The 56,673-nt window shown below is 64.7% G+C and carries 48 protein-coding genes and 1 pseudogene (2 of these 49 only partly in view); 20 read left to right on the forward strand and 29 right to left on the reverse strand.

Translation table 11 applies throughout. The features are described from left to right. The 13 genes from DBR47_RS02520 to DBR47_RS02580 form a co-directional block, all read right to left on the reverse strand. Positions 1-528: the beginning of an ATP-binding protein gene (locus DBR47_RS02520; protein WP_124446509.1), read on the reverse strand. Its footprint begins 990 nt before the window's first position; 528 of the gene's 1,518 nt are visible here — the first part of the coding sequence; the start codon lies at positions 526-528; the stop codon falls past the left edge of the window. Positions 529-677: 149 nt separating this feature from the next. Continuing rightward, on the reverse strand, positions 678-1,523 hold the full coding sequence (locus tag DBR47_RS02525; RefSeq protein ID WP_124446511.1) for a DUF2189 domain-containing protein: 846 nt from the start codon (positions 1,521-1,523) through the stop codon (positions 678-680). Between the two features lie 71 nt (positions 1,524-1,594). After that, a complete protein-coding gene (gene lspA, locus DBR47_RS02530) occupies positions 1,595-2,095 on the reverse strand; it encodes a signal peptidase II (protein WP_124446513.1) in 501 nt (166 codons plus the stop codon). A 3-nt stretch (positions 2,096-2,098) separates the two neighbouring features. Then, on the reverse strand, positions 2,099-4,963 hold the full coding sequence (gene ileS / locus DBR47_RS02535) for an isoleucine--tRNA ligase (protein ID WP_124446515.1): 2,865 nt from the start codon (positions 4,961-4,963) through the stop codon (positions 2,099-2,101). A 117-nt stretch (positions 4,964-5,080) separates the two neighbouring features. Then, positions 5,081-6,121, reverse strand: a complete 1,041-nt coding sequence (locus DBR47_RS02540; protein ID WP_124446518.1) for a bifunctional riboflavin kinase/FAD synthetase — start codon at positions 6,119-6,121, stop codon at positions 5,081-5,083. A 38-nt stretch (positions 6,122-6,159) separates the two neighbouring features. Then, a complete protein-coding gene (locus tag DBR47_RS02545) occupies positions 6,160-8,004 on the reverse strand; it encodes a response regulator (protein ID WP_197046824.1) in 1,845 nt (614 codons plus the stop codon). A gap of 281 nt (positions 8,005-8,285) precedes the next feature. After that, complete coding sequence (locus DBR47_RS02550; RefSeq protein ID WP_124446522.1) at positions 8,286-9,071, reverse strand: pseudouridine synthase; 786 nt, start codon at positions 9,069-9,071, stop codon at positions 8,286-8,288. 31 nt (positions 9,072-9,102) lie between these two features. Beyond that, positions 9,103-10,230, reverse strand: coding sequence for an acyl-CoA dehydrogenase family protein (locus DBR47_RS02555; protein WP_124446524.1), 1,128 nt, complete (start codon positions 10,228-10,230; stop codon positions 9,103-9,105). Between the two features lie 17 nt (positions 10,231-10,247). Then, positions 10,248-11,426 carry an acyl-CoA dehydrogenase family protein gene (locus DBR47_RS02560; RefSeq protein WP_124446526.1) on the reverse strand — a complete coding sequence of 393 codons (1,179 nt, stop codon included), beginning with the start codon at positions 11,424-11,426 and terminating at the stop codon, positions 10,248-10,250. A 192-nt stretch (positions 11,427-11,618) separates the two neighbouring features. Continuing rightward, positions 11,619-12,440 (reverse strand): PEP-CTERM sorting domain-containing protein, encoded by an 822-nt coding sequence (locus tag DBR47_RS02565; RefSeq protein WP_197046825.1) that lies wholly within the window; start codon positions 12,438-12,440, stop codon positions 11,619-11,621. A gap of 163 nt (positions 12,441-12,603) precedes the next feature. Then, entirely contained in the window at positions 12,604-15,429 is a 2,826-nt protein-coding gene (gene prsT, locus DBR47_RS02570) for an XrtA/PEP-CTERM system TPR-repeat protein PrsT (protein ID WP_124446531.1), read from the reverse strand. Between the two features lie 122 nt (positions 15,430-15,551). Further along, positions 15,552-16,265 carry a TIGR02281 family clan AA aspartic protease gene (locus tag DBR47_RS02575; protein WP_124446532.1) on the reverse strand — a complete coding sequence of 238 codons (714 nt, stop codon included), beginning with the start codon at positions 16,263-16,265 and terminating at the stop codon, positions 15,552-15,554. Between the two features lie 3 nt (positions 16,266-16,268). Next, a complete protein-coding gene (locus DBR47_RS02580) occupies positions 16,269-16,763 on the reverse strand; it encodes a YajQ family cyclic di-GMP-binding protein (protein WP_124446534.1) in 495 nt (164 codons plus the stop codon). Positions 16,764-16,895: 132 nt separating this feature from the next. On the opposite strand from DBR47_RS02580, the gene murB reads away from it, so the two are divergent. Next, on the forward strand, positions 16,896-17,924 hold the full coding sequence (gene murB / locus DBR47_RS02585; protein ID WP_124446997.1) for a UDP-N-acetylmuramate dehydrogenase: 1,029 nt from the start codon (positions 16,896-16,898) through the stop codon (positions 17,922-17,924). A gap of 4 nt (positions 17,925-17,928) precedes the next feature. Here the strand turns inward: murB and DBR47_RS02590 are convergent, their stop codons facing one another. The 3 genes from DBR47_RS02590 to argG are packed head-to-tail and all read right to left on the reverse strand — an operon-like array spanning position 17,929 to position 22,134. After that, on the reverse strand, positions 17,929-20,190 hold the full coding sequence (locus DBR47_RS02590) for an ATP-binding protein (RefSeq protein WP_124446536.1): 2,262 nt from the start codon (positions 20,188-20,190) through the stop codon (positions 17,929-17,931). A 31-nt stretch (positions 20,191-20,221) separates the two neighbouring features. Beyond that, a complete protein-coding gene (locus DBR47_RS02595) occupies positions 20,222-20,794 on the reverse strand; it encodes a molybdopterin-dependent oxidoreductase (RefSeq protein WP_124446538.1) in 573 nt (190 codons plus the stop codon). Continuing rightward, the gene (gene argG, locus DBR47_RS02600; RefSeq protein WP_124446540.1) at positions 20,794-22,134 is read right to left on the reverse strand and encodes an argininosuccinate synthase; all 1,341 of its coding nucleotides are present in this window, start codon (positions 22,132-22,134) and stop codon (positions 20,794-20,796) included. The genes DBR47_RS02595 and argG overlap by 1 nt, the downstream gene beginning before the upstream one ends. Positions 22,135-22,434: 300 nt before the next feature. On the opposite strand from argG, the gene DBR47_RS02605 reads away from it, so the two are divergent. Then, on the forward strand, positions 22,435-24,162 hold the full coding sequence (locus tag DBR47_RS02605; RefSeq protein WP_124446542.1) for a long-chain fatty acid--CoA ligase: 1,728 nt from the start codon (positions 22,435-22,437) through the stop codon (positions 24,160-24,162). Here DBR47_RS02605 and DBR47_RS02610 read toward each other — a convergent pair. From DBR47_RS02610 to DBR47_RS02620, 3 genes are all read right to left on the reverse strand, one after another. Beyond that, positions 24,159-25,031, reverse strand: coding sequence for a DUF924 family protein (locus DBR47_RS02610; RefSeq protein WP_124446544.1), 873 nt, complete (start codon positions 25,029-25,031; stop codon positions 24,159-24,161). The genes DBR47_RS02605 and DBR47_RS02610 overlap by 4 nt on opposite strands. Positions 25,032-25,049: 18 nt before the next feature. Further along, a complete protein-coding gene (locus tag DBR47_RS02615; RefSeq protein ID WP_197046847.1) occupies positions 25,050-27,131 on the reverse strand; it encodes a prolyl oligopeptidase family serine peptidase in 2,082 nt (693 codons plus the stop codon). Positions 27,132-27,220: 89 nt separating this feature from the next. Beyond that, positions 27,221-27,781, reverse strand: coding sequence for a YaeQ family protein (locus DBR47_RS02620; RefSeq protein ID WP_124446546.1), 561 nt, complete (start codon positions 27,779-27,781; stop codon positions 27,221-27,223). A gap of 142 nt (positions 27,782-27,923) precedes the next feature. On the opposite strand from DBR47_RS02620, the gene DBR47_RS02625 reads away from it, so the two are divergent. The 6 genes from DBR47_RS02625 (at position 27,924) to DBR47_RS02650 (ending at position 33,284) form a co-directional block, all read left to right on the forward strand. Beyond that, entirely contained in the window at positions 27,924-28,196 is a 273-nt protein-coding gene (locus DBR47_RS02625; protein WP_124446548.1) for a hypothetical protein, read from the forward strand. 108 nt (positions 28,197-28,304) lie between these two features. Continuing rightward, the gene (locus tag DBR47_RS02630; RefSeq protein WP_124446550.1) at positions 28,305-28,973 is read left to right on the forward strand and encodes a hypothetical protein; all 669 of its coding nucleotides are present in this window, start codon (positions 28,305-28,307) and stop codon (positions 28,971-28,973) included. A gap of 111 nt (positions 28,974-29,084) precedes the next feature. Further along, positions 29,085-31,145, forward strand: a complete 2,061-nt coding sequence (locus DBR47_RS02635) for a M3 family metallopeptidase (RefSeq protein ID WP_124446552.1) — start codon at positions 29,085-29,087, stop codon at positions 31,143-31,145. 27 nt (positions 31,146-31,172) lie between these two features. After that, positions 31,173-31,946: an SDR family oxidoreductase gene (locus tag DBR47_RS02640; RefSeq protein ID WP_124446554.1), complete on the forward strand. Its 774-nt coding sequence runs from the start codon at positions 31,173-31,175 to the stop codon at positions 31,944-31,946. A 71-nt stretch (positions 31,947-32,017) separates the two neighbouring features. Next, positions 32,018-32,293, forward strand: coding sequence for a hypothetical protein (locus DBR47_RS02645; protein WP_124446556.1), 276 nt, complete (start codon positions 32,018-32,020; stop codon positions 32,291-32,293). A gap of 229 nt (positions 32,294-32,522) precedes the next feature. Further along, a complete protein-coding gene (locus DBR47_RS02650; protein WP_124446558.1) occupies positions 32,523-33,284 on the forward strand; it encodes a PEP-CTERM sorting domain-containing protein in 762 nt (253 codons plus the stop codon). Positions 33,285-33,621: 337 nt separating this feature from the next. Here the strand turns inward: DBR47_RS02650 and DBR47_RS02655 are convergent, their stop codons facing one another. From DBR47_RS02655 to DBR47_RS02675, 5 genes are all read right to left on the reverse strand, one after another. Further along, the gene (locus DBR47_RS02655) at positions 33,622-33,936 is read right to left on the reverse strand and encodes a hypothetical protein (RefSeq protein WP_124446560.1); all 315 of its coding nucleotides are present in this window, start codon (positions 33,934-33,936) and stop codon (positions 33,622-33,624) included. Between the two features lie 91 nt (positions 33,937-34,027). Beyond that, positions 34,028-34,867, reverse strand: a complete 840-nt coding sequence (locus DBR47_RS02660; protein WP_124446562.1) for a sterol desaturase family protein — start codon at positions 34,865-34,867, stop codon at positions 34,028-34,030. A 108-nt stretch (positions 34,868-34,975) separates the two neighbouring features. After that, positions 34,976-35,884 (reverse strand): ribosome small subunit-dependent GTPase A, encoded by a 909-nt coding sequence (gene rsgA, locus DBR47_RS02665; protein WP_124446564.1) that lies wholly within the window; start codon positions 35,882-35,884, stop codon positions 34,976-34,978. Next, the gene (locus tag DBR47_RS02670; RefSeq protein ID WP_124446566.1) at positions 35,881-36,231 is read right to left on the reverse strand and encodes a 4a-hydroxytetrahydrobiopterin dehydratase; all 351 of its coding nucleotides are present in this window, start codon (positions 36,229-36,231) and stop codon (positions 35,881-35,883) included. Before DBR47_RS02670 ends, rsgA begins: the two co-directional genes overlap by 4 nt. Positions 36,232-36,241: 10 nt before the next feature. Continuing rightward, positions 36,242-37,549, reverse strand: coding sequence for a M48 family metallopeptidase (locus DBR47_RS02675; RefSeq protein WP_124446568.1), 1,308 nt, complete (start codon positions 37,547-37,549; stop codon positions 36,242-36,244). Between the two features lie 60 nt (positions 37,550-37,609). Between DBR47_RS02675 and orn the strand changes: the two genes are divergently transcribed. The 12 genes from orn (at position 37,610) to DBR47_RS02735 (ending at position 53,346) form a co-directional block, all read left to right on the forward strand. Next, positions 37,610-38,197, forward strand: a complete 588-nt coding sequence (gene orn, locus DBR47_RS02680) for an oligoribonuclease (RefSeq protein ID WP_124446571.1) — start codon at positions 37,610-37,612, stop codon at positions 38,195-38,197. Positions 38,198-38,224: 27 nt separating this feature from the next. Beyond that, complete coding sequence (locus tag DBR47_RS02685; RefSeq protein ID WP_124446573.1) at positions 38,225-40,048, forward strand: chorismate-binding protein; 1,824 nt, start codon at positions 38,225-38,227, stop codon at positions 40,046-40,048. Between the two features lie 960 nt (positions 40,049-41,008). Further along, on the forward strand, positions 41,009-43,021 hold the full coding sequence (locus DBR47_RS02690; RefSeq protein WP_231512089.1) for an SNF2-related protein: 2,013 nt from the start codon (positions 41,009-41,011) through the stop codon (positions 43,019-43,021). Positions 43,022-43,613: 592 nt separating this feature from the next. After that, complete coding sequence (locus DBR47_RS02695) at positions 43,614-45,314, forward strand: DEAD/DEAH box helicase (RefSeq protein WP_124446578.1); 1,701 nt, start codon at positions 43,614-43,616, stop codon at positions 45,312-45,314. Positions 45,315-45,462: 148 nt separating this feature from the next. Continuing rightward, on the forward strand, positions 45,463-46,083 hold the full coding sequence (locus DBR47_RS02700) for a cold shock and DUF1294 domain-containing protein (RefSeq protein WP_124446580.1): 621 nt from the start codon (positions 45,463-45,465) through the stop codon (positions 46,081-46,083). A gap of 69 nt (positions 46,084-46,152) precedes the next feature. Next, positions 46,153-46,536 carry a SirB2 family protein gene (locus tag DBR47_RS02705; RefSeq protein WP_124446582.1) on the forward strand — a complete coding sequence of 128 codons (384 nt, stop codon included), beginning with the start codon at positions 46,153-46,155 and terminating at the stop codon, positions 46,534-46,536. 31 nt (positions 46,537-46,567) lie between these two features. Continuing rightward, the gene (locus DBR47_RS02710; RefSeq protein WP_231512090.1) at positions 46,568-48,004 is read left to right on the forward strand and encodes a hypothetical protein; all 1,437 of its coding nucleotides are present in this window, start codon (positions 46,568-46,570) and stop codon (positions 48,002-48,004) included. Next, positions 48,001-48,771, forward strand: a complete 771-nt coding sequence (locus DBR47_RS02715; RefSeq protein ID WP_231512091.1) for a hypothetical protein — start codon at positions 48,001-48,003, stop codon at positions 48,769-48,771. Before DBR47_RS02710 ends, DBR47_RS02715 begins: the two co-directional genes overlap by 4 nt. A gap of 3 nt (positions 48,772-48,774) precedes the next feature. Further along, positions 48,775-51,594, forward strand: a complete 2,820-nt coding sequence (locus DBR47_RS02720; RefSeq protein WP_124446584.1) for an ATP-binding protein — start codon at positions 48,775-48,777, stop codon at positions 51,592-51,594. A 9-nt stretch (positions 51,595-51,603) separates the two neighbouring features. After that, positions 51,604-52,299, forward strand: coding sequence for a YafY family protein (locus DBR47_RS02725; RefSeq protein WP_124446586.1), 696 nt, complete (start codon positions 51,604-51,606; stop codon positions 52,297-52,299). Between the two features lie 52 nt (positions 52,300-52,351). Further along, the gene (locus DBR47_RS02730; protein WP_124446588.1) at positions 52,352-52,738 is read left to right on the forward strand and encodes a VOC family protein; all 387 of its coding nucleotides are present in this window, start codon (positions 52,352-52,354) and stop codon (positions 52,736-52,738) included. Between the two features lie 53 nt (positions 52,739-52,791). Next, on the forward strand, positions 52,792-53,346 hold the full coding sequence (locus DBR47_RS02735) for an EVE domain-containing protein (RefSeq protein WP_305037009.1): 555 nt from the start codon (positions 52,792-52,794) through the stop codon (positions 53,344-53,346). 15 nt (positions 53,347-53,361) lie between these two features. On the opposite strand, the gene DBR47_RS02740 is transcribed toward DBR47_RS02735, so the two are convergent. The 5 genes and pseudogenes from DBR47_RS02740 to DBR47_RS02755 all read right to left on the reverse strand — a co-directional run. After that, a complete protein-coding gene (locus DBR47_RS02740; RefSeq protein WP_124446590.1) occupies positions 53,362-54,120 on the reverse strand; it encodes an MgtC/SapB family protein in 759 nt (252 codons plus the stop codon). A gap of 102 nt (positions 54,121-54,222) precedes the next feature. After that, positions 54,223-54,570, reverse strand: coding sequence for an FKBP-type peptidyl-prolyl cis-trans isomerase (locus DBR47_RS24825; protein WP_370454859.1), 348 nt, complete (start codon positions 54,568-54,570; stop codon positions 54,223-54,225). A 30-nt stretch (positions 54,571-54,600) separates the two neighbouring features. Continuing rightward, positions 54,601-54,945 (reverse strand): annotated as a pseudogene (locus DBR47_RS24830) (FKBP-type peptidyl-prolyl cis-trans isomerase); the annotation flags it as partial. 294 nt (positions 54,946-55,239) lie between these two features. Then, positions 55,240-56,130 (reverse strand): tRNA glutamyl-Q(34) synthetase GluQRS, encoded by an 891-nt coding sequence (gene gluQRS / locus DBR47_RS02750; protein ID WP_124446594.1) that lies wholly within the window; start codon positions 56,128-56,130, stop codon positions 55,240-55,242. After that, positions 56,130-56,673, reverse strand: the 3' portion of a protein-coding gene (locus DBR47_RS02755) for a LysR family transcriptional regulator (RefSeq protein ID WP_124446596.1). The gene runs 449 nt beyond the window's last position; only the last 544 of its 993 coding nucleotides appear in the window; its start codon lies off the right edge, out of view — the gene reads right to left on this strand; its stop codon occupies positions 56,130-56,132. The genes gluQRS and DBR47_RS02755 overlap by 1 nt, the downstream gene beginning before the upstream one ends.

The following is a 56,673-nucleotide window of genomic DNA, read 5'->3' on the forward strand; positions in this document are numbered from 1 at the left end:
AAAGATGGCGCTGAAGTCGTTGTGCCGGCTTTGCGCCTCGGGATGTTTGCGCAGGCCGTCAAAAGCCAGGGCGGCGGCCGGGTTGCGCATCAAGAGGCTGCCGTCTTGCAGGCTGAACACCGCGATGCGCACCGAGGTGTGTTGCAAGGCCTCGACGCCACGCAGCATGGCTTTGTCCTCGCCGCTGGCCAGGGAGTCTGCGGCGAAGAGCATGACTTGGCGGCGGTCCGGCGTGCGTATGCCTCGCGAGACCAGCATGGCCGTGGTCGGCTGGCCCTTGGGGTAGAGCGTCCACTGCTCACGCACGATTTTTTCCTGGGCATGGTCGGCGGCGGTGACGGCCAGACGCTCGCGCACCGCCTCAGGGGTATCGGCATGGTCTTGGGAGAGAAACTCCTCCGCGCTGGCCGCATGCCAAAAACGCAGCGCCGCCGCATTGGCCCAGAGATTGCGCTGCCGCTCGGGGTCATACACCCACATGGGCACATCAAGCCAGTCGTAATGGGTCAGGCAGGAGAAGTCGAGCATGAGGGCATTGAGAGGGCGAGGCTGGGGCGGGGCGCTTAAAACATGTTTTGAAGGCCTACATTGTGGCCCGCGCCAGCCCTTGTTCTTGTGAAAATCAATGCGGCCGACCCAGCCTGTTGCGGCGCTGTCGCTTGCGCGTTAGCCCGACGTCAGCTGGCTGTGGAGGGCGCGTCCACCACCGCCTGGCGGTAGGCATGCCAGCTGGCATGGCCCACCACCGGGCCCACGACGATGAGGCCTGCAAACCAGGGCAGCATGGCCAGCACCACCAGCAGGGTCAGCAGGGCGCCCCAGACGAACATCACAGCGGTCTGGGTCAGCACCAGGCGCATGCTGGTCAGGCCGGCCGTGATGGCGTCGGTCTCGCGGTGCAAAAGCATGGGCATGGCGATCACGCTGACCGCGTAAATCAGGCTGGCGAAGACACCGCCCACGGCCAGATACACGATGATGAAGCTGATGTTCTCGGCCGAAGCCAGCTTGGAAATGGAGCCGGCAAAGTCCGGCATGCCGTTGAAGCTGACCGCGAACACGACCAGGGCCGAGCGGCCCCACAGCATCTCCAGCACCAGCAAGACAAAGCCGAAGATGGCAATCTGCCCGGTGCGGCGGCGCCAAGCGGTGAGTGAGTCCAGCAGGTGAGGCGTTTGCCCCACCTCCAGTCGGTAGCTGACCTGATAAAGGCCCAGGCACATCAAGGGCCCCACCAGCAAAAAGCCGGCCGAGAGTGCCAGGGTATAGACCGGTGCGTGGTTGAACACGCCGATCAAGGCCCAGCCCATCAACATAAAGCAAAGGCCGTAGAACAGGCCGATGGCGGGGGCTTTGCGAAAGTCCTGCCAGCCGGCCCGCAGCCAGCGCAGCGGGTCGGCCAGGCTCAGGGGGCGTAGTTCGATGGCAAAGACGCTGTCCGCCGGAATGGCCTCAGCGTCGACGCCGCCGGGGCTGGCGCCTGGGGTGGGGGCCGGTGTCGGTGGGGTGTCTGTGGGCGTCATGCCCGCAGATTAGGCCAGGCCAAGGCCTGGCCGACTGGGGACTTTCCAGCAGGCAGGGCCTGGCTCGGGGTTTATCCCCGGCGCACCCGACGGATCTCGTCCCAGATCAGCAGCACGGCGCCGACTGTGATGGCGCTGTCGGCGATATTGAAGCTGGGGAAGTAGTACTGCGCGCCCCAATGCACCTGGATGAAGTCCACCACATAGCCGTGCAGCAGGCGGTCCACCACATTGCCGATGGCGCCGCCCAGAATCAGGCTGAGCGCGGTGGCAAACAGGGTTTGTTGGCCATGTTTGCGCAGCATCACGGTGATGAAGACCGTGGCCACCACGCCCAGGCCCACAAAGAACCAACGCTGCCATCCGCCCGCATCGTGCAAGAAGCTGAAGGCCGCGCCCAGGTTGTGGACCCGCACGACGTTGAAGAAAGAGGTGACGTAGCGGCTGTCGCCCAGCTGGAAGTTGCCGAGGATCAGCACCTTGGTGAACTGGTCCAGCAGGATGATGACCAGGGCCAGGCCCAGCCAGAGGCCCAGGCGGTTGGTGGCTTGATGTTTGTTTCGAGTCGCCATCGCTCAGGCCACCTTGCGCGTTTCGCCCGCGCCATGCAGATTGCTGTCGCAGCGGCCGCACAGGCCGGGATGAGCGGCGATGCTGCCCACGTCCTCGCTGTAATGCCAGCAACGCTCGCACTTGGCGTGGGTGGAGGGGGTGACCGTCACCGTCAACTCTTCAGCCGACTCCAGCTGGGCGGCCGAGGTGATCAGCACGAACTTCAGATCCGCGCCCAGGCTTTGCAGCAGGGCCAGGTCCTCGGGCGGCAGACCCAGGCTGACCTCGGCCTGCAGGGAGGAGCCCACGCCGCCGGTCTTGCGCACATCTTCGATGGCGCGGTTGACCGCCTCGCGGATTTCGCGGATGCGGCCCCATTTGGCCAGCAGATCGGCGTCGGGCTCGGCGAATTGCCAGTAGGTCTCGGTGAAGATGCTCTCGCCCGGCTTTGCGCCGGCAAACACCTTCCAGGCCTCTTCGGCGGTGAAGGACAGGAAGGGCGCCATCCAGCGCAGCATGGCCTGGGTCAGATGCCAGAGCGTGGTCTGGGCCGAGCGGCGGGCCAGGGACTTGGGCGCGGTGGTGTAGAGGCGGTCCTTCAGCACATCGAGGTAGAAGGCGCCCAGGTCTTCCGAGCAATAGACCTGCAGCTTGGCGACCACCGGGTGGAACTCATAACGCTCAAAGTGCGCCAGGATGTCGGCCTGCAACTCCGCCGCGCGTGCCAGGGCGAAGCGATCCACCTCCAGCAACTGGTCCAGAGGCACAGCATCGGTGGCGGGGTCGAAGTCGCTGACATTGGCCAGCAGGAAGCGCAAGGTGTTGCGGATGCGGCGGTAGGCATCGACCACGCGGGCCAGGATCTTGTCGTCCAGACCCAGATCGCCCGAGTAGTCGGTCGAGGCGCACCAGAGGCGGATGATTTCCGCGCCCATTTTTTCGCTCACCGCCTGCGGGGCCACCACATTGCCCTCGGACTTGCTCATCTTGCGGCCACGGCCGTCGACGACGAAGCCGTGGGTCAGCAAGCCCTTGTAAGGCGCGCGGCCGTAGAGGGCGCAGGCGATCAGCAGGGATGAATGGAACCAGCCGCGATGCTGGTCATGGCCTTCCAGATACAGATCGGCCTCGGGGCCGCTCTCATGCGCGGCGCCAGTATGGCTGCCCTTGAGCACATGCTGGAAGGTGGAGCCGGAGTCGAACCAGACGTCCAGGATGTCTGCGCCCTTGCTGTAATGTTCGGCGTCTGCGCCCAGCCATTCGGCCGCGTCCAGCTTGGCCCAGGCTTCCACGCCGCCTTGCTCCACCAGGTCGGCGGCGCGTTTGATGAATTCCAGGGTTTGGGGATGTGGCAGGCCCGTGTCCTTGTGCAGGAAGATGGGCAGGGGCACGCCCCAGCTGCGCTGGCGCGAGATGCACCAGTCGGGCCGGCCGGCGATCATGTCGCGCAAGCGGGCCCGGCCGTTCTCGGGGTAGAAGCTGGTTTCGGCGATGGCGTCCAGCGCGGTCTGGCGCAGGCTCTTGGCGGGCTTTTCCTGGGCGAACACGCCTTCACCTTCGTCCATGCGCACAAACCACTGCGCCGCGGCGCGGTAGATCACCGGCGTCTTGTGACGCCAGCAATGCGGGTAGCTGTGCGTGATCTTGACGTGGGAGAGCAGGCGGCCGGCGTCCTCCAGGGTCTGCGCGATGACGGCGTTAGCCTTCCAGATGTGCTGGCCGCCGAACAGGGGCAGCTCGGCCTCGTACTGGCCATTGCCTTGCACCGGGTTGAGGATGTCTTTGAAGGCCATGCCATGGGCCACGCAGCTCTGGAAGTCGTCCAGGCCGTAGGCGGGCGCGGAGTGGACCACGCCGGTGCCGTCTTCGGCCGTGGCGTAGTCGGCCAGGTAGACCGGGCTTGTGCGGTCATAGCCCGCATGCACATGGGCCAGGGGATGCTTGAACTTCAGCATCGCCAGGTTTTTGCCGACGGTGGTGGCCAGCACCTGGCCTTGACCTTCGAGCTTCCAGCGCGCCAAGCACTTCTCCACCAGGGCTTCGGCCACCAGGAAGATGCCGCGCGGCGTGTCCAGCAAGGCATAGCTCAGCTCGGGATTGAGGTTGAGCGCCTGGTTGGCGGGGATGGTCCAGGGGGTGGTGGTCCAGATGACGGTGAAGGCTTCTTTGTCCAGCTTGGCCAGGCCGAAGGCGGCGGCCAGCTTGTCGGGTTCGGCGCTCAGGAAGGCGACGTCCACCGCCGGGCTTTGCTTGTCCTGGTACTCGATCTCGAATTCGGCCAAGGAGGAGCCGCAGTCAAAGCACCAGTAGACGGGCTTGAGTCCGCGGTAGACAAAGCCGCGCTCGAACAAGCGCTGCAGCACGCGGATCTCGCCGGCCTCGTTGGCGAAGTTCATGGTGCGGTAGGGGTTGTCCCATTCGCCCAAGACGCCCAGGCGCTTGAAGTCCTGGCGCTGCGCGTCGATTTGCTCACCGGCGTAGGCGCGGCTCTTGGCCTGCACCTCGTCGCGCGGCAGGCCACGGCCAAAAGTCTTTTCGATCTGGTTCTCGATCGGCAGACCGTGGCAGTCCCAGCCGGGGATGTAGGCGGCGTCCATGCCCTTCAGCTGGCGCGCCTTGACGATCATGTCCTTCAAGATCTTGTTGGCGGCGTGGCCGATGTGGATCTGGCCATTGGCATAGGGCGGGCCGTCGTGCAGCACGAACTTGGGCGCGCCGCAGCGGGCTTCGCGCAGCTTTTTGTAGACGCCCTGGTCTTCCCATTCCTTCACCCAGGCCGGCTCACGCTTGGGCAGATCGCCGCGCATGGGAAAGGGGGTGTCGGGCAGGTTCAGCGTGGCGCGGTAGTCCTGGGGCTGGTTCTTGTCGTCGGGTGCGTTGGTCGTCATGGCGAAACTCGGCAAAACTCGGGTGGGGGTCCGCGCAAAAGGGCGGCCGGAAGAGGGGGAGGCTGGGGCGAAGCGGCGCTCAGGCCGCAAGAAGCAGGGCGAGACCTGCCGTCAGCCTCAAATTCGGTCGCGGGTGGTTTGGCGGCGCAAGGCCTCATGCGCCCCGGAGGTGGCCTGCTTGGCCAAGAAAACGCGCGCATCACGCACGTCTTGCGCGATGGCGGCCGTCAAGGCTTCCAGCCCGTCGTAACGGGCTTCATCGCGAAGTTTGTGCAGGAGTTCCACGCGCACGAGTTTACCGTAGCCGCCGTTGGCGCCGAGCTCAGTCGGCCAATCCAGGCAATGCACTTCCAGCAGCACCCGGCCGGCGTCTTCCACCGTGGGGCGCACGCCCAGCGAGGCGACACCGTCGATGGCTTGCTCGCTCAAGCCATGCACGCGCACGGCGAAGATGCCGTGGGCAGCCGGCTTGTCGTGGGTGAAGCGCAGATTGAGGGTGCGGAAACCGTCTGCCGCCGCCGGGCTGGAGGCCCCCAGGCTGCGGCCTAGCTTGGCCCCATGCACCACATGGCCGGAGATGGCATAGGGCCGGCCCAGCAAGCGGGCCGCGGCGTCCATATCGCCTTGGGCCAAGGCCTCGCGCACGGCCGAGCTGCTGACGCGCAGGCCATGCACCTCGTAGCTCATCATGCGGGCCACATCAAAGCCATGGGCGCGGCCGGCGGCGTCCAGAGTGGCGTAATCGCCCTGGCGCTTGGCGCCGAAGCGGAAGTCGTCGCCGACCAGAATGTATTTGGCGCCCAGGCCCTGGCGCAGCACGCGCTGGATGAAGTCTTGGGCGCTCAAGCTAGCCAATGCCTCGTCAAAACGCAGCACGATGACCTGGTCGACGCCGCAGCGCTCCAGCTCGCTGAGCTTGTCGCGCAGCATGGCGATGCGGGCGGGGGCGAGTTCGGGCTTGGCCATTCGAGCGGCGAAATAGTCGCGCGGATGGGGCTCAAAAGTCATCACACAAGTCGGCAGGCCGCGATGCGAGGCCTCGGACTTGAGCAAGGCCAGCATGGCCTGGTGACCGCGATGAACGCCGTCGAAATTGCCGATTGTCAGCGCACAAGCGCTGGCAATGCCTGGGTGGTGGAAGCCGCGGAAAACCTGCATGGCGAGATTATCGCCCGGCCCGTCGCTCGCCTTCTTGTTCAGAGCTTGCCTAGCTCGGGGACCTGGAGGTAGCGTTGCACCACGGCCAGCAAATCGTCCATCTCGAAAGGTTTGACCAGGTAGTCGTCCATGCCGGCTTGGATGCAGCGCTCGCGGTCACCGTTCACCGCGCTGGCGGTCAGGGCCACGATGGGCACATGGCCGAGGAAGTTGTTGCGCTCTTGAACACGCCAACGACGGGTGGCCTCGAAGCCGTCCATGCGTGGCATCTGGCAGTCCATCAGCACCAGATCGTAGGCCTGGGCCTCCAGTCGCTCCAGTGCGTCGACGCCGTTCTCGGCCTGATCGACCTGCAGCCCGCAATGCTGCAACATGGACGAGGCCACCAGCACATTGACGGCGCTATCGTCCACCAGCAGCACCCGGCCCGAGAGGCTGGGCATGTTCTTGAGCTTGCGCTTGGCCTTGGGTGCCTCCGGGCTGGCTTCGGTGATGGCCTCGGCCAAGTCCTGCAGGGCCGCCGCTTGGCCGGCGGGCAGGGCTTGTGGTGGGCAGCTCCGCAGGGGCAGGGTGAACTCAAACAGCGAGCCCTGGCCGGGCACCGAGCTGCAACGCAGATCGCCGCCCATGGCGCGGGCCAGCTCGCGGGAGATGGTCAGGCCCAGGCCCGTACCATCCTGGCGCCTGGGGCCCGCGTTGCGGCGCAGATCCTGGGCTTGTTCGAAGGGGGCGAAGACACGCTCCAGCTGATCGGCGGGAATGCCCTCGCCGCTGTCACGCACGGCAAAGCGCAGGAGGCTGCCGGCCCGCATATCGAGGGTGGTGCCCACCTCCACGCTGACCAGACCTTTGTCGGTGAACTTGATGGCGTTGCCGATCAGGTTGTGCAGCACCTGCTTGATGCGGGAGGCGTCGCCCAGGGCATAAGGGGGCAGGGCCGGGCTCAGGGTGAGCTCAAAGCCCAGGCCTTTGTCGTGCGCGGTTTGCGACAGCAGCTGACAGACATCGTCCACCGTTTCGCGGATGCTGACCGGGCCGGTATCCACCGCCAGCTTGCCGGATTCGATACGGGCCAGGTCCAGGATGTCGTTGACCAGGGCCAGCAGATGCTGGCCGGAGCGGCGCATGATGTTGATCTGCTCGCGTTGCTGCAGGTCCAGCTCGGAGCGCTCCAGCAATTGGGTCATGCCCAGAATGCCGTTCAGCGGCGTGCGGATCTCATGGCTCATCACCGCCACAAAGCGGCTCTTGCTGGTGCTGGAATGCTCGGCCGACTGCAGGGCCAGCTGGCGCTGCTCGGCCACCCAGGCATTGGCAAACTGGTGGCGCAGCAGCTCGGTGGTGCGGGCCTCCATCTTGCGGGCCTCGCTCAAGGCCAGGGCAAAGAAGCTCAGCAGGCCCAGGCTGATCAAGGCACCGGTTTGGCTGCCCAGGCTCAGCTGCTGCAGCACCAGGGGCGCCAGTGTCAGGCTGGAGAACAGCAGATTGGCCTTGAAGCTATTGCTCAGGGAGAACAGGCTGATGGCCATCACACCCACCAGCGTGGCCAGGATGATGCCGTTGAGCTCGGGCAGGCCCTCGATATGGAAGGCGACGCCCATCGCGCCCCAGCTGAGGGCGTCCAGGGCCAATAAGCTGTAGTAGCGGCGCTGCCAGCGATCTTGCTGGGCCAGGCCCTGGGGACTTTGCCGCTGTCTCTGAAAACGGGCGGCGGTGAGGCAGCGGATCGCCACGATCAGACCCCGCAAGCCCAGCCAGCTCAGCAGCAGCAGCCGAGGCAAATGGGCCCAGAGCAAGGCCACAGGGATGACGCTGAACAAGAGTCCGGCAAGGCTGGGCGTGAAGGTGCGGCCGAACAAGGCCGCCAGCTGCTCGGACTTCACGCTTGCGCTGATGTCCGGGCATAGCTCCTCACTTCCCGTACCTTGGAAAGGCACAGCCACCATTGATTTCCCCTCGACGACTCGGTCAGGCTCTAGCCCGACTCACATTGGCGCTGGGGCTGCATCTATGGCGCAGCGCCCACCCCTCTCAAGGGCGAGGTTTTACACGGACAATGTGACGAATCACCCGGGGCCAACCCTGCTTCGTAGCGTGGGCGCCGCAGTTTCAAGGGAAAACCCGCGTGGACTTGTCCTAGGTCAAACCCTAGGCACGGGTCAAATCAGGGTGAAATCAGCTTGGGGCTGGCCACCCAGATCCACTCGCCGGGCTTGAGATCGCTGGGCAATTCCAGGGCACCGAAGCGGGGCCGGTGCAGGCTTTCGACCCGGTTGCCGACCGCCGCCACCATGCGCTTGACCTGGTGGTACTTGCCCTCGATCAGGGTCAGGCGCAGGCCGTGGCTGCCAAAGGCTTCGGCACCTTCCGCCTTGGCGATCTCGGGCTTGTAGGCCGGCTTGGGCTCGGTATTCGTGGGTTTGGGGCGGCCAGCAGACTTGTGGCCAAAAGCGCCGGCGGCTTCCACCTTGGGCTCGGGTTCGCGCAACTCCACGCCGGCCAGCAACTGGGCCACCATCTCGGGCGTCACCGGGTGCTTGCACTGGGCCTCGTAAACCTTGGGCACATGATGCTTGGGGCTGGTGAGCTTGTGGATCAGGGCGCCGTCGTCCGTCAGCAGCAGCAAGCCGGTGGTGTCCTCGTCCAGGCGGCCGATGGGCTGCACATCGCGCTCGCGCAGGGGCGCGGGCAGCAGATTCATCACGCTGGGGTGATGCTTGGGCTTGCGCGAGCATTCATAGCCAGTGGGCTTGTTCAGCAGAATCAGCGCCTTCTCAAAGAAGGGCCAGGTCTTGCCGCTGACCTCGAAGCTGAAGCCCTCGCATTCGAATTCTTGCTCGGGATCTTCGATGATCTCCCCGGCCACGCTGACCTCGCCGTTGTAGATCAGGCCCGCGCAGAGGCGGCGGGTGCCGAAGCCCTGGGAGAACAAAATTTGGGACAAACGCATTTTCATGCGCCTATTGTCCCTCAGCCTGTCTTTAGGCGAACACGCCCGCCGTGTCTTGCATCCCTTTGCTGACCTGATCCAGATGATGCAAGTCATCGCCGAACTGCAAGCTCATCACCGTCAGTCGTTTGAAGTAATGGCTGCTGATGTACTCGTCTGTGACGCCGATGCCGCCATGCAGCTGGGTGCATTGCTGGCCCACATAGCGCAGGGAGTTGCACAGCTGCAGCTTGGCTTGCGACAAGGCCAAACGTCTAGCCTCGGCGGGCTCGCCCAGCTTGAGGGTGGCGTAGTAGCTCATGGACCGAGCCAGCTCCAGCTGCATCTTCACATCGGCCATGCGATGGCGCAGGGCCTGGAAGCTGCTGATCAGCACGCCGAACTGCTTGCGGGTGTTGAGGTAGTCGGCGGTGATGCGCAAAAGCGCTTCCATCGCGCCCACGCCTTCGGCGCAGAGTGCGGCGATGCCCACGTCTTGCGCCAACTCCAGCAGGGCCAGGCCTTGCTCAGGCCCTGCCAACAAGGTGGCGCTGGCGCCGTCCAGGATCAGATCGGCCGCGCGCGAGCCGTCTTGCAGGCTGTAGGCGCGGGTGCTCACGCCAGAGGTCTTGCGCTCCACCAGATAGAGGGCGATGCCTTGGGCCTCGCTTTCCGCGCCGCTCACCCGCACCGGCACAATGAAGGCATCGGCCACATCGCCTGCAGGCACCAGGCTTTTTTGGCCCTTGAGCTTACCGTCCTCAAGCCTTGTCGTGACCTGGTTCAGGCGGTAGCGCGCCCCGCGCTCCTGCTGCGCCTGCACGATCAGGGCCTCGCCACCGGCGAGGCGTGGCAACCAAGCCGCTTGCAACTCGGCGCTGGCTTGTTGAAGGAGCAGGGGCGCGATCAGCCCCGCCTGGGCATAGGGTTCCATCACCAGGCCGCGGCCAAGCTCTTCCATCACCACCATGGCGTCGACGGCGCCAAAGCCGAGGCCACCTTGTTCTTCCGGCACCAGCAGGCCGCCCAGGCCCAGGCCTAGCAAACCGTCCCAGGCCTCGCGGCTGAAGCCGCCGCTGCGCACAATGGCCTGGCGGCGCTCAAACGTGTAGTCTTTTTCAACCCAGCGGCGCACGGCCTCGCGCAGGGATTCTTGGTCTTCGCTGAAATCAAAATCCATGATCTTGTCTCCTGGCCTCAGCCGAGCACCGTCTGCGCGACGATATTGCGTTGAACTTCGTTGGAGCCGCCGTAAATGGTGGTCTTGCGGTAGTTGAAATAGTGGCTGGCCAGGGGCGCGCAATGGGCGGCACCGACATGGTCGCCCTGCCAGCCCGCTTCCATGGCTTCATGGATGAAGGGCAGGCTGAAGGGGCCGCCGGCCTGCATCAGCAATTCGGTGTAGCGCTGCTGGATCTCGCTGCCGCGTATCTTCAAGAGGCCCGCTACATCCAGCGATTGCTTGCCGCTCTTCTCGGCGGACAGCACCCGCAACACCATCATCTCCAGCGCCACGATGTCCACCTCCAGCAGGGCGATTTGGTCGCGGAAGCGTGTGTCTTCCCACAGGCCTTCGAGCTTGGCAATGCGCTTGAGCCGCTCCAACTCGCGCTTGGCGCGGTTCACATCGGCGATGTTTGTGCGCTCATGAGCCAGCAGGTATTTGGCATAGGTCCAGCCCTTGTTTTCCTCGCCCACCAGGTTCTCGACGGGCACCTCGACATTGTCGAAAAACACCTCGTTCACCTCATGCTCGCCGTCCAGCATGATGATGGGCCGCACCGTCACCCCGGGCGACTTCATATCGATCAGCAGAAAGGAAATGCCGGTTTGCGGCTTGCCCGTGCTGTCGGTGCGTACCAGGCAGAAGATCCAGTCGCCGTACTGGCCCAGAGTGGTCCAGGTCTTCTGGCCGTTGACGATGAATTTGTCGCCCTGGCGTTCGGCGCGGGTTTTGACCGAGGCCAGGTCCGAGCCCGAACTCGGTTCGCTATAGCCCTGGCTCCACCAGACCTCGCCGCTCATGATGCCGGGCAGATGGCGCTCTTGCTGCTCGCGCGAGCCAAAAGCCATGATGACGGGGGCCACCATCACCGGGCCAAAAGGCACGATGCGGGGCGCGCCGGCCATGGCGCATTCTTCTTCAAACAGATGGCGCTGGATCGCGTTCCAGCCCGGGCCGCCAAACTGCTTGGGCCAAGCCCAGCCATGCCAGCCCTTGGCGCCCAGTATCTTGGCCCAGCGCTGCAGATCGTCCTTGTTCAGGCGCAGGGCGTTGTGAACCTTGTGGCTGATGTCTGCCGGCAGATGGGCGGCGACCCAGGCGCGGATCTCGGCGCGAAAGGCCTGCTCCTCGGGCGTGAAGTTCAAATCCATGACGAGTCTCCGAAAAGTGTGCTGGCGGTCTTGGCTTTGATTTTTAGCACGCACGTGCTTTTTTATCTGTCTCGGCAGAGACAAGCAGTGGCTTTGCTTGGCCAGGGCGAAAAAAAACGGCCCCCGTATGAGGGCCGTCTTTTAAGAGCCGCGAGGCTGAACGCAGGGGCAAGCCCTGCCTTGGCGACTGCTTTACTTGCTGGACTTGGGGCGGCGGGTGTAAGCCACGCCGAACAAAGCCAGGCTGACCAGGGCGATGGAGCCTGGCTCCGGCACGGTGGCGCCGGGGCTCACACGCAGAAAGCTTTGCGAACCACCCAGGGGGTTGGAGGCATAAGCGGTGTAGGTGTAGTTGGTGACGGTGCTGAGGTTCAGGCCACCGACCGAGGCCCAGTTATTGGTGGTCAGAGCGGTCAGATAGGCATCGACTTGGGTCTTGAAGGCGCCGGTGGTGGCAGTCTTCAGGCCACCCGCGGTGCTGGAGTAGCTGGCGTCGCCCTCGATTTCCCAAATGGCGTACTGAAAGGCGGCCGACTTGGTGCTGCTGGTCAGGCTGTCTGCGTAAGCGTGGGAGTACAGCGAGGTCAGCTTATTCAGCACTGTGGTGGTGTTCTGCGCCGTGTAGGCATTGGCGGCACCCACATGCGCTGCGTTCACATTCACATAAGCCGTCTTGGTGAACAGCTGGTTGTAGCTGCTGTTGGTGCCACCCAGGGTCATGAAGTCGCTCAGCGATGCCGTCGAGTAGGTGGCGGAGGACTGGTAGACGGTGAGGGGGTCCAGGCAATAAACCCAGAAAGCGGTGTTGGTGTTGTCCACCACCTGGAAGGCACCGGCCGTCGTGTTTGCCGCGGTGGCGGTAGAGCCGCCGAACTCGGTGTTCACTGCGGTGGACTGCTTGACGTTGTTGGTGGTCAAGCTGGTGTTGGCTGCATGAGCGCTGCCCACAGCGGCCAGCGCGGCAAGAACCGTCAGTTGACCGACTTTGCTGGAAATCCGTGCGCTGATGTTCATATTGAATCTTGTCCTGTGTTGCTGACCGTTGAACGTCGCTTTTAAAGCTGGAACTGAGGTTAACAGTGGGGTGGTTTGCAACAACCCCGCGACCCGGGGGGGCAGATGCCGGCTTGTTGCAAACGGCGCAAGCCTGTGCCGACCTGTCCCCTGGATCGGGGGCTCAAACCCCCAGCTCGGCTTTGAGCTGCGCCAACTCGGGGCTGGCTGGAACCCGGTTGCTGGCATTCAGGGCGGCACTCAATTCCTCTTTGGCTTCGGCCTTGCGGCCGGACTTGGCCAGGGCATAGGCCAGGTGGAAGCGAATCTCGCCATTGCCGGGGCTGCGCAGCCTGGCCTCGCGCAGATGGCGCAGGCCCGCATCCAGATTGCCGGACTTGACCAGGATCCAGCCCAGCAAATCGGTCAGATCCGGGTTGCCAGGGGCCAGCTTGAGGGCTTTTTCTGCCATGGCCGCAGCGCCTGGGTCTCCAAGGCGCTGCAGCAAGGACGCGTAGCCGCTCAGGATGCTGGGATCGTCGGGCTCCAGACTCAGGAGCTTGGTGTAGCTCTTGCGCGCGGCCTCGTTCTTGCCGGCCTGCAACTGCACCTCGGCCAAGGCCTTGAGCAGGAGCCGATCGTCCGGTTGTTTCTTGGCCCAGTCTTCCAAAAAGACCAGGGCTTTGTCGGTGTCGCCAGCGGCGATCTGGGCGCGCACCAGCAAGATGGCCGTGCCGGTATTGGGCGATTTGTCCATGGCCGCGCGGTAATTGCTCTGCGCCAGGGGCAGTTGGCCGCGCAGCATGGCGACATTGGCCACCGTCATCAGCGTGGCCTGGCTGCCGGGGTATTTGCTGCTGAGGGTTTTGAGTGCGGCGTCCAGCTTGGCGTTGTCGCTCCGGCGTGCCTCCACCTCGACCTGCAGGACCAGGGCAGCCTGATCGTCCGGCCGGGCTTGCAAGGCTTTTTGCACGTTGTAGGCGGCGCCATCCGGGTTGCCGGCCTGCAATTGCATGCGGCCGATCAGGATTTGCTTCTCGGGATCGAACTCGGCCAGCTTGGTCGCGTCCTGGAAAGACAGGCGCGCATTGGTAGCGTCTCCCACGGCCAGATAGGCGCGGCCCAGGGCCAGTTGCACCGGCAGCTTGCCCGGGTGCTTGCCCGCCAGCAGCTTGGCGGCTTCCAAGGCCTTGTCAAATTGCTTCTGGCTGGACAGCAGATCGATGATGGACAGACCGGGGCGCGGGTCGGCGCGCTGCACCTCGTCGGCGCGCTGCCAGTTCAGCATGGCCTCGGCATTGCGGCCGGCGCGCAGCTCCAGAATGCCCAGCTCGAACAAGACGTCTGGGTCGTCCTTGACCCGGCCCAGCATCTGCTTGAGGCGCACACGGGCTTCGTCGAAGCGCTTTTCCTCGATGTCCAGCCAGCTCAGATTGATGCCGGCGGGTCGGAAGGCGGGGTCCTTGGCCAGGACCTGGGTGAAGGCCTCGCGGGCGCCAAGCTTGTCGCCGGAGCGGCCCTTGATATTGCCCAGAAAGTTGAGCATGGTCAGATTGTTCGGGTCCAGCTTGACGATGGCCTGGGCGGTTTGCAAGGCACGGGCACTTTGGCCCTGGCGGGCGTAAATCATCGCCAGCTGCACGCCGGCGCGGGCATCGCCGGGGTTGGCGGCAAAGGCTTTTTCAAGATTGCCCTGGCCCAGCTTGTCCTGTCCCATGCCTAGCTGGCTGAAGCCAAGCTCACGCAAGGCGTCGCTGGCGTTGGCGCCCGAACGCTGGGCGGCGCGCTCGAACATCTCGGTGGCCTGCTGGTAATGCTTGCGGGCCAGATGGACCGAACCCAGCAAATACATCACCTGGGTGTCCTCGGGATTGGCGCGCTGCAGGTTCTCCAGCATGGGCTGGGCTTTGCCGTAGTCGCGGGTATCCAGCAGGATGGAGGCCATCAAGACCTGGGCGGCGTAGTGGCGGGGGTTCTGGCCGATCAGCGTTTCCAGATAGCCGCGCGCCTTCTCGCGGTTGCCCAGGGCGTTGTTGGACAGGGCGCCGGCCATCAGCAGGGGCTCGTTGGCGATCAGCAGGCCGGGCGGCATCGGATCGATCATATTGACCGTCTCGGCATAGGACTTTTTCGCCGCCGCTTCGTCGCCGCGTTTGGCGGCCAAAATTGCCCGCATATAGGAGGCACGCGGGTCGGCCTGCTTGGCCGCGGCCAGCAAGGCCAAATCGTCTTCTGCCTCTTTTTGTCGCCCCAGGCTCAGCAGCAGGGCCGCGTGGGAGACGCGGGCGTCGACTTGCTTGGGGTTGATGGCCAGTGCTTTCTCCTGGGCCGCCAGCGCACCCTTGATGTCTTGCGTGGCCTGCAAGATGGTGGCCAGGGTGTACCAGGTCAGGCCGTTGTCGGGCGCCAACTCGGTGGCGCGCTGGGCGGTCGCGCGCGCCTTGTCGCGTTCACCGGCGCGCAAGAGCATTTGCGCCTCCGCCATCAGCGGGGCGGCGGAGCGCGGGTCGATCGCCTTGGCATCGGCAAAGCTCTTGGCGGCCAGGGTGTTGTTGCCACTCAGGGCATAGGCGGTGCCGCGCAGGGTCAGCACCTCGGCCTGTTGGGCGGGGCCTAAGCCGGTGGTGTTGATCTGGTCCAGCAGCTTTTTGCGGTCGCCCAGTTGCAGATAGAGCTGGGCCATTGGGATGGCCAACTCGCTGCGGCTGACGCCTTGGCGAATCGCTTCCTCGAAGGCAGCCTCCGCGCCCTTGAGTTCGCCGTTCTTGAACAAGACCTTGCCCAGCAGCAAATGGGCCGCCAGCATCTTGTTGTCTTCCTGAATGCTGTTTTTCAGCTGGATGCTGGCGCCACTGAGGTCGCCTTTCTCAAAGCGCTGCTGGGCGTCTTCGTAGAACTTGGCGGCCTTCTCGGGGCTGGCTTGGGCGGCGCTCAAGCCAAGGCATAACAGGGTGGCCAGGGCCAGAGGCCGCAGGGCAGGAGTGAGGGTGGGCGAGGTCGAGGCTGTCATTCCCGCAGTATCGACAAGTCTTTACAACTTGCCACGGGCAAAGCCCCAAGCCGGGTGATTTTGTTCATGCACTTGTTGCAAGCTCCCCTCAAGCGAGGGGGCTGCCGTCACCGCTTTGGGGCTCAGTAACGCAGATCCAGGGTCAGCACCTCGTTGTCCCGTTTCATCTGAAAGCGCGACAGAAAGCTATTGCCCAGCAGGACATAGTTCATCTGGCCGGGGGTGACGATGGCTTCCACATTGCGCACCTCCACATCGGCGATGCGCACGCTGTTCAGCGACACCAGATGGGCGGGCACCACGCCGTTGGCGGTTTGCGTCAGGATGCGCCGCCCCTCCAGGTACTTGAGACTCATGCGTTCAGCCTCGATCTGGCTGATGGAGATGACGGTGGCACCGGTGTCTACCATGAACTGGGTGCTCTTGCCATTGATGGAGCCCAGGGTGACGAAATGCCCACCGGGGCCGGAGCTGAGTACGATTTGCCGGCCGCTATTGCTGGCCGCGGCGCCGTCACCGACCCGGCCGGGAGATGCGCCCAAAACCAGGGTCTGGCGGCGCCCGCCGCTCTCAATCACGGCTCGATCTTCGCTGAGTGAGAGCAGGCGCACGCCCTTGACGCTCTCGCCTACCGGCACGGTCTTGGCCTCGCCGTCGATCAGCAGCAGGGCGGCCTTGGAGCCCAGGCTGCCGTTGAAGCTGATCACCGGGCCGCCACTGGGCGCAGGCTGGGCCTGGGATGGGCATTGGCCGCCCAGCAAGGCTGTCAGCCCCAGGGCCCATCCAAGTGCTCGAACCCTGTTGTGCTGAGTCTTGGGGCGGGCCGCAGGCTGCATGGTTTAGTCCCGGAAGTTGCCGTAGCTCAGCGGAGTATCCGCGAAGTCTTTCTTCAAGGCATTGATGGCGACTTGCAAATCGTCGCGATTCTTGCCGGTGCAACGCACGGTGTCGCCCTGGATGGAGGCCTGCACCTTGAGCTTGCTTTCCTTCACCGCGGCCACGATCTTCTTGGCCAGGGGTGCTTCGATGCCGTTCTTGATCTTGTAGACCTGGCGCACCTTGTCGCCCCCCATCTTCTCGACCTTTTCTTGCTTGTCCAGGAAGCTGATCACCACGCTTTGCTTGGTCAGCTTGCCGTAGACCACGGCCTCGATCTGCTCCAGCTGGAAGTCGCTGTCGCCGATGGCATGGATTTCTTTCTCTTTTTCCTTCAGCTCCACGCTGGCGCTGGTGCCTTTGAAGTCAAAACGGGTGCCGATCTCCTTGGCGCTGGTGTCGACGCCGTTCTTGATCTTGACCATATCGGGTTCGAGGCTGATGTCAAAGCTAGGCATGTTTATTACGTCTTGTGTTGAGTTGAGAGGCAGAACCGCCCCTTGATCTGGGAAAATTCTGCCATGGATGAAACAGCGCGTACCCCTGAAAAGACCTCTTCGTCGCCAGCACTGCCGACGCCGGCCGTGGGCCTGAGCATCGAGCGAGACGTCAATCTGAAGCCTTTTAACACCTTCGGCCTGCCGGCAACAGCCCGCCGCCTGGTGCGCATCCGCGAAGTCGCCGATGTACGTCGGGTGGTGGACCATCCCGAACTTGGGCGTGCGCCCAAATTCGTGCTCGGCGGGGGCAGCAATATCGTGCTGACCCAGGATGTCGAGGCGGTGGTGCTGAAGATGGAGATCCCCGGCATCCGCCTGCTGGAGGAACGCGCCAATGCATGGATTATCGAGGCAGGCGCGGGCGTGGCTTGGCACGATCTGGTGCAGTGGACGGTGGAGCAGGGTTTTGGCGGCCTGGAGAACCTGGCCCTGATCCCTGGCACCGTGGGTGCCGCGCCGGTGCAGAACATCGGTGCCTACGGCCTGGAGGTGCAGGACCGGGTGGACAGCGTGGAGGTGGTGGACCTGGTGAGCGGCCGCGCGGTCGTGCTGCCTGCTGGCGTGTGCAAGTTCGGCTACCGCGACAGCGTGTTCAAACACACGGGCTTTGGGGGTTTGGCGGGCAAGAGCGTGATCACCCGGGTGCGCTTTGCGCTGCCCAAAGTGTGGAAACCGGTGCTGGGATATCTGGAGCTGGAACGCAAGATGGCCGAGACCGGCATCACGGCGCCGAGCTCCCGGCAGATCTTCGACTGGGTTTGTGCGATCCGCCGCGCCAAGCTGCCCGATCCCCTGGTGATCGGCAATGCCGGCAGCTTCTTCAAGAACCCGGTGGTGAGCCCCGAGCAATGCCGGGACATCATCGGCCGCGACCCCGCCATCGTGCACTATCTGATGGATGACGGTCAGATCAAACTGGCGGCGGGTTGGATGATCGACGCCTGCGGCTGGAAGGGCAAGGCGGTGGGCGGTGCGGCCGTCTACGAAAAGCAGGCCTTGGTGCTGGTCAATCGCGGCGAAGCCCGCGGTGCCGAGGTGGTGACCCTGGCGCGCGCCATTCAAGAAAGCGTCTACGGCCGCTTCGGTATCCGCCTGGAGCCGGAGCCCGTTCTGCTCTGACTGCTCAGCTCAGCAGGCCGCGCTCGCGACATTGCCGCAAGGCTTGATCCATGGCGTCCAGCAGGGCGGCGGTATGGCTTTCGCACCAGGCCCAATCGGGCGGGGTGGAGGCTTGACCGGCGCGTTGGCGCAGGCCTTGCTCTAGGAACTTGGCGCGCTCGGCCAGGGCCAAGACGCCTAAATTAGCCGCCGCACCCTTGATGCTGTGCGCCTCGCTGCGCAAGGCTTCGGCCTCATGTCGGCTCAGGGCCAGCGCCAGCCGTGGCCTGGCCTCTTGCAGGCTTTGCGCAAAACTGCGGTAGAGCTGGGCCAGGGCCGGCGCGGGCAGCAATTGCTGCAGGTCTTGCAGCGTCTGCTCATTCCAGTCGCTCTGGGTCGGTTCGGTTTGGGCCTGCGCGCTGGCGGGCTGCCCCTCGCCGGGCAACTGGGCCGCAAAGGCTTGCAGGCGCTGGCTGAGCATGTCCACGCTGACCGGTTTGGCCAGAAAGTCGTTCATGCCCAGGTCCAGGGCGCGTTGGCGCGAGTCTTCAAACGCATCGGCCGAGAGTGCGAAGATGGGCGTGGCGGACTTGGGTGCGGGCAGGGCGCGTATGGCCTGGGTGGCTTGAAAGCCGTCCATCACCGGCGTGTGCAAGTCCATCAGCACCAGATCAAAGTCCTGGGCCTTGAGGGCTTGCAAGGCCTCGAAGCCGTTCTCACAGAAGCGGGCTTGATGGCCCAGCTTGTCTAGCACCGCCTGCAAAAACGCGCGGTTGGTGGCGTGATCTTCGGAGACAAGAATCCGCAGCGGCCGGGCTTGCTTGGGCAAGCCCGCAGGGCCGGGCGGGAAGGCCTCGTCGGCACTGGCCGGGGCTGGCAAGCGCTCCTCCAGCGGCAGCTCCAGGGTGAAGGTGGAGCCCAGGCCGGGTTCGCTGCAAACGGTGATGTCGCCCCCCATCAGACGGGCCAAATTGCGCGAGATCTCCAGCCCCAGTCCGGCCCCGCCAAAGCGGCGCGAGCTGCTGGCATCACCCTGGCTGAAGCGCTGGAACAGCTTGGCCTGGGTGGCGGCGTCCATGCCCAGACCGGTGTCGCTGACCTCGCAGCGCAGCAGGGCGCGACCCTGGCCATCCGCTTGGCGACTCAGGCGCAGGCTGATTCGGCCGCGCTCCGAGAACTTGATCGCATTGCTGAGCAGATTGAGCAGGATCTGGCGCAGCCGGGTGGGGTCGGCCGCGATCCAGTCGGGCAGGCCGGGCTCGCGGTCCACGCGCAGGTCCAGGCCCTTGGCCTGGGCGGCCGGCCAGCTCAGCTCTTGCAGCTCGGCCAGCAGTCGGCTGAGCTGCACCGGCTCCAGCTGCACGGTGATGGCGCCGGCCTCCATCTTGGAGACATCCAGAATGTCGTTGAGCACCGTCAGCAGGTGGCGGCCGGAGTCCTCCGCGGCGCGCAGCTGGTCTTGCTGGCTCGGGCTCAGCGGGGTGTCCTTGAGCAGGCTCAACATGCCCAGCAGGCCATGCATGGGGGTGCGCAACTCATGGCTCATATTGGCCAAGAACACGCTTTTGGCGCGGCTGCCGGCCTCGGCCTCGTGGCGGGCTTGGCGTAGCACCTCGGCCTGTTCTTCCTGGGCCTGGCCGTAGCGGGTCAGGCGGCCGAACTGGCGCATCACGACCAGGCCCAGGCCTAGCGTCAGCGTGCATTGCAGCAGGGTCAGGGCGATGCTGAGCCGGGCCTGGCGACGCACCAACTCATTGCGTTCCACCGTCTGCGCCGCGACATGATGCGAGACGGTCACCGAGAGGCTGCGTATGGCCTCGGCCATGCCGTCCATACGCTCGATGGCGGCGCGCATTTTCTCGGGGTGTTCGCGCACGGTCTGGGCCGTCAGCGGCAGGGCATCGGCCCATTGCACAAACTGCTTGCTGCGCGCCAGCGTGCTGAGGTAGTCGGGGCTGGCCTGCAGAATCTTGGCCGCATGTTCGCTCTCGATCAGATTGACCCGGCTGACGAAAATCTCGAAGCGCTGTTCGACCTGCTCGGCATCCACCGTGCTCTTAGGGTCCACGGCCTGCTGCAGCGACAGGCGCAGCTTCAGATACTCGGCCTCCAGCTGGAACAAGCTCCAGGCCAGGTAGTCGTCCTCGTAGCGATTGGTGGCGTTGAGCAGCTCGGTCTGGCGATGCTGCAGCATCGCCACGCCGCCAAAGGTGATGATCAGGGCCAGGGTGATGGCGCTCAGCGGCAGGGTCCAGCTGCGGCGCCTGAGGAAGGAGGCGGAAACCATGGTCTGAAAAGGCGGGCGCGATCCCTGGGGCCTATTTGACGATCAGGGCTTTGAGCTGCCAGACGGAGCGGCTGTAGTACAGCGCGGAACGAAAGCTGGGGTCGGCATCAAAGGGGTAGAGCACGAAGAGCGGGCCTTTGTCGCGCACCGGCATGGGCTGATCGTCCATCAGACGCGCCAGCAGCACCGGATGCTTGGCGATGTCTTCCATGGGGATGCTGACCTTGTAGTCGTTCAGGGCCAGGGCCTCCACCGTCTCGCCCTGGGCGCCCACGGCGGCCAACACATCACGCAGCAAGGGGCCGGTGAATTTGTGCGGCTTGGGGTACCAAGGGGTTTTGGTGACGAAGCTGTGTTGGGGCAGGGCCGCGAGCTGGTCTTGGTCCAGCAGGGCGGGGCCGCCGGGCAGGCCGTTTTGCAGCAGACGGCCGCTGATGCTCAGGACCACGCGGCGCGCAGGCATGGGGCTGGCGGCAGCCCGGGCCGGGTCCGATGCAGCGGCCTGGGAGGCCGGCGTCGATCCCGGCTGCGCCTGCGCGAGCTGGGCCAGGCCGAGCAGGCTCAGGCAGGCCAGCGAGTGCAGGCCCGGCGCTGCCCGTGGCATCAGTTGCCGCCGTCGCGCTTGAGCTGGGGCAGGCTGCTGGCCGAGCCCGCCGACAGCAGGCCGACCTGGGAGTAGGTCGTCAGCTTTTGGCGCGTGTCCTTGATGTCCAGATTGCGCATGGTCAGCTGGCCGATGCGGTCCTGCGGCGAGAAGGGCGCGTCTTCCACTTTTTCCATGGACAGGCGCTCGGGGCTGTAGGTCAGATTGGGCGAGCGGGTGTCCAGCAAGGAGTAGTCATTGCCACGGCGCAGCTCCAGCGTGACCTCTCCGGTGACGGCGCGCGCCACCCAGCGCTGGGCGGCTTCGCGCAGCATGATGGCTTGGGGGTCGAACCAGCGGCCTTGGTAGAGCAGGCGGCCGAGTTTGCGGCCGCTTTCGCGGTATTGCTCGATGGTGTCTTCGTTGTGGATGCCGGTGACCAGGCGCTCGTAGGCGATGAAGAGCAGGGCCAGGCCGGGGGCCTCGTAAATGCCGCGGCTCTTGGCCTCGATGATGCGGTTCTCGATCTGATCGCTCATGCCCAGGCCGTGGCGGCCGCCGATGCGGTTGGCTTCCAGCAGCAGGGCGACCGGGTCGCTGTACTCCACGCCATTGAGGGCGACGGGTTGGCCTTCTTCGAAGCGCACGGTGACTTCCTCGGGCTTGACCACCACGTCCTCACGCCAGAAGGCCACGCCCATGATGGGGTTGACGATCTTGATGCCCGAAGCCAGGCTTTCCAGGTCCTTGGCCTCGTGTGTGGCGCCCAGCAGATTGGAGTCGGTGGAATAGGCCTTCTCGGCCGACATCTTGTAGCCGAAGCCGGCCTTGGTCATATAGGCCGACATCTCGGCGCGGCCGCCCAGCTCGTCGATGAATTGCTGGTCCAGCCAGGGCTTGTAAATCTTCAGCGCCGGGTTGGTCAGCAGGCCGTAGCGGTAGAAGCGCTCGATGTCATTGCCCTTGAAGGTCGAACCGTCGCCCCAGATATTGACATCGTCCTCCTTCATCGCGGCCACCAGCATGGTGCCGGTCACGGCGCGGCCGATGGGCGTGGTGTTGAAGTAGGTCACACCGGCGGTGCTGATGTGGAAGGCACCGCTTTGCAAGGCGGCAATGCCCTCGTTCACCAACTGGGCGCGGCAGTCCACCAGCACCGCCTTCTCGGCGCCGTACTGCATGGCTTTGCGGGGGATCTCGTCATAGTCCGGCTCATCGGGCTGACCCAGATTGGCGGTGTAGGCGTAGGGGATGGCGCCCTTGTTGCGCATCCAGTGCAAGGCCGCGCTGGTGTCGAGGCCGCCGGAGAACGCGATACCGACCTTCTGGCCGGCGGGGATGTGCTGAAGAATGGTGGACATGGGCAGGATCAGTCTGAATGAAACGTAAATGCGGGAAAGCTCTGAGCGCATTTTCAGGCAAATTTGCCTTCTCCCCGCGGCGGGTGGCCAAGCAAGCGTCCAGGATTGCGGTTTTGGATGAATTTCCGGGCCCGGATGTCGGTCCACGGTGTTTTTCTGCCCTGGGGAAGGCCCTGCTTTGTCGCTTGAGCGACAGGGCTTGTGCAAGGGCGCCAACCAGAATGCTTGGCAGCGGGTGGGCCGGCCCAAGAATGGCCACCTCAAGTTCAACCCCTGCTTCAAGACTCGGAGATCGATTTGATGGATGCAAGCCCAAGGCCTGACGCCGCTCTTTCCCCTCAATCCATCGCCCAGCGCAGCCATTGGCCGCGGCGCCTGCCGCGTCGGCTGGAGATCCCTCGCACCTCGCTCTGGTTCAATCTGGAGGTGGCGGCCGCGCGCTATCCCGACAAGGCGGCGACCATTTTCTGCGGCCAAACCATCAGCTATGCCGAGCTCAAGGCCCAGGCCGAGCGCCTCGCCGCCTGGCTGCAGGCCCAGGGTGTGGGCGCGGGCGATCGCGTCGCCTTGTTCATGCAGAACTGCCCGCAATACATCGTGGGTTTTTATGCGGTCAACCGTGCCAATGCGGTGCTGGTGCCGGTCAACCCCATGAATCGCGCCGAGGAGTTCGGCCACTACATCAGCGACCCCGAGACCAAGGTCGTGCTGTGCAGCGCCGAGCTGGCCGGCATCGTGGTGGCGGCCAACGAGGCTTTGCCGGCGGCGCAGCGCCTCAATGCCGTGTTGGTAACGCGTTATGCGGAAAGTCTGCCCTCGCAAGGGCTGGACCCGGCGCTGGGCGTGCCCGAGGCCTTGGCCCAGTTTCTGCAGGCCGATCCGCAGCTGCCCGAGGCCGCTTATCTGAGCCGCTGGACCGAGGCCCTGAGTCAGGATCTGCCCCTGGGCGCCCACACAGCGGGCCCCGATGATCTGGCCTTGCTGCCCTATACCTCGGGCACTACCGGCCTGCCCAAGGGCTGCATGCACAGCAATGCCACGCTGATGGCCAATGCCTGCGGCGGTGGCCTGTGGGGCTATGCCTCGCCCGAGTCCACCGGCCTGGCCGTGGTGCCCATGTTCCACATCACCGGCATGTTGTACGGGGTGCTGGGCCCTATCTACCAAGGCATGACCATGGTCATCATGCCGCGCTGGGACCGCGAGCTGGCCGGCCGCCTGATCTCACGCTACCGGGTGACGCACTGGACCTGCGTACCCACCATGATCATCGACCTTTTCGGCAGCCCGAATTACAAGTCTTTTGATCTGTCCAGCCTGATTTATCTCAGCGGCGGCGGGGCGGCCATGCCACAGGCCGTGGCCGAGCGTTTGCTGCAGGAGTTTGGCCTGACCTTTGCCGAGGGCTACGGCCTGACCGAGACGGCCGCACCCTCGCACGGCAACCCGCCGGAGCGGGCCAAGCTGCAATGCTTGGGCATTCCTATCTTCGGCGTGGATTCGCGCATCGTTGACCCGACGACTTTGCAGGAACTGCCCATCGGCGAGGTGGGTGAAATCATCACCCACGGCCCCATGGTCTTCAAGGGCTATTGGCGCCAGCCGGCAGCCACCGAGGCGGCGTTTGTGCAGATCGAGGGCAAGGCCTTCTTCCGCACCGGCGATCTGGGCCGCATGGACGAGGAGGGCTACTTCTTCATCACCGACCGGCTCAAACGCATGATCAATGCCAGCGGCTACAAGGTATGGCCCTCGGAGGTGGAAATGCTGCTCTACAAGCACCCGGCGGTGCAGGAGGCGTGCATCATCGCGGCCAAGGATGCCTACCGTGGCGAGACGGTCAAGGCCATCGTGGTGCTGCGGGCCGAGGCCAAGGGCCAGACCAGCGAGCAAGACATCATTGATTGGGCGCGCGAGCACATGGCCATGTACAAGGCGCCCAAGCTTGTGCAGTTCGTGGAGGCCCTGCCCAAGTCCGGCTCGGGCAAGGTGATGTGGCGCTTGCTGCAGGAAAAAGAAGAAAACTAAAAGCTCGAATTCGGCCCGGCGAGAAAGGCTTCTTCCTCGGCCGTGGAGGGCCGGCCGAGGATGGCGTTGCGATGCGGGAAGCGGCCAAAGCGCTCGACCACGACCTGGTGCTTGCGGGCATAGTCCAGCGCGCCTTCCAGGCGGGGGTCAAGTCTTGCCAGGGCCTCGAACTCCTGCACGCAACGTGCTTGCAGCGCGGGGTTTTCGGCATGCTCCAGGGGCATCAAGGCAAACCACTGTTGCAAGGGCTGCAGGCCGGCAAATGCGGCGCTGTCGTCCAAGAGTGCCAGGGCTTCGCTGAGGGCCTGTGGGTCGCCGGCAAAGCTCCGCGCCTGGCCACGGAAGTGGTTGCGGGTGAATTGGTCTAGCACCACGATGCGGGCCAGGCGTCCAAGGGCGCTGGCTCGCCAGTCCTGCAAGCCGCCGCTCAGGGCGCTGTCGATCAAATCACCGAAGCGCTGGCCAATCTCGGCATCGGTGCTCTCGCTCTTGGTGAACCAGAGGGCGCGAATCTGGCCTTCCTCGGCGCTGCCCATGGCGCCAAACCAGTAGTTGAGTACCTGCTGGGCCGGGCGCGGCAGTGTCAAACGCTGCCAGCGTGGCTGGCGCTTCAGATAGGCCGCCACATAGCTGCAACTGGGCCGCAGCTGCCAGCCGTCCTGGCCGGCCAGCCATTGCAAGCCGTGCTCGACCAGCTTGGCGGCCAAGCCGCGGCCTTGCAAGGCCGGATCTACACCGGTGTGGTGGAAGTCGATCTGATCGCCGCGCTGGAGATAGTCCAGCTCGATGGGGTGGCCATCCACCAAGGCGTGGAAACGGCCGCGCCCCTCGGCGCTGCGGCTGTGCTGAATCTGCGGCTCGTCGTTCATGCGGGGCTTTCTACTTGATCAGCGTTTCAGCTGCTGCCACAGATAGGCATATTCCATGGCCTGCAAGGTGGCGCGCTGCTCGTTATCGGCCGCGCCGCCATGGCCGCCTTCGATGTTCTCGTAATAGAGCAGATCATGACCTTGCGACTGCATCAGGGCCGCCATTTTGCGGGCGTGCGCTGGGTGGACGCGGTCATCACGGGTCGAGGTGGTGAACAGCACCTTGGGATATTTCACGCTTTTCTTGACGTTCTGGTAGGGGCTGTATTTGCGGATGAAGTCCCATTCCTCGGCCTTGTCCGGGTCGCCGTACTCGGCCATCCAGGAGGCACCCGCCAGGAGCTTGTGATAGCGGCTCATGTCCAGCAAGGGCACCTGGCAGACCACGGCGTTGAAGAGATCGGGGCGCTGCACAAAAGTGGCGCCGACCAGCAGGCCGCCATTGCTGCCGCCCATGATGCCCAGATGCTTGGGCGAGCTGATTTTCCGCTTGACCAGGTCCTCGGCCACGGCGATGAAGTCCTCGTAGCTGCGCTGCTTGTTTTCCTTCACCGCCGCCTGGTGCCAGTTGGGGCCGAACTCGCCGCCGCCACGGATATTGGCCAGCACGAAAACGCCGCCGCGTCCATACCAGGCACGACCGAAGCCGCCCGAGTACCAGGGCCGCATCGAGGCCTCGAAGCCGCCATAGCCGTAGAGCAGGGTGGGGTTCTTGCCGTCCAGCTTGACGCCCGGGGGCGAGACCACGAAATAGGGCACGCGGGTGCCGTCCTTGCTGGTCGCGAAGAACTGCTCGGCCTTCATGCCGCCGGCATTGAACTTGGGTTCGCGGGCCTTGAGCACTTGGCGCTCATCATTGCCGGCCTGGGCCAGATACAAGGTGTCGGGCGTCAGAAAGTCGGCGTAGTTGACGATGTAGCGGTCTGCCAGTTCGTCCTTGGGCAGCTCGCTGTCGTAGAGGCTGGCCACGCTCAGAGCGCCGGGGAAGGGCGCCTGGATCTTGCGGTGGCTGGGTTTGTCCCCGCTGAAGTTCCATTCCTCCAGCCGGCTGGCGACCTGGTCGCTGATGTTCAGGATCAGATGCTGGCGCGTCACCGTGTAGCCGGCCAGGGAGCGGGTGGCCGTGGGGCTGAACAAGGTGTCGAACTTGCGTTCACCCTTCAAGAAGGCGGCCGTGTCGACCAGCAGCAGGGCGCCGGCTGGATAGCTTTGCCCGCCGGCCTGCCAATCCTTGCGCGGCTGCAAGAGCAGGCGCGAACCCCAGAAATTGGCCTGCACATCGCTGGGCAGGTCCAGCTTCACAAGCTTGCCGTCTTGCAAGAGGAAGGCGGCCTGGTTGTAAAAGTCCAGGGCGCGGCTGAACAGGGTGTGCTCATGGCCGGGTGTGCGATCGACGTAGACGCTGGCCGCCACGTCCTGGGCCTCACCCTCGAACACGATCTTGGCCTCGCCAAGCGGCGTGCCGCGCTGCCAGCGCTTGATGACGCGGGGGTAGCCCGAGTCGGTCAGCGAGCCGGGGCCGAAATCGGTGCCCACATAGACCGTGTTCTCGTCCGCCCACACCACTTCCGACTTGGCCTCTGGCAAGCTGAAGCCCTCAGGCACAAACTGTTTGCTCTGGGTGTCGAATTCGCGCACCACCGTGGCATCGGCGCCGCCGCGCGAGAGCGAAACCAGGCAGCGCCGGTAGTCGGGGGCCAGGCATTGGGCGCCGCCAAACACCCAGTTTTCCTTCTCGGCCGCGCCCAGGGCGTCCAGATCTAGCACCGTCTCCCACTGGGGTTCGGCTCTTTGGTATTCGGCCAGGCTGGCGCGGCGCCACAGGCCGCGTTTGTGCTGCTCGTCCTGCCAGAGGTTGTAGAGCCAGGGCCCCATGCGGCGCACCTGGGGGATGCGATCCTTGGCGTTCAAGATCTCGACCAAGTCCTTGCGCAAGCCCTTGTACTCGGGGCGTGATTGCAGCAGCTTGGTGCTCTGGGCATTGCGTTCTCGCACCCAGGCCAGGGCGCGCTCGCCCTGTACCTCTTCCAGCCAACGGAAAGGGTCTTCCGTTGCGATGGTGCTGGCACTGGTGCTGTTGCCGATTTTGGCCTGGGCCATGAGGGTCTCCGTGGGCAGCATTTGCAGGCACAGGGTGGCCAGACTGGCCAGGCCCAGACGGCCGATGGTTTGGGTGCGAGAGGGGGTGGTCATTCCTGGGAGCGTTTGAGCGCGATCGGGTTGATTTCCAGCGAATCCTCGGCAGTCGACACATAGATGCCGCCGTCCTGCACGGTCACCTGCAACTGCATGCTGCGCTGGGCCAATTTCGCCAGCGATTGTGATTGCTCGGCCGGGATCTGCCAGACGGACAAACGCGGAGCGCGCGTCAGCTTGGATTCGATATTCGCCCACCAGATCGGCGTGCTGTAGGCATAGCCGTAGACGCTGACCCGCTCCGAGCGGCCGTGGGCCTTGAGCAGGCGGCGCTCGTCGGGCTGGCCCAGGTCGATCCAGTGCAGGATGTCGCCGGTCAGGTCGCGCTGCCACAGCTCGGGCTCATCGGCATCGGCCAGGCCCTTGCTCAGCTCCAGGCGGCCGCGCAAATCGTCGGCGGGCACATTGAGGGCGAAGGCCAGGATGCGAATCATCATGCGCTCGTCGGTCTCGGAAGGCTGGCGGGCGATGGTCAGATTGTGTTCGCCGTAGACATTGCGGTCCATGTCGGCGATCTGGATTTGGGCTTTGTGTATGGTGGCTTTGATGGCCATGGGGCTGAGCTCGTCTTTGTTCTGTTCGCCACCCGGGCGGGGCGGAAGTGGCGGGATTATCGGCGCAGCCTGCATTCGTCCGGCCCGGGCTGAGGGACAATCCAGCGCTTCCAACCCAAAGCAGCCGCAGGCGTCCCTCCCCATGAGCATGAAGAAAACCGATCTCGACCGCCTCGCCGGCCTCAAACTCGACACGCAGATGCGTGGCGCCCCCATCCCCGGCCGCTTTGGCCAGGGCGCGGCCCAGCTGCCCGATCGCAAGGAGCAGCGCCGCCTGGACAGTGCCGCCGGCCTGGTGCCCTTTGCCTGCAAGCTGCCGGCTGCGCTGGCGCAAAGCCTGCGCGAGCAAGCCGCCACGCACGAAGGCGGCATCAACGGCCTGGTGGCCGAACTGCTGCGCAAGGGCCAGTCCTGATCCCAGGCTTTCCTCATGCCGGCCAACGCGTGGCATGATGGGCGCCTCTTTTTCTGTCAGCGCTTGCTGGGCCCCCGGGGCCCGAGCGCATTCAGCCGAGTCTTTGCCATGAAACGTATCCTTCTCTCCCTCGCTTTGGCCGCTGCCTTGCCCGTTTTTGCCCAGTCCGGCTCCACGGTCAATCCCAATGCCAAGGTGGACCCCAAGAACAACAAGGTCGGCAAGCCCGTCGTTGAGAAGCCCAAGGTCAAGCTGATGACGCGCGACGAGCTGCGCCATTGCCTGGACTTGAACGACGCCAATGTCAAGGAAGCCCAGGCCATCAAGGACGGCCAGGCGGCTTACAAGCAGGAAAGCACCGACCTGCGCAACGAAAAAGATGCGCTGACCAAGGAAGAAGAGGCCTACACGGCCAATGTGGCCGAGTTGAAGAAAGAGCGCGAAGCCATTCTGAAAATGAATGAGGACATCAAGGCCGCCGCGCCCAAGATGAGCAAGGAAGAGCTGGACGCCAAGCGCAAGGAATACGAAGCGCGTGCCGCCAAGTTCGACGCCAGCGCCGGCCCCGTGATCGAGAGCGGCAAGGCCCTGGAAGGCAAGCGCAAGGTCTTCAGCGACAAGGTCGACAAGTTCAACGCCAGCTTCAAGGTGCTGGAAGACCGCACCGAAGCCCATCTGGACAAGATGGACGCCTGGAAGGCCGAATGCAGCAACAAGTCCTATGACGAGGCGGACGAAGCCGCCGTCAAGAAGGAGCGCGCGGCCGCCGGCAAGTAAAGCCTGCCCGCCAGACTCCCCGGGGCGCCACGCTGTGAAAGGCTGGCGCCCTTTGTTTTTTCGGGATCGTTTTCTCTGCCCCTTTTTTTCTGAACTGAAAGCAGCTACCCCATGAGCTCGGTGACTTCTCTGAACCCCTTGTTGCAGGACTGGACCGGTCCTTACGGCTTGCCGCCTTTTGCCGAGATCACGGCCGCCCATTTCCTGCCGGCTTTTGAGCAGGCGATTGCCCAGCACCGCGCCGAGTTGGACGCCATCGCGGCCCAGACCGATGCCCCCAGCTTCGCCAACACCCTGGCCAGCTTCGACCGCAGCGGCCGCCTGCTGACGCGCCTGGAGTCGCTGTTCTACAGCCTGGCCGCTTCAGCGACCTCGCCCGAATTGCAAGCCACCCAGCGCGCCTTGGCGGGCCCCTTGGCCGCGCACAATAGCTGGACCTATATGCATGAGGGTCTGTTCAAACGGGTGGATGCCTTGTTTCAGCAGCGCCAGGCGCTCGGCCTGGACTCGCAAGCCCTGCGTTTGCTGGAGCGGGTGCATCTGGACTTTGTGCGCGCCGGGGCCAAATTGGCTGCTGCCGAACAAAAGCGTTATGCCCAGGTGATGGAGCGTCTGGCCGAGCTGAACACCCAGTTCGCTCAAAACGTGTTGGCCGATGAAACCGGCTACCAGCTCTTGCTGCAGGGCGAGGCCGACATCGCCGGCCTGCCGGACTTTCTGCTGGCCGCCGCCGCCCAGGCGGCCAGCGATCGCGGTCTGCCTGCAGGCAGTCGGGTGATCACCTTGTCGCGCTCCCTGATCGTGCCCTTTCTGACCTTTAGCGAGCGCCGTGATCTGCGCGAGCAGGCCTGGCGCGCCTGGGTGGGCCGGGGTGAGAACGCGGGTGCTACCGACAACCGCGCCGTGGCCCAGGAGATCCTGACGCTGCGCAATGAGCAGGCCCGCCTGCATGGCCATGCTTGCTATGCCGACTACGCCTTGGCCGACACCATGGCCGGCAGCCGCGCGGCCGTCGCCGGCCTGCTCTCGCAGGTCTGGGAGCCCGCCAAGACCGCCGCCGCTGCCGAGCAAGCGGCGCTGGAGGCCATGATGCAAAGCCTGGGTCATGCCCTGCCTCTGCAGGCCTGGGACTGGCGCTTCTACGCCGAGAAAGTCCGCAAGGCCCAGTACGATCTGGACGAGGCCGAGGTCAAGCCCTACTTCCCTCTGGACGCCATGGTGCAGGCCTTGTTCGACTGCGCCGGTCGTCTGTTTGGCCTGCGTTTCGAGGCGAGACCTGAGGTGGCGGCCTACCACCCCGATGTGCTGGTCTACGAGGTGCAGGACGCCGACGGCCGCTTGCGCGGCATCTTTTTGCACGACAACTTCGCGCGCAGCATCAAGCGCAGCGGTGCCTGGATGAATGCCCTGCGCCTGCAGGCCCGCAACGGACTGGACTGCCTGCCCATCATCCTGAACAACAACAATTTCGCCAAAGGCGCGGCCGGCCAGCCCACGCTCCTGAGCTTTGACGACACCCGCACCCTGTTCCATGAATTCGGCCATGGTTTGCACGGCCTGCTGTCTGACGTCGAATTTGAGCGGCTCTCGGGCACTCAGGTGCTGCGCGATTTTGTGGAGCTGCCCTCGCAGCTGTTCGAGCACTGGATGGCCGACCCAGCGGTGCTCAAGAAACACGCCCGCCACTACCAGACCGGCGAAGCGATTCCCGATGCCTTGCTGGCCAAGCTCAAGGCCGCGGCGCTGTTCAACCAGGGCTATGAAACGGTGCGTTACACCGCCAGCGCCCTGGTGGACCTGGCCGCTCACTCGCTGACCGAGGCCGAGGGCCCCGCGGTGGTGGACTTCGAGGCCAAGACCATGGCGGCCTACGGCCTGCCGGCAGCGGTGGGCATGAACCATCGCATGACGCATTTCCAGCATCTGTTCTCGGGCAGTTCTTACGCTGCGGGTTACTACGTGTACCTGTGGGCCGAGGTGCTGGAGGCCGATGGCTTTGAGGCCTTTGTGGAAGCGGGCGATATCTTCGATGCGGGCGTGGCCAAGCGTCTGCGCGACTGTATCTACTCGACCGGCAATAGCCGCGAGCCGGGGGAAGCGTTTCGGGCCTTCCGTGGCCGCGACGCGGTGGTGGGCCCCATGCTCAAGAGCCGAGGTCTGCTGCCCGCTTGAGCGGGTTTAACCGATAGGAGTAGGGTGATGGAGAAGCAAACGGGCAGGGGCAAATTTGCCCTGGTCACCGGCGCCGGATCCGGCATTGGCCGGGCGACGGCGCTGGGCTTGGCGGGGGCGGGTTACCGGCTCGCGCTGGTGGGGCGACGCGCCGAGGCCTTGCAGGAGACGGCCGAGCTGATCGAGCGTGCCCATGGCCTGGGCTTGAGCCTGGTTCAGGTCTGCGACGTCAGCCTTGCTGCCGAGGTGGCGCAGCTCTTTGAGCGCATCGCCCGCGAGTTCGGCCGCCTTGACTTGCTCTTCAATAACGCGGGCCTCGCCGCCCCCGCCATTCCCATCGATGAGCTGAGTTTTGAGCAGTGGCAGGCGGTGATCAACGTCAATCTGAGCGGCAGTTTTTTGTGCGCCCAGGCGGCCTTCAAGCTGATGAAGACGCAGACGCCGCGCGGTGGCCGCATCATCAACAACGGCTCCATCTCCGCTCATGCGCCGCGCCCCAATTCCGCGCCTTACACGGCCAGCAAACACGCGATCACCGGCTTGACCAAGAGCTTGTCGCTCGATGGCCGGGCTTTCGATATCGCCTGCGGTCAATTGGATCTGGGCAATGCCCTGACCGAGATGGCCCAGCCCATGACCCGCGGCGTGCGCCAGGCCAATGGGGAAATTGCGGTGGAGGCCACCATGGACCTGGCCCATGCGGTCAGTGCCGTGCTCTATATGGCCAGCCTGCCCCTGAGCGCCAATGTGCAGACCATGACGGTCATGGCCACCACCATGCCTTTTGTAGGGCGGGGTTGAAAACTCGGGCTTCGCCCTCAATCTATGGCGATCCGGGCTTGCGCGGGCTTTGATTTGAGAAGGGATTGTTGATGATTTCTGCGTTTTTCTCCCTGCTGTCCCGCCTGGTGCTGACCGTGGCCTCGGTACTGCTGGTGTTGGCGCTGCTGGTGCTGGCCCTGTTTACCATGATTGGCCTCTTGCTGTGGAGCTTGGTGCGCGGGCGCAAGCCGGTGCTGGACCTGTCCGGCTTCAAGCGTGCCCAGCAATTCCGCGCGGGACGACCCATGGGTGAGCGCGCCCGCCACACCGCGGTGAGCGATGTCGTCGATGTGGAAGCCCGCGAAGTCCCCGACGCCAAGTCTTGATTTGGGGTGCATGGTGTTGAAAGCTGCCGCTTTTCCCCTTGGTTGAGGGGGGGCTAGTGCACGCCGGCTTTGAAACGCCAACTAGTACCGCGACTCGCCGCAGCCGCTCCCTACACTGAACCCGTCCTATCCACCCGGCCAGGGGCCGACACAGGCCCAGCCTCGCAGCGCGGCCTGGGGTGATTGGAGTGTTAGGGAGTTGCGCTTTTTTTTGAAACGGCTTGTCGCGATGAAATCAAAGTCTTTGTTCGGGTCGCCCTTGAGCGTTCTGGCCTTGGCCCTAGCCGCCTTGGCTTCGGCTTCCGCAGGCGCTGCCAATCTGGTCAGCAACGGTAATTTCGAAGCCGGTTACGGCGGCTATATGCGCCCGGCGGACTGGAATTTGACGCCGCTGTCATTGGGCAGCATGGCCGGTGGCCTGGCCTCTTCGGCCGCCACAAGTGCCAGCAATTCGACGCTGTCCTTTGGCGGCGGTTGGGTCTTGGCGACCGACCCCGGCCCTAGCCCGGATGGTGGCAAATTCTTTTGGCTGGACTCGGACCCGCATTACAGCGGCACCATCTGGCAGAACATCACGGGCTTGCAAGTGGGCAAGTCCTACGAGGTCAGCTTCTTCCAAGCAGCCGGCATCAGCCAGGGCTACTTCCCCAGCATCGGCCATGCTTTCGATCAGACTTGGACGGTGAGCTTTGGCTCGGCCTCCAAGACCTCGGACGCCATGACCGTGGGCGCCAACAACTTCCAGGGCTATAACGCGCCCTCGACCGCCTGGCAAAAACAGACCATGGTCTTCACCGCCTCGGCCACCAGCCAGGTCTTGGGTTTCCTGGCGAACGGCCCCGCAGGCCTGCCTCCGATTGCCATGCTGGACGGCATCTCGGTCAACGCCGTCACCGCCGTGCCCGAACCCGCCAGTCTGGGCCTGATGGGCTTGGGCTTGGGCTTGGGCGTCGTCCTGCTGGCGCGCCGCCGCGTGAAGGCCAAGGCCTAAGTCGGCTGGCTTGCACAGCTTTTACAAAGTCAAAGGGCCCTGCGGGGCCCTTTGTTGTTTCTGTTGGTGTGGGCCGCCAAACTCAACGCAGCTGGCGCCAAAGTTTTTCGACTGGCGAGAGTTAGTCATCGCGACTTGCTCGAGTGCCACAAAAGGCGTGCCGAAGTCGGGAAACGCTTTCTAGGCGGTCAATTAGCCTTGGGAGTTGGAGTTTTTGATCCTTGGGAGGGGGCATTTCTTTAGTCAGCGGTGACAGCTCTGTGCCCATTGCGGGTTTTGGCCCGAGTTCACTCAACTCACGCAGTCGGCCAGGACCCGGCATCGAGATATGCCTGCTTCAAGGTTGCCGAGACAGATCGAATACAACGGGCATGTGATCGCTGTACGTCAACCAATGATCTGATGCTCCTACCTCGACGCGTTCGACCTGCCAGGACGGGCCGGTGAATCCGTAGTCGATGTGATATGGCTTGGACAGATGTCGATGCTGAAAATACGTCGGACGGGTCTCCAGTCCCTGTTCTTCATTTTGATGGCGGTGATAGCAACTTTGGAGTCCCATCCCAGCGAGTTCGCGGACCACATCAGAGTGATTCCACCAACGATCCCACTCATCCCAGATTTTGTTGGCGTTGAAGTCACCGACCGCCATGGCGCCAGCGCCCGCTTTGGGCACATAGCTGCCGCTAAGGCTTGGATCTGCTTAGCAAGCCAAGGCAACTATTTTGCTGCCCTACGGTTGCCTACTCTCTGATGCCGCTTGCAGCGGAGTCCTTCGTCAACCCCAGGGGCTGCAGCCATTGCCCGATCAAGTGCTCTGGGACCGGGGTATCGGTGCCGTAGTGCTGGGGCAGTTGGGCTGGCAGATAAAAGCTGCCGAAGATGCGGTCCACCCAGGGCAGCAGGGCGGCGTAGTTTTTGTTGAGCGTGGCCGGCCCGTCATTGGCGTGGTGCCAGTGGTGGAATGCGGGTGTGGCCACCAATTGCTCCAGCGGCCCAAAGCGCCAGCGCACATTGGCGTGCACGAAAAAGCCCCAGACCACGCCTAGCAAGAGCACGGCGATGGAGACCGCATCGCCACCCGCCGCCAGTGGATGCGCAAGACCGCTGATGTAGAGCGGCACATAGCCGCACAGGCGTTGGAACACCATATCAAAAGGATGGGCGCGGGTGTTGACCAGCCAGTCCATATCGGTGGCGCTGTGGTGCACGGCATGGAAGGGCCAGAGCCAGGGCACGGTGTGCATCAGGCGGTGGCCCCAGTAGAAGCCGATCTCACCCACCACCAAGGCCGCGGCGATCCGGGCGCCCAGCGGCAACTCGGCCACCCAGGCGTGCAGGCCGGTCGGCACCAGGCCGTGCAAGGCCAGGGCGAGCAAGCTCAGCAGGGGCGCCAGCACCAGGGCGGGCAGCAGGCCGTTGACGAAGTAGTGGCCTAGATCGGTGAGCCAGCCCTGGCGCAGCAGAGGCTGCTTGTGCGCGGCCCAAAGGCGTTCCAGAGGCAGGAAGACGAGGGCCAGCAAGAGCAGCCAGAGGCTGAGGCGAAGCAGGTCGGTGACCAGGGCTGGCAGGTTGGCGAGCATGGGCAGGAGTTCGGAGCGTGACTGAACTTCAGTATCTCGCCTGCACAGCCCAAACCGCCCCCCTCAATCAGGGCAAGCGAGACTTATGCCCGAGCAAGGCCAGCAAGGCTACCAACGCTTGGCCGTCAGCTCGGCCAGGATCTCGCCGTAGATGCGGTAACGGTTGGCACTGATCAGGCCGGCGTCCACCGCCTCGCGCACGCCGCAGCCCGGTTCGTGCTGGTGGGTGCAGTTGTAGAAGCGGCAATGGTCGGCATGGGCGTGCAGATCGGGCATCAAATGCGCCAGCTGGCTCGCTTCGACCTGGCGCACGCCAAACTCCTGGAAGCCGGGCGAGTCGATCAGGGCCGATTGGCGCTCGGCATCCACCCAGTACCACTGCGTCGTGGTGGTGGTGTGGCGGCCGGAGTTCAGGGCCACCGAGATATCGCCCACCTGGGCCTTGGCATCGGGGATCAAGAGATTGATCAGCGTGCTTTTGCCGGTGCCGCTGGGGCCCATCACAAAGCTGCGTTTGCCGGTCAGCCAGGGGGTGAGCTTGGCAATGGATTCCTCGGGCTGCGCTTTGAGGGCGATCTCCATCATGTTCAGGCCCATGGCCTGGTAGGGCTTCAGGCGCTCGCGGGCCGATTCGGTGCCGGGTAGATCGGTTTTGTTCAGGGCGATGGTGGTGTGGATGCCGGCGGCCTCGGCCGCGATCAGGGCGCGGCAGAGCTGGCTTTCGCTGAAGACTGGCTCCACGGCGACCAGGATCAGCAACTGATCCACATTGGCGGCAAAGCTCTTGGTCTTCCATTCGTCCTGGCGGAAGAGCAGATTGCGGCGCGGCTCCACCGCCTCGATCACACCCTCGTCCGAACCGCTGGGCGCCCAGCGCACCTCGTCGCCCACCACGCAATCGCTCTTCTTGCCGCGCGGATGGCAGACCCGGCGCTGGCCATCGCTGTCTTCCACGATGTAGTGGCGGCCGTGGCCGCGCACCACCAGGCCCAGATCGAGTTCGCCAAAGCGACTCATGCGGCCGTGGCCTCAGGCAGGGCTGACACCTGGGCGGCGCAGATGAAGTCGTTGGGCGTCAAGCCCCCGGCCGAATGCGTGCTGTAGCGCAGGGTGCAGGCGCCGAAGCTGACGATCAGATCGGGGTGATGGTCCTGGCCATGGGCGATCTCGGCCACAGCGTTGACGAAGGCCATGGTTTGGTAGAAGTTGTCGAAAGCAAAGCTCGACTCGATGGCCGGTGGTAGATCGTCATACTTCACCGGCTTCCAGCCCGGCACCAGGGCCAGCCAGGTGGGCAGCTCGGTGTCGGTCAGGGCCGTGGTCTGCGGCTGGCATTGGGCGGTCAAAAGGTTCAGGGAAGACATGGTGTCGAATTCAGTTGTTCGAGGTTTGCAAAGCCGCCAGCCGCTCACTGGCCGGCGGGTGCGAATAGTAGAAGCGGGCGTACACCGGATCGGGGGTCAGCGTCCCCGCATTGTCCTCGTGCAGCTTGAGCAGGGCCGAGGCCAGATCGGCGCCGCTGGCCTGGGCGCAGGCATAGGCGTCGGCCTGGAACTCGTCGCGGCGTGAGAAATAGCTGGCCAGCGGGGTGAAGAAAAAGCTGAACACCGGCAGCACCAGCAAGAAGAGCAAGAGCGCCAGGGCATCGTTGGGCGCCGCCATATTGGGCTCCACATTGAAGGCCAGATAGAAGGACGCCTGGCGCGACAGCCAGCCCAGCAGGGCAAAGGCCGCGAGGCTCAAGCCAAACATCACGATCATGCGCTTGGTGACATGCTTGTGCTTGAAGTGGCCCAGCTCATGGGCCAGCACGGCCTCCACCTCGGGGCCGTTGAGGCGGGCCAGCAAGGTGTCAAAAAACACCACCCGCTTGGCCGGGCCAAAGCCGGTGAAGTAGGCGTTGCCGTGGGAAGAGCGGCGGCTGCCGTCCATCACGAACAAGCCCTTGGCCGCGAAGCCGCAGCGCTGCATCAGTGCTTCAACGCGGGCGCGCAGGCCCTCATGGCTGTCGTCAGACAGGGGCTCGAACTTGTTGAAGAGCGGGGCAATCACCGTGGGGTAGAGCACCAGGATCAAGACATTGAAGCCCATCCAAGCGCCCCAGGCCCACAGCCACCAATAGGCGCCGGCCGCGCCCATCAGCCAAAGAATCAGGGCGGCGATGGGCAGGCCGATCAGCGCGCCGACCAGGGCGCCCTTGAGTGCGTCGGCGATATACATCTTCCAGGTGATGCGGTTGAAGCCGAAGCGCTGCTCCAGACAGAAAGTGTTGTAGAGCTCCCAAGGCAGGTCCAGCAGGGCACCGATCAAGGTGAAGGCCACCAGCAGGCTCAGCTGGTAAGTCATGCCGCCGAAGTGCGAGGCACCCGATTCAAGCAGGCCTTGGTTGAGCAGCTGGAGCCCGCCCAGCAAGGTCCAGCCCAGCAAGACCACCGTGCCAAAAGCCAGACTCAGCAAGCCAAAGCGGCTGCGGGCAATCGTGTAGTCGGCCGCTTTTTGATGGGCGCTGAGCGGCACCACCTTGGCAAAGGGCTCGGGCACCTGGTCACGGTGCTGGGCCACATAGCGAACCTGGCGGTTGTTGAGCCAGAACTTGGTGGCTAGGCTGACCACAATGGCCAGGGCAAAGGCCACGGCCAAAATCTGCGGGTTCAAAGAAAAGGTAGAAAGGCTTGAGAGCATGGGCTGAAGTGTAGGGCTGCGACAATAGCGCCCATTCAAAGTCCATTGATTCACGCACACATGAGCACGACCTCCGAAACCTTGCCTGTCTCCACGCCCACCCTGGCCCTGCACGAGCAGAACCTGATCTGGATCGATCTGGAAATGACCGGCCTCTACCCGGACCGTGATCGCATCATCGAGATCGCTGTGGTCGTGACCGATGCGCAGCTCAATGTGCGGGTGGAAGGCCCCGTCTTCGCCATCCACCAGAGCGACGAAACCCTGGACAAGATGGATGCCTGGAACAAGGGCACCCATGGCAAGAGCGGCCTGATTGACCGCGTCAAGGCCTCGACCATCACCGAGGACGAGGCCGTGGCCCAGACCATCGCCTTCCTCAAGCAATATGTGCCAGCCGGCAAGTCGCCCATGTGCGGCAACAGCATCTGCCAGGACCGCCGCTTCCTGGCCAACTACATGCCCAAGCTGGAAGAGTTCTTCCACTACCGCAATCTGGACGTGTCCACCTTGAAGGAGTTGGCACGCCGCTGGAAGCCGGAGATTCTGGACGGCTTTAAAAAAGCGCAGGCCCACACGGCCCTGGCCGACATCACCGAGTCCATCGACGAGCTGGCCTACTACCGCGAGCATTTCCTGAGCCTCTGATTCTTTTCTTCTGTTTCCGTGCCTGATGTGAACAAGAAGGTCTCAAGCCTGCAAGCGGCCTTCGATTTCCCGCGCCACCCCCTGGCGCGCGAAGACGGTGAGCGCGTGCGGGGTGCCTTCTATCAGCCACCCAGCCGGGTCTTGCGGGCCCAGCAGGCCAGCGAGGTGGCGGCCGTGCTGGACGCGGCCCACCAAGCCGCCCGCGCCGGTGCCTGGGTGTTGGGGGGCTTGCGTTACGAGGCCGCCTCAGCCTTTGACCCGGCCTTGCAAAGCCATGCCTGCCAAGGTCCGCTGGCCGAATTCGCCGTCTTCGAGTGCGAGCCTGAGCCCTGGCCGGATTTGACCGAGCCCGAGGGCGGCGGCTTGCTGAGTGGCGCTTGGTCCGACAGCCAGCTTGAGTTGCATGAGTGTGCGCAAATCGAACGCATCCGTGAGTGGATTCGCGCCGGCGATTGCTACCAGGTCAATCTGACCACCCGGCTGCAGGCCGAGAGCGCTGGCGTCGATCTGGCGGATTATTTCCTGGCCCTGCATCGCGGCCAACCGGGCGGGTTCTCTTTGTTCCTGCGCGAGCAAGGCGTGGCCAGTGTCTCGCCCGAGTTGTTCTTCGATTGGCGGCCGGTGCCCGATGCCGCCACGGCCTGGCTGCTGGCGGCCCAGCCCATGAAGGGCACGGCCGCGCGTGGCCGCGATGTGGTGGAAGATGAGGCGGCCCAAGCCCATCTGCGCACCAGCGAAAAAGAGCGGGCCGAGAACCTGATGATCGTGGACCTGCTGCGCAACGATATGAGCCGGGTCGCCCAGCTGGGCACTGTGCGGGTGCCGCGCTTGTTTGAGCTGCATGCCTTGCCCACGGTCTGGCAGATGACCTCGACGGTGACGGCGGTGAGCGCGCCGCGCCTGACGCTGTCGGCGATCTTTAAAGCCCTGTTTCCCTGCGGCTCGGTCACCGGCGCGCCCAAGATTCGCGCCATGCAAATCATCCGTGAGCTGGAGCCGCAGGCGCGCGGCTGGTATTGCGGTGCCTTGGGGCTTTTGCAGCCTGGCGGCGTTGCGAGCTTCAATGTGCCGATACGTACGGTGGAGCAGCGCGGCCCCGAGTGCTTGCAAGTGGGCGTGGGCAGCGCCATCACCTTGGACTCCGAAGCCACTGCCGAGGTGGCCGAATGGCGGGCCAAGGCGCGCTTTTTGCTGCGTGCGCAAGCCCCCATCTCGGCGCTGGAAACCCTGCGCCTGGAAGACGGGCGCTATCTCAGACTGGCTCGCCATCTGGCTCGCCTGCAGCGCACGACGCAACACTTTGGCATCAAATTCTCCAGTGCTGATTTGCGCCAACAACTTGAAGGACTGGCGCAGAGCCAGGGGCCGGGCAGCTGGCGCGTCCGCATCACCGTGAGCCCGCAAGGCGCTGTGCAATTGCAGTGTTTCTCGCTGCCGGCCACCCCAATGTGCGTGATACTTGCGCTCGCGCCCAGCCCTATCGACACGCAGGGGCCAGGCGCCGAGTTCATTCAACACAAAACGACACGGCGCGAAGCCTATGAATTTTTTTCCAGCACGAAGCCGGCGCAAGCCTTCGACGTGCTGCTCTGGAATGCCGCTGAGGAGCTGACCGAATGCTCGTTCGGCAATGTGGCGCTGAAGATAGACGGCCGCTGGCTCACGCCCCGGCTGGAAGCAGGCCTGCTGCCCGGCGTCTACCGCGAGGAACTTCTGCAGCTTGGGACCCTGAGCGAGGCGCGCTTGCTGAAAAGCGATCTGGCCCGGGCCCAAGACCTTGCCTTTTTCAATAGCCTGCGCGGCTGGTGCCAAGCCAGCTTGCTCGCAGCGACGGATGGCGCGAGCGCTTGAACAGCGGCGCCGCTCGCCTCCCTAACCGAATCCTGATTGCATCCCATGGCTACAGCCTCAAAGAAGACCAGCGCGACACCCAAGGCCGCGCCCAAGAAAGTTGCCGCAAAAAAAGCGGCCTCTGTGAAGAGCAGCAAGCCCGAGGCTGTGCTTGAAGCGCAGCCCGTCAAGCCTGCGGCAAAAGCTACGGTGAAGGCTGCGGTGAAGGCTGCGGCCAAGAAGGTCGCCGCCAAGGCAGAGCACAAGGCTCAACCCAAAGCGCCTGCGGCCAAAAAGGCCAAGGTCGAGAAGCCCGCTGCTGCCGTCGAGGTCAAGGCGACTCCCGCAAAGAAGGCGAAAGCGGCGGCCAAGCCCGTCGTTCAGCCTGCTGAAGTGATTCAGCCAGTGGCCGCAGCCAAGCCGGCCAAGGCAGCGTCCAAGGCAGCGCCCAAGGCTAAGGCTGCCGCCAAAGCAGAGGCAAAGCCCGAGGCCAAGCCAAAGAAGGCGGCGGCCAAAGCCGTGGCTGAACCTGCGCCCCAGCCTGTCGCGAAGTCCGCCGCGAAGCCGGTTGCGAAACCCGTGGCAAAGACTGCCGCGAAGACGTCGACAAAGAGCGCTGGCGCGGCCAAGAAAGCCCTGGAAGAAGCCTCCAAGCGCGCGTTGACGTCGAGCGAGCGCGTGGTGGAAGCAGCGCCCAAAGTTGCGCCCAAAGCTGCAGCGAAAGCCCTAGCCAAAGCCGAGCCTGCCAAGCCTGCAAAAAAGCCCAAGGTCAGCAAAGCCGTTGAAGCGGCACAGCCTGTTGTGCCGCCGCCGACTCAAGTCGAAGCGAAGCCTGCCAAGCCGACTCAAGCAAAGGTTAAGGCCTCGCCCGCGCCGAGCAAGCCGGCTAAGGCTGCAGCCCCTGCACCCGCCGCCGCTGTTCAGGCAAAGCCAGCCCCGGCCCCGGCGTCCGTGCTTGCGGCCGAACCGCCTCGTTTCCGTTTGCAAGCGCAGACTGCCGGCGCGGTGCTGGGCGAGTACCGGGTGAGCGAGATTGATGAAGCCGGTGCGAGCTGGCGCGTGCAGGTGCTGGGCGCCCAGGCCATCGATTGCCGTTGCAACTGCGCGGCCTTTCCGCTCAGCGACCGTGGCAGCTGCGAGCACATCGCCTTCGCCCTGGCTCAGCTGCTGAGCCAGCCGAGTGCGGCCGAGGCCTTGCGCCGTGGCCCGCAGTTTGATTACAGCGAAGTCTTGCTGCGCTTTGGCGCTCGCCGCCAACTGCGCTGGCGCCAAGGCCATGGCTGCCCTTCGGTCGTGGCCGAGGCTGCCCAGGCCCTGACCGACGAGTCCGGCCGCTTGCGCGCCGAGGCGCCGGGTGCCCTGGCTCATCTGCTGCAAGTGGCGGCCGCGGCCGGCCATGAGCTGCGGGTAGAGGAGGGCGTGTGGCCGCTGCTGGCTCACAAGCGCGATGCCGGCCAGCGCGTGCTGCGTCTGGAGCAAAACTATCCGCAAGGCCTGGAAACGCCGGCGCTGCGCAATCTGCTCAAGCTGCCCCTGCCCATGTTCCAGCTGGAGGCGGCCTTGTTCGCCGTCAGCGCCGGCCGCAGCCTGCTGGCCGATGATCTGGGCCTGGGTTTGTATGCCCAAGCCCTGGGTGCCAGCGAGCTCTTCATGCGCCATTTCGGCGTCGAGCGGGTCTTGCTGCTGTGCGCCGAGTCGGCCCAGAGTCGTTGGCTGGCCGAGGCTCAGACCTTGAGTGGGCGCGCGGCGCAGATGGTCTGGGGCGATGCGCAAGCTCGTGCCGAGCAACTGGCCGATGGCCAGGCGCAGATCAAGATCTGCGCCAGCTCGGCCCTTGCTCAGGACTTGAGCCAGCTGCAGTCTTTTGCGCCCGAGCTGATCATCGTGGACGAGGCCGGTCGTTTGGACGCGCAGGCCCTGGCTGCCTTGAAGGTCTTGGAAGCCGCTCGTCCCGAACAAGGCTTTTTGCTGCTGCTGAGCGGCCAGATCTTGAGCGGCCAGCCCAAGGTCTTGCTGCCCTTGGTGGAGTTGCTGGATCAGCAGCGCAGCGGCCCTTACGCGCGCTTCCTGAGCTATCACGCCAGGCGCGATGCCGCCGGTCAGATCCAGGGCTTTGTGGGCCTGGATGCCTTGGACCAAACCCTGGAGCGACTGATGTTCAGCCGCAGCAAGGCCGAGTTGAGCCCTGTGCTGCCGCCCGCCCTGGTGCAGCTGCGCAGCGTGAGCCTGAGCCAGACGCAGCAAACGCTGCAGGCGAGGGCGCTGGCTGATCTGCGCCGTGGGGTGCAGCGCTGGGAGCGCAGCGACTATGTGTCGGACGCCGAGCAGCTGGCCTTGGCCCGCGCCGTGCAAAGCCTGCGCCGCCTGGCCATCAGCCCGCAGCTGATGGCGGCAGCGAGCGATGCGCCAGGCGATGCGGCAGGCGAGGTGCAGGCCGATGCGCCCAAGCTGGCGGCGGTGGCGGCAGTGTCGCGCGAGCTGCTGGGCTCGGCCGTGCAACGCCTGGTGGTGTTCTGCCAGTGGGACGACGCGCTGAGCCTGTTGGCCGCCCGCCTGCAGTCCCAGGGCTTCAAGTTCATGCAGCTGAGTGCTAACCAAGGTCTGGCCGAACGCCAGGCGCTGGCTCGCCGTTGGCGCGAAGACGAGCGGGTGCAGCTGCTGCTGATCAGCGATGCCGCTGCCGCCGGCCTGCAGCTCATCAATGAAGGCTCGGAGGCCAACCTGGGCCTGATCAATCTGGAGCTGCCTTGGAGCGAAGAGCTGCTGGGTCGTCGCCTGTCCGCCTTATGTGAGGAGAGCACGCGTGGTCTGCCGCTGATTCAGCTGCAAGCCCAACAAGGCCTGGAGCAGGCCATGTTGCAGGCCATGGATGTTTTGCCCGAGCTGCCCAAGTCCTGCCTGGATGGTGATGCCAGCCTGCAACTGCTGCAGGGCGAGGACCTGAGCGCCTGGATGCGGGCCCTGGCCCTGCTGTGCAGCCTGCTGCCGAAGTAATCACAGAGGCCGTCCCAAACGCTTTGAGCCTGGGTGCAAGACCGTCAGTCTGTGATGAGAATCACGCCCTGGCGGCCTGCTTGCATTTCGGCGCAAAGAAAAAGCTTTCCGTGAAAACCCTAGTGTGCTATAGTCATGGTCTTGCTTGGAGTGCAGTGTTCGTTTTCTAAACAGCTGTTGCTCTTGCATTTCGTACGTCTCCTCTGACCTCTGTTCAGGCCGCTGCCCAAGCGCTTCAAATTTGAAGCTTTGCGCGCAGTGACAAGATGAACGCACGGTGCTTGGTACCTGATCCATTCGGGCTGCATCCGTCGTGACTCTGACCACCCACTTCGGGTGATGCGCTGAACGCCCCTCGGGTTCGGTCGGCGGCGATGCCGTCGCTTTGACTGTTCCCCCGGCGCCGCCCCAGGCACCCTCGGCAAACACTTGCCGACTTACCAAGACCTGGCGCACGACGCGAGCTTTCTCCCAGCGACCTTACTGGCTTGACGCGCTTTTCTTTGCTAGCGCGGTCAAGCGTGTGCGTTCGTCTGCATCTGCGCTTCTTTTGAGGCACGGCAGGCGGGGCACAGCTTTGTTGAAAGAAGATATGACTTTTGAAAATCTAGGCCTGCACGAATCCATCCTGCGTGCCGTTAAAGATTCCGGTTACGAAACCGCCACCGAAGTTCAAACCCTGGCCATCCCTGCCGGCATCGCTGGCAAGGACTTGATGGTTTCCGCCCGTACCGGCAGTGGCAAGACCGCCGCCTTCATCTTGCCCGCGCTGAGCAAGATTCTGGCCGGCCGTGCGACCCAGCAAGAGCGTGTCCGTGGCAAGAACTACGGCCCCAAGGTGCTGGTGCTGTGCCCCACCCGTGAGTTGGCCATGCAAGTGGCCAAGGCCGCTCAGACCTACGGCCGCCATGTGCCCGGCCTGAAGATCGCCACCGTCCTGGGCGGCATGCCTTACGCCCTGCAGATCCGCCAACTGAGCGGCCCGCTGGACATTCTGATCGCTACCCCTGGCCGTCTGCTGGACCACCTGCAATCGGGCAAGTGCGTGCTGGATAACGTCGAAATTCTGGTGTTGGACGAAGCCGACCGCATGCTGGACATGGGCTTCATCGACGACATCAAGTTCGTTGCCGATCGCATCCCCGCCGAGCGTCAAACCGTGATGTTCAGCGCCACCTTCGCCGGCCATGTGGGCCGCCTGGCCAATGACTTGATGCGCGATCCCCAGCGTATCGACGTGGCTTCGCACACCGACACCCACGAGAACATCACCCAGCGTCTGCACTGGGCTGATAACAACAACCACAAGGATCAGTTGTTGGAGCATCTGCTGGCCGACAAGGATCTGGACCAAGCCGTCGTCTTCACCAGCACCCAGCGTGACGCTGACTGGCTGGCCGAGCGCCTGCAAGAGCTGGGCCACGCCGTGGCGCCTCTGCACGGTGGCATGCCGCAAGGCCGTCGCAACCGCGTCTTGCAAGCCCTGCGTCGCCATGAAGTGCGCGTGCTGGTGGCGACCGATGTGGCCGCTCGCGGTATCGACGTGCCCACCATCACCCACGTGATCAACTACGGCCTGCCCATGAAGGCTGAGGACTATGTGCACCGCATCGGTCGTACCGGCCGCGCCGGTCGCGAAGGCCTGGCCGTGACCCTGGCCACGCGTGATGATGTGTCCATGATCCGCCGCATCCAGCAGTTCACCACCCAGACCATTCCTTCGGCTCAGATCGAAGGTCTGGAGCCTAAGACGCAAGAACCCCGCATCTTCCCGCCTCGGCCCGCTGGCGCCGGTGGTTTTGAAGACCGTGGTGCCCGTCCAGGCTGGGGCGCCAAGCCCGGCTTCGGTGGCGGCAACAAGTTCGGTGGCAATAAGTTTGGCGGCAAGCCCTCCTTCCATCGCGACGGCGGCAAGCCTTTCGTTCGTGAAGGTGGCCGTCCCGAAGGTTTCGCCCCCCGTGGCGACTTCCGTCAGGATGCCCGTCCCTCCTTCGACCGCGCATCGTCCTTCGACCGTGGCAATGACCGTCCTGCCTTCGGCAACGATCGTCCTTCCTTCGGCAATGACCGCCCCTCTTTCGACCGGGGTGGCGACAACCGTGGTTTCGCACCGCGTGGCGACAAGCCCGCGTTTGCCCCCCGTGGTGACCGTCCTGCCTTCGGCGACAAGCCGGCCTTCGCTGGCAAGCCCAGCTTCGGTGGCGATCGTCGCCCGGGTGGTTTCGACTCCCGCGGCCCCAAGCGCGCCGGCCCCGCCGGTGGCGCGCCGCGTCGCAGCGGTTTCGGCCGCTAAAGCCAAAGGCAGGCTTGGCGCTTGCTAAGATCTGAGCCAAGCAATGCCCATCAAAGGCCCGCTGCAAAGCGGGCCTTTTTCGTTTGGGCGCCCGCAGTGAAGCGGGCTTTTTTCGTTGTGGGCGCCCCGAGCAAAGAAGCAGGTTTTGATGGCAAGAGAACAAGGTCAGCTCAGTCAGTGGGACGACACCAAGGGCTACGGCTTCATCAGCCCTCAAAAAGGCGGTAGCCGCGTGTTTGTGCACATCAAGGCCTTTGCCCTGCAGGCCGAGCGGCCCAGGCTGGGCCAGAGCCTGAGCTATGAAATGGCGCAGGACGCGCAAGGCAAATGGCGGGCGATCAATGTCAAGCCCTTGAAGCCTGTCGCGCAATCTCGGCCCGCCGCAGCTGGCGCCGATCGCGCCGCCGCCAGCGCCCGCAGCCTTTGGCTGGTGCCCTTGTTTGCTGCTTTCTATTTGATTTGCCACCTGGCCTGGGATCTGAAACCTGCCGTCTGGGGCCTGTACATGGCCCTGAGCCTGGCCAGCTTCATCGTCTATGCGGGCGACAAGCGGGCCGCCCGGCGCGGCGACTGGCGGGTCTCGGAAAATACTTTGCATCTGCTGGCCTTGGCCGGTGGCTGGCCGGGCGCCTTGCTGGCCCAGCAGCTGCTGCGGCACAAGTCCAGCAAGACTTCGTTCCGGCGCTGGTTCTGGGCCAGCGTCGTGGGCAATGTGCTGCTCTTCCTGCTGATCTGCTCGCCCTGGCTCAAGCCGCTCTTGCGCCTTTAACCGACTTGACAGCGCCGCCCGGCCTGGACCAAGCTCAAGCCCAAACAAGGACAGAGGGACTGAAGCGTTATGGAGTACAACTTCGATTCGCAGATGAGCCAGATCCACGCCCTGATGGGCTGGTTCAGCTTGGGCCTGTTTCTGGCGCGCGGCTTGGCTTTCCAGTTTCAGCAGGCTTGGCCCATGGATGCCCGGGTGCGGGTGCTAGTTTTTGGCAATGATTTGTTGATGACCGTCACCGGTCTGAGCCTGTGGGCACTGCGCCATCACAACCCCTTGTATGACGGCTGGCTGGCGGGCAAGTTGATCGCGCTGCTGGCCTACACGCTTTGCGCGCACTGGGCCATGGGGCGGGGTGAGTTCCGCAGCCTGGGCTATGTGCTGTCCCTGATGTTTCTGGCCTACATGATTGGCGCGTCGGTCACCCGAAGTGCGGCCTTGGGCTTGTTCTAGGTGCGACGCTGCGGGCAGAGATAATGCCCCCATGACAGAACAAGAGCTAGGTGCAGACTCGCTGGAGTCCGAGCTGCGCTTTGAAGACTATTTCCGCGAAGGATCCGCCCCCACCGAGGCCTTGCTGTGGTGGCAGTTGGAGCGCAACGAGGCCTTGCTGAACGCCATGCGGGCTCTGTGCCACGGGCCGGCGGCCCTGGTGCGCCTGCGGGTCTGGATCTTTATGGAAGTGATGGCCATGCCGGCCTCGCGCATCAGCCGCGAGACCCTGAACCAGCATTTCCACATCCTGCGCGACGAGGCCCTGGAACTGGTGCTCAAGCGCCTGCGCGAGGCCGAGCTGCTGGCCTGGGACGGCTCCAACCAGCAATACGGCGTCACGCCCCTGGCCCAACAGCTGCTGGGCGTCTTGCAGCCCCTGGTGACCAGCACGGTGCAGGATGCCGACCTGAGCGCCTTGCTGGCCAATGTGGCCGGCGCCCATCAGCTGGGCACCCTGGACCCGGCCCAGCTGCAACATCTGCAAGCCCAGCTCTCGCGCCTGTACGACGAGTTTGCCGATGCAATCGCCAGCGGCTCGGAGTTTCACTTGCGCCGTGCCCGCCAGCGTTTTGGCCGCGCCCTGAGCCTGGTGGAAAAAGCCAGCGAGGCCCTGTCGGCCATCATGGTGCAGGCCCAGGAGCAGGGCAATGCCAAGCTGGAGCGCCTGGCCCGCGAGCTTGGCCTGGCCCAGGCTCGTTTGCTGGCCATGGCCAGCCAGTTCAACCGCGCCCTGCAGCAGGCCGATCGCCAGCGCGTCACCCTGGGCTCGACAGGCATCACCACCACCGATGTGCGGCGCTGGCTGCAGAACGTGCCGTTCTTGGAGAACCTCAGCCTGGGCGCTTTGTCCCGACCCATTCATCCGATTTTTGTGGCCCAGCATGAGTTGCTGGACACCACCGAGGCCGAGTTCGAGCGTGACCGTCCGGCGCCCAAGGAAGCCGAGGCCCTGCCTTCCGCCAAGGCCGCCGCACCGGGCGAGCTGGCCGTCATGAGCTTGCCGCCCGAGATGGGGCTGATGCAGGCCTTGCTGGCCCGCTGGACCGAGGCCGGCGAGATCGAGCAAGACCTGGCACCCGCCGTGTTGGGCGGCAGCTATGCCCGCGCCTCTTACCGCGCCCAGCTGCTGCCTCTGCTGGGCGACGCCCAAGCTCAACATTTGAGCGGGGCCACCGGCGATATGGCCCGCCAGCCCTGGCGGGTGCAGTGGTCGGCCGAGCAGGGCGAGGTCGATGATGAACACATCGCCTGGATGAGCAAGGGCGTTTTGCGCAGCACCGATGCGCCGCCCAGGGAGCCTGAGGGCGATCCCTTCTCAGCCGAGGTGAGGATGTCGGAGCCCGACGAAGCACCCAAGCCCGAACGAGTCAAGAAAACAAGAACGCCCAAGCCCAAAGAAGTCGAAGCTAAGGAAGTCAAAGAATGAGCGCTGCTCTGGACGATGCCGCCGCACTGGCGGCGCAATTGTTGGCGCGCCGCTGGCTGCCCCGCAACCACCCCCTGGTGCGCCGCGCCCTGATCGATACCGATGTCTGGACGGCCTTGGGCGAGCGCCTCTCGGCCGTGGGCCTGCGGGTCATCGACAACCTCTACGCCGACCACATCAGCCTGGCCATGTTGCGCCCGGCTGAGGCCGCCGTGTTTGGCGAGACCGGCCTGGCCGCCAATAACAATCTGGACCTGCCGCGCGACGGCGTGGCCTTGCTGGTGGTGCTGTGGTCCCTGATCGTTTTACCCAAGCGCCAGCGCCAGGTGGCGCGGGCCGAGGCCAAGGAAGAAGGCCAGGGTGAGTTCTTCGCCACCGACAAACCCGTGCCCCTGGCCAGCAGCGTCAGCCCCACCATCTCTTACCGCAGCCTCTTGGCCGACTTTGGCAATCAGCTGGGCAAGAAGATGCGTCTGGACTCCAACCTCAAGCTCTTGGAGCGCAACGGCTTCATCACCCGGCGTGGTGAAGACATTGCCGAAGGCCCTTTGCTGGACCTGCTGCTGGACTACGACACCCTGGCCCCACGCATCTTGGACGGTGCCCTGGGCGATGTGCTGGAGCGCAGCAGCGACCCGCAGGCTGCGCCCCTGATCGCCAAGATGCGCCAGCCCGAGCTGCTGCCGCCCGAGGAGGAAGAAGAAGAGCCGCTGCCCAGCCTGGCCCCCGCCATCCAAAAGCAACAACAAGACGACAGCCCCATCTGAGCCATGTTCCATCTTCAATCTCTAGAACTGCTGCATTGGGACTACTGCCAGCGCGTCACCATGCCGCTGGACGGCGCCATCATCACCATCGCCGGCCCCAATGGCTCGGGCAAGACCACCTTGCTGGACGCGATGCGCACCTTGCTGGGCCTGGAATGCTCGGGCGGCCGCACCTACAAGACCTATGCCCGCCACGCCAATGCCGAGACCGCCTGGCTGCGCGCCTTGGTGGACAACCGCCCGCGCGGCCGGCAGAACAGCTCGCGGCCTTTTGCCAGCTCCCTGCTTTATGCCGATCAGGTGACCCTGGTCTGCCGCATCGAGCGCCATGGCGGGGACTGGCAGCGCCGCTATCTGATGCTGGATGGCGTGCACGAGGTCGAGGCCATCGCCGCCCGTGGCGAGAAGGACTGGATGGGCATTGAGGCCTGGCGCCGCCGCCTGGAGGCGGCGGGACTGACCCGCGCCATTGGCCGCGTGCTAGCGCTTGAGCAGGGCCAGACCGACCGCCTGTGCGAGCTCTCACCGCGCGAGTTGCTGCGCCTCGTGTTTGAAGTGTTTGGCGACCAGGAGGTGCTGGACCGTTACGACCAGGCCCGCAGCCATCAGCAGCATCTGCTCAAAGAAGTGGAGCAGGCCGCGCACGAGCTCTCGCACACCCAGGCTCAGCTCTCCGACCTGGCCAACCGCGTCACCAGCTACCAGCAATACCAGCTGCGCCTGCGCGAGCGCGAGCGCCTGGCCACCGAGGTGGTGCCGGTGCTGCAATGGAGCGAGTCGCGCGCCCGCACGGCGCAGGGCCTGCGCGATCTGCACAGGCAGCGCCTGTTTGCGCGGGCCGACGAGCGCAGCTTGAGCGAGCGCCGTGCCGCGCTGCACAAGCTGTTTGAAAGCTCGGAGCAGGCCAAGAAGCGCCTAGCCGAGATCGAGCAAGAGCGCAAGCAGACCCGCGCCGCCTTCGACGCCGCCCGCGAGGCCGAGCGGCCCATGGAACTGCTGGCCAAGCGCGAGGAAGAGCTGCGCGCCCTGGCCGCTGTGGAGGCCGATGCCCAGGAGCTGGCCCAGCGCATGGAGGACCTGAGCGGCCGTCAGCACGCCTTGCGCGAAAGCTTTACCCGCGCCAATGACCAGAGCAAAAAGGCTCAGACCGCGCTGGAGGGTTTGAGTGGCCAACGCTTGCCGCCGCCCCCCGTCGAGGTGACGCGCTTCCGCCGCGCTCTGGACGACGCGGGCATTCATCACCATGTCTTGGCCGATTGCATAGACATTGCCGATGAGAGCTGGCGCGCTGCCGCCGAAGGCATGTTGCGCCCCTCGCGCTGGGTGGTGGTGCTGGAGCATGCCAAGGACGAAGCCCATGCCTTTGCCCTGGCCTCGCGCGAGCGCTACCGCCACTATGTGGTGGCCGAGGGTGAGCAGGCGCCCGCGCAGGTGCCGCAGGATTCTTTGCTGGCCGCGCTCAAGATCAATGCCAAGCTGCCCGCTTGGCTCTTACGCCAGCTGGGTGGCATACGCCGGGTCAAGGACACCGAGGCCGGGGCCAAGGCGGGGGGCGAGTGGATCACCCCCGACGCCTACTACCGCGATGCTCGCGGCGGCCGCAGCCTGTGGGTGGAGCCGCGTGACTTCCAATTTGGTGTGTCGGCGCTCGAATCGCGCCGCAAGGCCTTGGAGAGCGAGCTGGCCCGTTACGACGGCGAGCTGACCCGCTTGGCCAAGGAGCAGGCCGAGGTCGAGCGCCAGCTCAAGGACGCACAACGTGCCGCCCAAGGCCATAAGGCCGCGCAAGAGCTGGGGGAGAGGGCGGACGAATTCGCCGCCTGCCGCCAGCGCCTGCCCGCGCTCAAGCAAGCGCGTATCGAGGCCTCCAGTCGCATGACAGCGCTGGAAGGCGAGCATGACCGTGCGCTCACCCAGCACACCCGCAGCGAGCGCGATTACGAGGCGGCCCAAGCCTCACTCAAGGCCAGCGAAGACAATGTCTCGCGCACCCAGCGCGAGCATGGCAGCCGTTATGCCGATCTGGTGCAGGCTGCAAAAGCATCCCGTGAGGCGCGTGCCGCCTTCCCGGCGAATTGGGTGTTAGCCAGCACGCTGCAAGCCTTGCGCGATGAGTTTGAAAACGCCAAACAGGCCGAGATCGCCAGCCGTCATGTGCAGGCCGAGCTGGACAACGGCGTATGGGAAACCGACCCGCAAGTGCAGGATCGCCATGCCCGCATGAGCGTGGCCGTGCTGGAGCAAAGCGCCCAGCTGGAAGACCGCCGCGCCAGCAATGAGATGGCCCGCATAGCAGCATTCAATGCCCGCGAGCGTTACATCGACGTGCTGCGTGCCACCGTGCGCCGCTACAAAAAGAATGTGCAGGAGCTGGGCGAGCTGGCCGGGGTGATCGCCGTGGCCGAGCTGCCCCATCTGGACAACGACGATATGGTCTTGGCCCAGGCGGGCCTGCAGGTCAAGTTCAACTTCGACGGCAAGGGCGAGGTGGGCCTGAACGACGGCGAGGCCTCGGGCGGCCAGCAGGTCTTGAAGAGCCTGATCCTCTTGGTGGGCTTGATGAAGGACGACGACAGCGCCGGCGGCTTCGTCTTCATCGACGAGCCTTTTGCCCATTTGGACGTGCGCAATATTCAGCTGGTGGGCCATTTCCTGCGCTCCACCCGCGCCCAGTATTTGCTGACCACGCCCATCACCCATAACGTCGAGGTGTTTGAGCCTTCCGAGATCACCTTGGTCACCAGCAAGAAGGCGCGTGGTGAGCGCTGGGCGCCGCCCATTGCGGTGTTGGCGCGTCGGGCCGAGAAGTCGGTTTACGACTAATTCCTAACGATGTCCCGCGCTGCCCGCCTGCTGGAGCTTCTGCAAGTGCTGCGGCGCCACCGCCAGCCGGTGGCCGGTGCGGCGCTGGCCCAGCAGCTGGGCATCAGCCTGCGCACGCTGTACCGCGACATCGCCAGTCTGCAAGCGCAAGGCGCAGCCATCGAGGGCGAGGCCGGCCTGGGCTATGTGCTCAAGCCCGGCTTTGTGCTGCCGCCGCTGATGTTCACGGCGGAGGAGCTGGAGGCCTTGGTTTTGGGTTCGCGCTGGGTGATCAAGCGCGGCAAGGACGCCCGCCTGGCCGAGGCCGCAGGCCGCGCGCTGGACAAGATCTCCGCCGTGCTGCCCGCCGAAGCCAGGCATCAGCTGGAAAGCCATGCCCTGCTGGTTGGGCCGGCCAAGGAGGTGGCGGAAAGCCCATGGCTGGCCCGCCTGCGGGCGGCCATACGCGATGAGCAGATCCTTCAGCTCACTTACCTCGACCTCAAGGGCCAGCTCAGCCAGCGCCGCATCTGGCCCTTTGCCCTGGGTTATTTTGACCAGGTGGAGTTGGTGGTGGCCTGGTGCGAGCAGCGCCAGGCAGTGCGCAACTTCCGCGTCGATCACATCCAGGGCTTGCTCGATACCGGCCAGCGCTACCCGCGGCCACGCCAGGCTTTGCTGAAAGAATGGAAGGCGCAAGAGAAGATCGCTGCTGCCAGAAATTGACACTGCCCCTGTTTACGCTGAAGGCCTTCTCCAAACGAAAGGACTTCACACCATGAAGACAGCACTGCAGCCCAATTTCATGCTCTTTTACGTGGCTAGCCCCAGCGAGAGCGCTGCTTTCTACGCCCGCATCCTGGGACGCGAGCCAGTCGAGGCCTCACCCGGCTTCGCCTTGTTTGTCTTGGACTCCGGCCTCAAGCTGGGCCTGTGGGCGCGCGGCGGTGTCGAACCCGCCGTCGAAGGCCTGCCTCAGCATGCCAGTGGCGAGCTGGCTTTTGCCGTCCCCGATGTGGCGGCGGTGCAGGCCGCGCATCAGGCCTGGTTGGGCCTGGGAATTCCCATGCTGCAAGCGCCCACGCAGATGGACTTTGGCTTCACCTTCACCGCGAGTGACCCGGACGGCCATCGCCTGCGGGTCTTCACGCCGCAGGGCGATTGAGCGCGAGTCCTCCGTACTCGGGGATTGTCTTGGTCACAAGGAGGGAGCGAGCCATGACTCTATTGAACAGCCGGGCGGCTCAGCCAGAGCCCACGTGGATGGGCAATGAATGCCTGCCGGGCTTTGAACCCGGCGAGGCCGATCTGAATGCAGCGAGCATAGGCAGCAAGGTGACGGCCACCAGACATTGGTTGGCCGTGGCCTGCGCCGAGCATGTGCGGCGAGGTCGTTCAGAGGGCTTTATGCAGGTCTGCCACGGCAAGGCAGCCCCCTTGCGGCGCCTGCGGCCTGGGGATCGCGTGGTCTATTACTCGCCCAGCCTGCGCATGGGGGGCAGCGATGGTCTCAAGGCCTTCACGGCCTTGGGCGTGGTCTTGGCGCGTCCGCCCTATGTTTTCGATATGGGAGGGGGATTCACCCCCTTCCGTCGGGACGTGGCTTGGTGTTCGACGCGCGAGACCCCCATCACACCGCTTTTGCAGGCATTGGAGTTAAGCGCTGGTAAAAAGAATTGGGGCTATCCGCTGCGACTGGGTCTGCTTGAAATCAGTGCGCACGATATGGCTGTGATCGCTCAAGCCATGGAAGTGAGCTTGGCAAAAGACTAAAGAGTGCCGCCAGCTTCAGTTCCGCGCATGGGTGACCCGGTACTCGGCAACGCCGGGGATTTCGGTCACCCGGCTGGCGAAGCGGGTCAGAGTCTCGCCGCCGAAATTGCGGCGGGCGGTGCAGACAAAACGCCATTCCTCGCAGCCGTCCTGCAGTTGAATGCTCAGCGAACCCGGGGCGAAGCGAAAGCCCAGGTCGTGGGTGAACTTGGCCAACTCGGCCTGCCTGAAGTGCCGCTGCGGCTGGCCGCGCAGCATCACGGCGATGGCGGGGTGAGAGGGCAGGTGGGCCTCTAGCTTGGCGCCCCACATCATCAGGCTGGCGCACAACAGGGTCAGCATGATGGCGGCGAAGTAAAAGCCCATGCCCAAGAGGATGCCGATGGAGGAGGCGGCCCAGAGTGAGGCGGCGGTGGTCAGGCCGCTGATATTCATGCCCTCCTTCATGATCACGCCGGCGCACAAAAAGCCGATGCCGGTGACCACGCCCTGGATCACCCGTGTGGGGTCGGAGACGGCCAGGGGCAGATTGCCAGGATTGATGCCGCCGTACCACTGGTGGGGGTAGGCCAGCAAGATGATGACGCCGGTGGAGGCCATGCAGACCAGGGCATAGGTGCGCATGCCGGCGGCGCGGCCGTGGTAGGCCCGCTCATAGCCCAGCACCAGGCCCAGGATCATGGCGCCCAGCAGATGGAAGAGCATCAGGATATTAGTCTGCCATTGCTCGGCGCTCCAGTAACGCAGCAGGTGGTCGAGGTCGAGCAGATTCATGAGCGGCTCCGGCAGGCAATGCGCTCATGCTAAGCGTCAGTGCAGGCGCAGCAGACGAAAAAAATGGCTCCAAAAGGAGCCATTTATCGCTCAAGCTGAGGCTTAAACGGCCAGCAGATCCACCTCAAACAAAAGCGTGGCATTGGGCGGGATCACGCCGCCCGCGCCGCGGGCGCCATAGCCCAGCTCGGCCGGGATGACCAGCATGCGGGTGCCGCCGACCTTCATGCCTTGCACGCCCAGGTCCCAGCCCTGGATCACTTCGCCTTCGCCCAGGCCGAAGCGGAAGGGGTCGCCACGGTCCTTGCTGGAGTCGAACTTCTTGCCGCGTGCGCCGTCCTTGTAGAGCCAGCCGGTGTAGTGCACGGTGACGCGCTGGCCGGCCTTGGCCTCGGCGCCTTCGCCCAGCTTGGTGTCTTCCAGCTGCAGGCCGCTGTCCAGCGTCGTCAGGTTCAGGGTGATGGGCTCATTGCCGCCGCTCACGCCCAGCAGTTCCACTTCAAAAATCAAGGTGGCATTGGGCGGGATGACGCCACCGGCGCCGCGCGCGCCATAGCCCAGCTCGGGCGGGATCACCAGGGTGCGCGAGCCGCCGATCTTCATGCCTTGCACGCCTTCGTCCCAGCCGCGGATGACCATGCCGCCGTCCAGCTCGAAGTTGAAGGGCTGCTTGCGGTCCTTGCTGGAGTCGAATTTGGCGCCCTTGACACCGTCTTTATAGAGCCAGCCGGTGTAGTGCACGCTGACGTCATGGCCGGACTTGGCCTCTTTGCCGTCGCCGACCACGGTGTCTTCAAATTGCAGGCCGCTGGGGCTGGTGTTCATGCTTATTCCTTCAATGCGATGCCGCTGCCTGGCGCGTGCGGCGAGGCGGGCATCATAAATCCTAGCCCGGATGTTCCACGAGGTCGGCCCTGTCTGACCTACGACATCTATGCTTTTTGAGGTCTCTGCATTCGGCACGAGAGCCAATTTAGATACTGGGGCCTACGCGGGTTTGCGCGGCGCAGGGCTCGCTGGCTGCCCCTCAACTCCTCGCCAATGCCTATGGGCATTGGCTGCGGCCGTCTCGGGTCATCCCGCCGCGCCCTGCACCCCGCAATTCCCGCGTCCCTCGTGCTACATCCGGGCTAGCCAAGCCTCGACGCCTTCGGCCAAAACTTCGCCCACGGTGGAGCCCGTCAATTGCAGGCCCAGGTGCAGGGCGGCGGCGCGCAAGGCGGCGGCCGGGTCGTCCAGATTCAGCGCCGCCGCACCATTTTGCTTGGATAGCTTTTCGCCGTTCTCACCCAGCACCAGGGGCGTGTGCAGATAGCGCGGGCGCGGCAGGCCCAGGAGTTCTTGCAGGCGCAGCTGGCGGGGGGTGTTGTCGGCGAGGTCTTGGCCGCGCACCACATCGCTGATGCCTTGTGCGGCATCGTCCACCACGACCGCGAGTTGGTAAGCCCAAAGCCCATCGGCGCGCTTGAGCACGAAGTCACCGACGGCGCGGCTGAGGTTCTGTGTTTGTGGCCCCAGGCGGCGGTCTGTCCAGGCCAGGGTCAGGTCTTGCCTGGCCTCGCGGTCGGCCGTGCTGAGCAGGCGCCAGGCGCGGCCGGGCTTGCCGCCCAAGCCGTTGCGGCAGGTGCCGGGGTAGACCAGCTCGGCGTGTCGGCCGGGCAGGGCGTGTTGCGCCGCCAGGGCCTGCTGAATATCGGCACGCGAGCAGGCGCAGGCATAGGCCCAGCCGCTGGCTTGTAGCTGTGCCAGAGCCTGGGCATAGAGCGCCCCACGCTGCGATTGCCAGACGGGTGCTTCATCGGGCACAAGGCCGCAACGCTCTAGCTGGGCCAGCACCAGCGCGTCCGCCCCCTTGGGGCAGCGCGGCTGGTCCACATCCTCGATGCGGACCAGCCAGCGCCCGCCCTGGGCGCGCGCATCCAGCCAACTGGCCAGGGCGGCGACCAAGGAGCCGGCATGCAAGGGGCCGGTGGGGGAGGGGGCAAAGCGGCCGATATAGCCGGGGCGCATCAGAGAATCAGCCCCTCATGTTGTTCCAGCAAGGCATGCTGGGTGGTGGGGCTGGCCAGCTGCTGCAACCACCAGCTCAGCGCCTTGCCGGGCGGCTGGCCGCCGCTGGCGCTGTTATTGCGCCAGGCATAGTGCAGGGGCACGATGCGGCGGCCGCGGTCGGTGCTCAGATGCACCAGGCGGCCTGCCTCCAGATGCCGGCGCACCATGGAAGCCGGCAAGTTGCCGCAGCCCATGCCGCGCAGCAAGGCCTCCAGCTTGGCGGCCATGGAGGGCATGGTCAACACATCCTGACCCGGCATCACGCCGATGGTGACAGGGGCGAGGCTGCGCGCCGTGTCGGCCACGGTGATGATGCGGTGGCCGGCAATGGTGCTGGCCTCCAGCGGCTGCTCCAGGCGCGCCAGCGGGTGGTGGGGCGCCACGCAGAACAGCATTTCCATCTGGCCCAGCAGGGCGCAGTGCACGCTGCCGTCGGGCGGTTGGGCCGAGGTGCCAATGGCCAGATCGGCCTGGCCGGAAATCAGCGCCTCCCAGGTGCCC

The organism is Paucibacter sp. KBW04 (genome assembly GCF_003852425.1).
Lineage (GTDB): Bacteria > Pseudomonadota > Gammaproteobacteria > Burkholderiales > Burkholderiaceae_C > Paucibacter_A.

What these genes read in the sequence shown, in the direction of transcription:
- DBR47_RS02525 (WP_124446511.1), bottom strand. Translation starts at nt 1,523, where the DNA reads ATGACGCCCACAGACACCCCACCGACACCGGCCCCCACCCCAGGCGCC.
- lspA (WP_124446513.1), bottom strand. Translation starts at nt 2,095, where the DNA reads ATGGCGACTCGAAACAAACATCAAGCCACCAACCGCCTGGGCCTCTGG.
- ileS (WP_124446515.1), bottom strand. Translation starts at nt 4,963, where the DNA reads ATGACGACCAACGCACCCGACGACAAGAACCAGCCCCAGGACTACCGC.
- DBR47_RS02540 (WP_124446518.1), bottom strand. Translation starts at nt 6,121, where the DNA reads ATGCAGGTTTTCCGCGGCTTCCACCACCCAGGCATTGCCAGCGCTTGT.
- DBR47_RS02550 (WP_124446522.1), bottom strand. Translation starts at nt 9,071, where the DNA reads ATGCGTTTGTCCCAAATTTTGTTCTCCCAGGGCTTCGGCACCCGCCGC.
- DBR47_RS02555 (WP_124446524.1), bottom strand. Translation starts at nt 10,230, where the DNA reads ATGGATTTTGATTTCAGCGAAGACCAAGAATCCCTGCGCGAGGCCGTG.
- DBR47_RS02560 (WP_124446526.1), bottom strand. Translation starts at nt 11,426, where the DNA reads ATGGATTTGAACTTCACGCCCGAGGAGCAGGCCTTTCGCGCCGAGATC.
- DBR47_RS02565 (WP_197046825.1), bottom strand. Translation starts at nt 12,440, where the DNA reads ATGAACATCAGCGCACGGATTTCCAGCAAAGTCGGTCAACTGACGGTT.
- prsT (WP_124446531.1), bottom strand. Translation starts at nt 15,429, where the DNA reads ATGACAGCCTCGACCTCGCCCACCCTCACTCCTGCCCTGCGGCCTCTG.
- DBR47_RS02575 (WP_124446532.1), bottom strand. Translation starts at nt 16,265, where the DNA reads ATGCAGCCTGCGGCCCGCCCCAAGACTCAGCACAACAGGGTTCGAGCA.
- DBR47_RS02580 (WP_124446534.1), bottom strand. Translation starts at nt 16,763, where the DNA reads ATGCCTAGCTTTGACATCAGCCTCGAACCCGATATGGTCAAGATCAAG.
- DBR47_RS02590 (WP_124446536.1), bottom strand. Translation starts at nt 20,190, where the DNA reads ATGGTTTCCGCCTCCTTCCTCAGGCGCCGCAGCTGGACCCTGCCGCTG.
- DBR47_RS02595 (WP_124446538.1), bottom strand. Translation starts at nt 20,794, where the DNA reads ATGCCACGGGCAGCGCCGGGCCTGCACTCGCTGGCCTGCCTGAGCCTG.
- argG (WP_124446540.1), bottom strand. Translation starts at nt 22,134, where the DNA reads ATGTCCACCATTCTTCAGCACATCCCCGCCGGCCAGAAGGTCGGTATC.
- DBR47_RS02605 (WP_124446542.1), top strand. Translation starts at nt 22,435, where the DNA reads ATGGATGCAAGCCCAAGGCCTGACGCCGCTCTTTCCCCTCAATCCATC.
- DBR47_RS02610 (WP_124446544.1), bottom strand. Translation starts at nt 25,031, where the DNA reads ATGAACGACGAGCCGCAGATTCAGCACAGCCGCAGCGCCGAGGGGCGC.
- DBR47_RS02615 (WP_197046847.1), bottom strand. Translation starts at nt 27,131, where the DNA reads ATGGCCCAGGCCAAAATCGGCAACAGCACCAGTGCCAGCACCATCGCA.
- DBR47_RS02620 (WP_124446546.1), bottom strand. Translation starts at nt 27,781, where the DNA reads ATGGCCATCAAAGCCACCATACACAAAGCCCAAATCCAGATCGCCGAC.
- DBR47_RS02625 (WP_124446548.1), top strand. Translation starts at nt 27,924, where the DNA reads ATGAGCATGAAGAAAACCGATCTCGACCGCCTCGCCGGCCTCAAACTC.
- DBR47_RS02630 (WP_124446550.1), top strand. Translation starts at nt 28,305, where the DNA reads ATGAAACGTATCCTTCTCTCCCTCGCTTTGGCCGCTGCCTTGCCCGTT.
- DBR47_RS02635 (WP_124446552.1), top strand. Translation starts at nt 29,085, where the DNA reads ATGAGCTCGGTGACTTCTCTGAACCCCTTGTTGCAGGACTGGACCGGT.
- DBR47_RS02640 (WP_124446554.1), top strand. Translation starts at nt 31,173, where the DNA reads ATGGAGAAGCAAACGGGCAGGGGCAAATTTGCCCTGGTCACCGGCGCC.
- DBR47_RS02645 (WP_124446556.1), top strand. Translation starts at nt 32,018, where the DNA reads ATGATTTCTGCGTTTTTCTCCCTGCTGTCCCGCCTGGTGCTGACCGTG.
- DBR47_RS02650 (WP_124446558.1), top strand. Translation starts at nt 32,523, where the DNA reads ATGAAATCAAAGTCTTTGTTCGGGTCGCCCTTGAGCGTTCTGGCCTTG.
- DBR47_RS02655 (WP_124446560.1), bottom strand. Translation starts at nt 33,936, where the DNA reads ATGGCGGTCGGTGACTTCAACGCCAACAAAATCTGGGATGAGTGGGAT.
- DBR47_RS02660 (WP_124446562.1), bottom strand. Translation starts at nt 34,867, where the DNA reads ATGCTCGCCAACCTGCCAGCCCTGGTCACCGACCTGCTTCGCCTCAGC.
- rsgA (WP_124446564.1), bottom strand. Translation starts at nt 35,884, where the DNA reads ATGAGTCGCTTTGGCGAACTCGATCTGGGCCTGGTGGTGCGCGGCCAC.
- DBR47_RS02670 (WP_124446566.1), bottom strand. Translation starts at nt 36,231, where the DNA reads ATGTCTTCCCTGAACCTTTTGACCGCCCAATGCCAGCCGCAGACCACG.
- DBR47_RS02675 (WP_124446568.1), bottom strand. Translation starts at nt 37,549, where the DNA reads ATGCTCTCAAGCCTTTCTACCTTTTCTTTGAACCCGCAGATTTTGGCC.
- orn (WP_124446571.1), top strand. Translation starts at nt 37,610, where the DNA reads ATGAGCACGACCTCCGAAACCTTGCCTGTCTCCACGCCCACCCTGGCC.
- DBR47_RS02695 (WP_124446578.1), top strand. Translation starts at nt 43,614, where the DNA reads ATGACTTTTGAAAATCTAGGCCTGCACGAATCCATCCTGCGTGCCGTT.
- DBR47_RS02700 (WP_124446580.1), top strand. Translation starts at nt 45,463, where the DNA reads ATGGCAAGAGAACAAGGTCAGCTCAGTCAGTGGGACGACACCAAGGGC.
- DBR47_RS02705 (WP_124446582.1), top strand. Translation starts at nt 46,153, where the DNA reads ATGGAGTACAACTTCGATTCGCAGATGAGCCAGATCCACGCCCTGATG.
- DBR47_RS02710 (WP_231512090.1), top strand. Translation starts at nt 46,568, where the DNA reads ATGACAGAACAAGAGCTAGGTGCAGACTCGCTGGAGTCCGAGCTGCGC.
- DBR47_RS02715 (WP_231512091.1), top strand. Translation starts at nt 48,001, where the DNA reads ATGAGCGCTGCTCTGGACGATGCCGCCGCACTGGCGGCGCAATTGTTG.
- DBR47_RS02720 (WP_124446584.1), top strand. Translation starts at nt 48,775, where the DNA reads ATGTTCCATCTTCAATCTCTAGAACTGCTGCATTGGGACTACTGCCAG.
- DBR47_RS02725 (WP_124446586.1), top strand. Translation starts at nt 51,604, where the DNA reads ATGTCCCGCGCTGCCCGCCTGCTGGAGCTTCTGCAAGTGCTGCGGCGC.
- DBR47_RS02730 (WP_124446588.1), top strand. Translation starts at nt 52,352, where the DNA reads ATGAAGACAGCACTGCAGCCCAATTTCATGCTCTTTTACGTGGCTAGC.
- DBR47_RS02735 (WP_305037009.1), top strand. Translation starts at nt 52,792, where the DNA reads ATGACTCTATTGAACAGCCGGGCGGCTCAGCCAGAGCCCACGTGGATG.
- DBR47_RS02740 (WP_124446590.1), bottom strand. Translation starts at nt 54,120, where the DNA reads ATGAATCTGCTCGACCTCGACCACCTGCTGCGTTACTGGAGCGCCGAG.
- gluQRS (WP_124446594.1), bottom strand. Translation starts at nt 56,130, where the DNA reads ATGCGCCCCGGCTATATCGGCCGCTTTGCCCCCTCCCCCACCGGCCCC.